The sequence below is a fragment of the Arthrobacter sp. Dra40 genome (assembly GCF_059091905.1).
The window spans coordinates 57,672-100,569 of the sequence record NZ_JBNHHB010000012.1 but is presented as its reverse complement, the minus strand read 5'-3'; the positions used below and the strand labels follow the sequence as shown (position 1 = coordinate 100,569).

Here is a 42,898-nt window from a genome sequence, read left to right as displayed (position 1 = left end):
CGCACTTCGCACCGAACGCGCTGCAGGATGCCGTGGCCGTCTACCGCCGCGAATTCCAGCCCTCGGCGCAGCTCGCCGAACCGTACGTGATCGCCGGCGTGAATGCCATCGCGGCGGACACCAACGAGGAAGCGCAGGAGCAGTTCAGGATTGTCCGGCGCAGCCGGGTCTCGCTGCTGTTCGGGCGCGACCGGACGTTCACGGACGAGGAAGCCGACCTGATCCTGGACTCGCCGCAGGGCCAGCACGTGGAGCAGATGGTCAAGTACTCGGCCGTCGGTACGCCCGATGCCGTCACGGAGTACCTGGAAGGATTTGCCAAGCACGCGGTTGCCGACGAGCTGATCGTCGCGTTCCAAGCGCCGACCGTTGCTCAGCGGCTGCGCGCGCTGGAGCTGACCGCGCAGGCCGCCAGCCTGGCTGCTTGAGCCGTAATCATCGCCATAAACCGTGACGCCGTTGATGGCTGCCGGTACAGTGGTGCAAAATCCGGACCAGCAGTTTCGCAGGGATAGCCCCCTCGAGAAGGAGCAATCATGAGTACAGCCGTCGTCGCACGCCAGGGTGTTCTGGCCGACGCACTCGTCCCCAGCACAGCCTTGGCCAACACCGCGCTGGTGGTCGGTGGTGCCGGCCTTACCGCTGTGATGGCGCAGCTGGCCGTGCCGCTGTGGCCGGTCCCGATCACCGGCCAGACGCTGGCCGTGCTGCTGGTCGGCAGCACCCTCGGCCCGGTCCGCGGAATGCTGGCGATGGCGCTGTACTGGGTTGCCGGTGTCGCCGGCATGCCGGTGTTCTCCGAGGCCTCCTCCGGCCTGGCCGCTGCTGTCGGCCCGACCGGCGGTTACCTGGTGGGCTTCGTTGCGGCCGCGGGCCTGACCGGCTGGTTGGCCAAGCGCAACTGGGACAAGAAGTTCCTGGGCGCCACGGTCTCCTTCCTGGCCGGCACCGTGATCACCTTCGTCTTCGGCATGGCCTGGCTGTCCATCTCGCTGGGCGCCGATCTGCAGCAGACGCTCGAGTGGGGCCTGTACCCGTTTATCATCGGCGGCATCGTGAAGTCCCTGATCGCGGCCGCCGCCATGCCCGCCGCGTGGAAGCTGGCCGCCCGGCTGCCCAAGGATTCTTCCCGCGCCTAGCGGGTGGGCGGCAGGCTTCGCGCCCGCCGCACCCTGATAACTGCACAGCACGACGCCGGTGCCCGGGCGGGGATTTGCCTCCACCCGGGCACCGGCGTCTTTGTTGGTCTCTGTTGGGTGGCTTGGGGCTGCGGGCGGCGCGCTTGGTTTGGGGGAGCGCCGGGACGGGGTTAGGGGCGCGCCGACGTGGGGCCGCGCGTTCTCGCGGATTCTCATCGAGTGGGGAAAAGATGCACCGAACACGCCATAACAGGACCATTTCGCTGCATCTCCCCGCCACTGGATTGCTGACAATCCCGGAGACAGGCTCCGGGTCAACTGCGGCGCCTTGTTCTGCGAGCAGATCGGCTACGTTGGGAACGTGACGGCGCGCCAGGGGATCCAGGAGTTTGTGGAGCGGCTGGGTGAGTTCGAGACGGGGCCGGCGAGCCGCAACTTCTTCTCCACCGAGGTGCCCGAGAATGCAGCCCGCAGGCACAACGTCACCCGCTACTTTGAACAGATGCTGGAACGCCGGCCCCCTGTCCTGCTGGTCGGGGAAGCTCCGGGCTACCGCGGCATGACCGTTACCGGCGTCCCATTCACGAACAAGGCGCTGATCTCCGGCAACGACCCTTTCGCTATGTTCGGGCCGGCGAACGGATACGCGATGCCTCCGGAGGTGCTGACCGTGCCGGCAGAGCCCACCGCCACGGTGATGTGGAACGTGCTGGCCGAACTGGACTTCCTGCCACTGCTGTGGAGCGCCTATCCATTCCATCCCCACCAGCCCGGGCGGCCGCAGTCCAACCGCACGCCATCGGCGCCGGAGATCGCGGCCGGCACGATCTTCTGGCAGGATCTGGCCCGGCTGTTCGGTATCGACTCCGTCGTCGCGGTGGGGAACATCGGGCACCGGAGCGTAACCGCCAGCGGGCTACAAGTGCCCAAGATCCGCCACCCGGCCCACGGCGGCAAGGAACTTTTCCGGCGAGGCCTGCAGGACCTGCTGGATGCCGGCGTCATCCGGAGGAGCCAATGACGATTCCTAGCTGCGGCCCCGTAGGGGCGGAATGACCAGCCCGCAGCTTTCGGCGTGGCCACCGTCCAACCCCGCGTTCCGCCGCGCGGAAGTGTCAACGGTATTGGGAAGCGGCGATGACCTCTGGGATCGGGCCATCAGGGAGGTGCTGTGCTGGAAGGTGAAAACCGCGAGCGGGTTCTCAGTGGACTCAACGGGACCGGTACGCCAAGGCGACCGAGTGATCATCACGGCCAGCCTGCTCGGAGTGAGAATCCTGGAGCCGGTTGAAGTCGTGGCCGTTGTCGAAACCGCCCGCCGGGTTGGCTTCGCCTACCGCACCCGGCCGGGTCATCCCGTCAATGGTGAGGAAGCGTTCATTGTGCACCGGGACGGCGAGGAAGTGCATTTCACCGTGCGCTCGCTGACCCGGGCAGCGCCGCAACAGCCGTGGCGGACTCTCTACCCACTGCTTCTGATCGCACAGCGCGTCGCCCGCAGGCGGTATCTGCGTGCGCTGCGATAGAAATAGCGGGCGCCCGGGTTGCGCCAAAAAACGACTGTACCGATCTGGCCCTCCCAGGCACTGCGGAAGGGCCAGATCGGCACAGTCGATGGATGGTGGACTGCGGGTCGGGCTAGACGGCTTCGAGCACGCTGACGTAGTTGGCGATCGCCAAGCCGCCCATGTTGTGCACGGCCGCGCGGCGCGCACCAGCCAACTGCATGTCCCCGGCGGTGCCGGAGAGCTGCATGGCGGTGACCACGTGCTGCGAGACACCGGTGGCGCCGACCGGGTGCCCCTTGGCCTTCAGGCCGCCGGACAGGTTCACCGGCAGCTTGCCGTCCCGGTACACCATGCCCTCCTCGATGGCCCGGCGGCCCTCGCCGGCAGCAGTCAGTCCGATGACCTCGTACATGATCAGTTCGGCGATGGTGAAGCAGTCATGCACCTCGGCCAGGTCCAGATCCGCCAAGCCCACCCCGGCCATGCCCAGCGCCCGCTGCCAGGCAGCGCGGCTGCCGGCGAAGGCCGTGGGGTCGCGCTTCTCGGCCGGCATGAAGTCGTTGGCATGGCCGAATCCCGCCAGCCGCACCGGGGCCGCTGCGGCACCGGACCGCGGCGCTTCGATACTGAGCACTACCGCGGCGGCGCCGTCCGACACCGGCGAGCAGTCGGTCCGGCGCAGCGGCTCGGCGACCACCGGGTTCTTGTCCGAGACGGTCTGGCAGAACTCTTCGCCCAAGTCCTTGCGCAGCTGGGCGTACGGATTGGCCACGCCGTTGCGGTGGTTCTTCGCCGCGATCGAGCCGAGCACGTCGCCCACCTCGCCGTAGCGCTTCTGGTAGTGCTTGGCGGTTTCGGCAAACAGTCCGGCGAAGCCGGTGGAGCTCGGCTTGCCAGCCGCCTCATAATCGGCGCCGAGCAGGGCGGCACCCACCACATCGGCACCGGCGTGGGTCATCTTCTCCGCGCCGATCACCAGCACGTTGCGTGCGGTGCCGGCCAGCAGCGACTTGGCGCCCTGCTGCACCGCGGCCGAGCCGGACGCGCACGCGTTCTCCACTCGGGTGGCCGGCACGTTGGCCAGCTCATCCGAGACCTGCAGCGCCAGCGAGGACGCGAAGCCCAGCGGCACCATGCCGGAGTTGAACTGGCCCAGGTAAACCTCGTCGATCTGTCCCGGCTCCAGCCCGGCATTGGCGATGGCATCCCGGGCCACGCCAACAATCAGCGACTCCAGCGTCTCATCCGCCAGCTTGCCGAACGGGGAGTGCCCCCAGCCGGTGAGCAGGATGTCCTTGCCGAATTGTTCCTGCAGGCTCATCGGTGTGCTCCTTCCAGGGGGCCTTCCAGTGCGGCTTCCCGCGCCCCGTCCGGCGCGGTCTCGGTTCCGGCCCGCCCGGTCCCGGGGGCCTGGTCCAGTCCGGGCGCGACGGCGAAGTCCGGCTCGGTCTTCTCCCGCACCTCTGCCACGGTGACCCCGGGCGCAAGGCGGACCAGCCGCAGGGAGGGGGCACCGCCGTCGTTCTCAATATCAAAGACCGCCAGGTCCGTGATGATCCGGTCCACCACGCGCACGCCGGTCAGCGGCAGCGAGCACTCGTTAACGATCTTGGGCGTGCCGTCCTTGGCCACGTGCTCGGTCAGCACCAGCACCCGCGGCGTGCCGGCCACCAGGTCCATCGCGCCGCCCATGCCCTTGACCATCTTGCCCGGGATGGTCCAGTTGGCCAGGTCGCCGGCGGCGGAGACCTGCATGGCGCCCAGCACGGCGATCTTCACGTGGCCGCCGCGGATCATGCCGAAGCTGGTGGCCGAGTCGAAGATGGAGCCGCCGGGCAGCACCGTGACGGTCTGCTTGCCGGCGTTGATCAGGTCCGCGTCCTCGTCGCCGTCGTACGGGAACGGGCCCATGCCCAGCAGCCCATTCTCGCTCTGCAGCACCACCCTCACGCCGTCGGGCAGGTTGTTGGCCACCAGCGTGGGAATGCCGATGCCGAGGTTGACGTAGTCGCCGTCGTTCAGTTCGCTGGCGGCAATGGCCGCCATTTCATCTCGTGTCCAGGCCATGGTTCTCTCCTTCAGGGGTTTGTCTTTAGGCGCCGACGACGGCGGGGCGGGGGCGGACGGTGCGCTGCTCGATGTCCTTGACGCGGTCGGACGCTTGCACCAGTCGCTGCACGTACACGCTCGGGGTGACAACGTGGTTCGGGTCCAGCTCGCCCGGTTCCACGATCACCTCGGCCTCGGCAATGGTGACGCGGCCCGCGGTGGCCACCACCGGGTTGAAGTTGCGCGCGGTGTGGCGGTAGATCAGGTTGCCGTCCGTATCCGCCGTGTGCGCATGGACGAGCGACAGGTCGGCCACGATGCCCCGCTCCTGCACGTAGAGCTCGCCGTCGAACTCCTGGTGCGGCTTGCCCTCGGCGATCACCGTGCCGACGCCGGTCTTGGTGTAGAAGGCCGCGATGCCGGCCCCGCCGGCGCGGAGCCGTTCGGCCAGGGTGCCCTGCGGGTTGAATTCGACCTCCAGGGTGCCGGCCAGGAACTGCTGGGCGAACAGCTTGTTTTCGCCCACGTAGGAGGCCAGCACCTTGCGGACCTGCCCGGCCTCGATCAGGACGCCGAGGCCCTTGCCGTCGATGCCCATGTTGTTGGACACCACGGTCAGGTCCTTAACGCCGGAATCACGCACCGCGTCGATCAGGTCCGCGGGGATGCCGGAGAGCCCGAACCCTCCCACCGCAATGGTCATGCCGTCATGCAGCACACCTGCCAGTGCGGCGGCGGGTCCTGCGGTCAGTTTGGACATCTGCTTTCCTCCTCGTTGAGTGCGTTCCCCTGCGGCGGGTCCACTGGTTCCTGCGGTACTGTCCATTTTGTGGACAGAGTCTACTGCGCAGCCTAAAGGTGTTTCGCAGGTCACGTCAACGGCGCCTCCGTGCACGCATTCATAGTGTGGACACCGTCGGATAGACTGTCCACATTGTGGATTACTGTCGGTGGAAGGCTTCGAAACGAGCCCCGCCGGTCGAGAAGGGAACACGATGCCGGACAAACAAGTGCAGGGCGCCCAAGTGGTCAGCCGCGCGGCCAGGCTGCTGCGGATTGTTGGCCGCGCGCCGGAGACCGGTGCCGCCCTCGGCGACATTGTCCAGGCGTCCGGCCTGACCCGGCCTACGGTCTACCGACTGCTGAACTCGCTGGCCGCCGAAGGGCTGCTGGATCACCACGCCGAAACCGGAAGCTGGCATCTGGGACCGGAGCTCTACGTGCTCGGCTCGGTGGCCGCCAGCCGGTTCGCCATCGAAGACCTGGCCCGGCCAAGCCTGCAGCGGCTGGCTGACGAGACCGGCGAGAGCGCGTTCCTCTCCATCCGCCGCGGCGACGAAACCGTCTGCCTGGTCCGGGTGGAGGGAAGCTTCCCGGTGCGCTCCTTCGTGCTGCATGAAGGCGTCCGCTTCCCGCTGGGCGTCGCCTCCGCGGGGCTGGCCATCATGGCGTTCCTGGAGGCTGAGGAGATTGACCGGTTGCTTGACGACGGCGGTGCCCGGCTGCAGCGGTTCGGCCCGGCCCATGCGCCGGAACAGATCCGCAAAAACTTGGCGGAGACCCGGGAACGCGGCTACGCGGTCAACCCCGGACTGATCCTGGAGGGCAGTTGGGGGATGGGGGCCGCCGTCTTTGACCGGCAAGGCCGGCCGGCCTGGGCGCTGTCGCTGACCGGCATCGAACAGCGCTTCCGCCCCGACCGGCAGGAGTTCCTGGGCAAGCTGCTGCTCGAGGAAGCGCACAAGCTCACGCAGAAGCTGCGCGAGCAACCGCACGCCGGCCGGTAGCTCGGAGGCAGCCGGTTGGCCACCGGGTAGGCTCGGACGCAGCCGCCGACTCGGGCTGGCACCGGGAACACGCGAGGAGGACTCATGGCCGCACACCGGCCTCTGCGCACCGCCGTGATTGGCTTTGGCCTCTCCGGTCGGGTTTTCCATGCGCCGTTCCTGGCAGCCTCGAGCGACTATTCACTGGACGCCATTGTGACGTCCCATCCGGAGCGGGCGGCGCAGGCGGCGGCCGCACACCCCGGGGCGAGGATCGTGGGAAAAGCGGAAGAGCTGCTCGCGGCGCCGGAGCTGCTGGATCTGGTGGTGGTGGGCACCCCGCCGGCCAGCCACTATGCGCTCGCCGCAGCAGCGCTGGACCGCGGCCTGCATGTGGTCGTGGACAAGCCCTTTGTCCCGGTTTCCGCCCACGGCGAGGCTTTGATCGACAAGGCGCGGCAGGCCGGCGTCGTGCTTTCCGTGTACCAGAACCGCCGCTGGGATGCGGATTTCCTGACCCTGAAGAAGCTCATTGACGGCGGCGAACTGGGCCGGGTGTACACGTTCGAATCACGTTTTGAGCGGTGGAAGCCTCAGGGGCTGCGCGCGTGGAAGGCCACGGCGGACACCGCCGAGGGCGGCGGCATCCTGTTCGACCTGGGCGTGCACCTGATCGACCAGGCGCTCACGCTCTTCGGCCCGGCCGCCAGGGTCTACGGCGAGACAGCCCAACACGCCGCAGCCGCCGGAGGCGCGACCGGATCCGCGACAGGGCCTGCGGCCCGATCCGGAGCGGACGAGGATGCGTTTGTCTCGCTACTGCACGAATCCGGAGTGCGCTCGCGGCTGTCCATGAACCTGATTTCCGCCCTGCCGGCGCCGCGGTTCCATGTCCTGGGCTCGGCCGCGGCCTTCACCTCCTGGGGGACGGACGGCCAGGAAGCCGCACTGAATGCGGGTGTCGTGCCCGGGGCGGACGGCTACGGCGTGGAACCCGAAGAGCGGTGGGGCACCCTCGGCACTCCGGGGGAGACCCGCAAGGTTCCGTCCGAGCGCGGCGCGTACCCGGAGTTCTACCGGCAGCTGGCCGCGGCCATTAACGACGGCGCGCCGGTTCCGGTGGAGCCGGCGGATGCCCTCGACGCCATCCGCATCATCGAGGAGATCCACCGGCAAAACCGGGCCTGAGCACTGGACAGGCGGCGCCGGGCAGGGCGATCGAAGTTAGTCGTCGTGCCGGCCCGTGTACCGCGCGGGCGCGGCGTGCGGAATGTGCCAGCCGAAATGCAGCGAGACCACACGCAGGCCGAACACCACGGCGGCCACGCCCACGGCGGCCGCCGTGCCGTAGATCCCGGCGAACCACAAAACCACCACGAGTGCAGAGCCGATCATGGCGGGTACGGCGTACAGGTCGTCAGGGTTGAACAATTGCGGTACCCGGTTGGCAACGACGTCGCGCAGCATGCCGCCACCCACGGCTGTGGTCAGGCCCAGCAGCGCCGAAGCAACGGGGTTCATGCCCAGGCTCAGAGCCTTGACCGTTCCGGTGATGCAGAACAGGGCCAGGCCCCCGGCGTCGAAGATCAACAGCGGACGCTGGAGCCGCTCCACGCTGCGGAACAGGAAGAACACCAGCAGCGCCGCCAGCACCGGCGGGACAAAGTACAGCGGATTGTTAAAGGCGCTGGGCACGGTGCCCAGGATCAGGTCGCGGATGATTCCGCCGCCCAGCCCTGCCAACGTGCCCAGGAACAGGGACCCGATAATGTCGAACTTCCGGCGGGCCGCCAGGATGCAACCGGACATGGCAAAGAAGAAGGTGCCGAAGAGGTCCAGTACCAAGCCAATGGTCATGCCAGCCATCCAATCATCGTTTGCGCCCGTTCAGGCCGTGGTTTCGGCGGCGCCCGATCACCGATGGCGCAGGCCGCAAGGTGGTCCGCACGCCGTCAGCCGGCCCGCCCGTAGCGGTGCTCGGGCCGCCCGGTGCTGCCGTAGCGCAGATGGATCTCCACCGCGCCGTCGTCCGCCAGGGCGGACAGGTAGCGTTGCGCGGTGGCCCGCGAGACTCCGACCGACTGGGCCACTTCCGCAGCCGAACGCTGCAGCCCTGACGCCAGCGCCTCCAGCACGGCGGCCTCGGTGGCCGACCGGGTGCGGGCAGCCACCGCGGCCTCGGCCGGATGCAGCGCATGCAGCGCCCGGTCAACCGTGTCCTGATCCACCGCAGGCTGCTCGGCCAACAGCCGCCGGTAACGGGCGTAGGCGCGCAGCTTCCGCGCCAACTCTTCGGCAGTGAACGGTTTGATCAGGTATCCGAGCGCGCCGCGGCGCAGGGCCTTGCGGACCGACGGGGCATCCGCAGCTGCGGTCAGCATGATGGTGTCCACGTCGACCTTGCGCAGCAGGTCCAGGCCCAGCGCATCCGGCAGGTAAACGTCCAGCAGCATGAGGTCCGGGGCATGCCCGTGCACGGTGCGCAAGGCCTGCTCCGCGGTTCCGACCGGCGCCAGCGCGCTGAAGCCCGGAACGGAATCCACATAACCGGCGTGCAGGCGCCCCACGTGAAAGTCATCGTCCACAATCAGTACCTGAAGGTCAGTCATGGTTTGCTCCTGGTGTTGCGGGTTCAACAGTGCCCGGCAGTCGGGCGCAGAATACGGCTCCCGGGCCGCCCGGGCGTCCGGGGTCGGCCACCCAGACGTCCCCGCCCCGGCGGCGGGCGAGTTGGCGGATCAGCGACAAACCGAAGCCCTGGCCGTGGATGTCCGGCAGCTCGGCCGAATCGGCCGCGTCCTCGGACGCCTGCTCCGCCGCGTCCGCCGAACCGTTCCGGGAGCCGCCGCCCGCCGTCGAGAAGCCTTCGGCGAAGATCCGCTCAAGCCCGGGGCCGCCGTCGTCTGCTTCCGTGCCGTCGGCGAGCCCGGGCAATCCGTCTCCGGAGTCGGCGACCACCAGGTGCAGGGTTCCGCCGCCGTCGGTCAGTTCGTCCATGACCTCCACCTCCACCCACCGGTCCGGATCGCTGCCGTGAACCGCAGCCCGGACCGCGTTGTCCACCAGGTTCCCGATCACGGTGGTCACGTCCTGCGGATCGGTCACCCGGCCGCGGACCAGCGTCTCCGGGCCCACACGGAGCGTCACGCCGCGCTCGGCCGCTTCCATGCTCTTGGCGCCGATGAAGGCCTGCAGGTACGCATCCTGCAGCAGTTCGGCCTGTTCGGCGGGGTAGTTCAGCGGGCCGGTCTGCATGATCGAGGTGAGGTAGTCCTGCGCCTGGTCGGGATTCCCGGTGGCCAGCAGGCCGGAAATCGTGTGCAGCCGGTTGGCGAACTCGTGCCGTTGCGCTCGCAGCGCGGTGCTCAGCGCTCCCACCGCATCCAGCTGGCGGGTCAGGGACTGGACTGCCGTGCGGTCGCGCAACATGATCACCCAGCCCAGCTCGGGGGCACGCGGAACAACCGTGCCGGTGCCCGCCCCCGGGCGGTAGCCGCGCCGGCCCGGAGTCCGGCTGGCCTGCACCTCCCGGGCGGAGAGGATCAACACACGGGAACCGACCACCAGTTCCACCGTCGGGGACTGCGGGTCGGCGGCATCCAGCAGCTGGCCCAGCGCGTCCGGCAGAGCGGAATCCTCCAGGCCGGGCAGCTGCAGCCCCGCCAGCGGTTGGCCCACCAGCTCGGCATCGATGGCGAAGCCCAGCAGCCGCTTGGCTTCGCGGTTGAACACGGTGATCCTGCGGTCGGCGGAAACGCCGATCACGCCCTCGTCCACACCGCGGAGCACCGCTTCCTGGTCCTGGGTGAGGGCGGCAATCTCCTCGGGTTCGAGTCCAAGCGTCAGCCGCTTGAGCCGCCGGCCCAGCAGCAGCGACGCAGCCAAGCCCAATGCCAGCGCTCCCGCAGTGGTAGCGGCGATGGGCAGGATGCTGCTGGCCAGGGACTGCAGGACGTCCTCGCTGGAGAATCCCACGCTGACCTCGCCCACCACGGCTGCGGAACCCGGGGCGTACACGGGCACCTTGGCGCGCGCCGAATGGCCCAAGGTGCCCTGTTCCTGCACGGTAACCTCCCGTCCGGCCAGCGCTTCGGAGGGGTCGGTGCTGACCATGCGGCCCAGCTCCGCCGGATTGGGGTGTGCCAGCCGCAGACCGGAATCATCGGTGATCACCACGAACAGCGCGCCGGTCCGCAGCCGGATGTCTTCGGCCAACTCCTGCAGCGGCCCGCCTGCCAGGGCCTTGCCGGAAAGCTGTTCGGGCCCGGCGTCAGCCAGCGCGGCGGTCCCGGCCCGCACGGCATCTGAGGCCGCGACGGTGCGGGCCACGGCGAGGGCCTGGCCCTCGGCATCTTCACCCAGCCGCTGGTAGGTGAGCCAGCCCAGCACGACGGCGGACAGCAGCAGCACCAGCGCCACTACGGCGACCTGGAGGAGCAGCATGCGGCCGGAGAAGCCCATCCGCGGACGGCCGCCCCCGTTCTCCATGGTGCCTCCCGGGTGCGGCTTCCGCCGGCTGTGAGCTAAATGAGCAAAACGTGCGCAATAAGCAGTATGCACCTGAAGGGGACTAAACCGCCATCCGTGACCCGGACCACCCTAATGTCTGTAGGGCCGGTCACACCGGCTGCGTTAGAACAAAGGAGTTGCTGTGCTGGTATTTCTCGGCTTCGCAATGATCGCGGTCTTTATGGCGCTGATCATGACCAAGAAACTGACACCCGTTTTGGCCCTGATTATTGTGCCCACCATCTTCGGCCTCTTCGCCGGGGCAGGCCTTGGTCTGGGCGACATGGTCCTCGAGTCGATGAAGTCGTTGACGTCCACAGCAGCGCTGCTGATGTTCGCCATCATCTTCTTCGGCCTGATGATCGACGTCGGACTGTTCGACCCGCTGGTGCGCTTCATCCTGCGCACCCTGGGTAATGACCCGGCCAAGGTGGTGCTCGGCACCGCGGTGCTGGCCGCCGTCGTCTCGCTGGACGGCGATGGTTCCACCACCTTCATTCTGACCACCGCTGCGATGCTGCCGATCTACCTGCGGCTGGGCATGAGCCCGGTGGTGCTGACCTGTGTGGCCGGCCTGGCCAACGGCACCATGAACATTGTTCCCTGGGGCGGTCCGACAGCGCGCGCTGCCGCGGCGCTCGATGTCTCGCCGACCGATGTCTTCGTTCCGATGATTCCCTCGCTGTTGGCCGGCATCATCATTGTGATGGTGTTCGCCTGGATGCTCGGCCTGAGCGAGCGCAAGCGCCTTGCTGGCGGCAACCCGAAGGCCACGGCCAAGGGCAAGCCCGACCTGTGGGCCGAGGCTGCGGAGAACAACGACGGCGGTGCCGGCACCTCCCGCGGAAAGTCCGGCTTCGGCGGTGGCCGCGGTGCCGGTTCCGGCAAGCCGGTTCCCGGCACGTCCCCTGCGAGTACTGCCCCGGCTGGCACGGCTCCGGCCGGCGGTCCGGTGGCAGTCCTGGAGGCACCTGCCGAGGAGGACACCGTTGGCGGATCGCTGACCGATTCGGCGCTGGACCCCAACCGCTCCACCCTGCGCCCGCACCTGTTCTGGTTCAACCTGGCCCTCACCGTCGCCGTCATGGTGGTCCTGGTGCTGGACATCGTCCCGCTGGCCTACGTCTTCATGGTGGGCGCCGCCATCGCCCTGGTGGTCAACTTCCCGAACGTCAAGGAGCAGGCCAACCAGCTGGTTGCGCACGGCAAGAGCATTGTCGCCGTCGTCTCCATGGTGATGGCAGCAGGCGTGCTGACCGGTGTGCTCAACGGCACCGGCATGGTGGACGCCATGGCGGCCTGGCTGGTGGATATCATTCCGGACTCCATGGGCCCGTTCATGGCCGTCATCACCGGACTGCTCAGCATCCCGATGACCTTCTTCATGAGCAACGACGCGTTCTACTTCGGCGTGCTGCCGGTGCTGAGCGAGACCGCCGCCCACTTCGGCATTGCCCCCGCCGAAATGGCCAGGGCCTCGATCACCGGCCAGCCGGTACACATGCAGAGCCCGCTGGTCCCGGCCATCCTGCTGCTGGTCTCACTGGCCAGCGTGGAACTGGGCGACCATCACAAGAAGGTGCTCTGGCGCGCCGCGGTGGTTTCCCTGGTCATGCTGGCCGTCGGCATCCTGCTCGGCGCCATCCCCTGGGGCTAAGCCACCAGCACAACAACGACGGCGGCGCCCAGGTTCTGGTCTTGACCAGCCCGGGTGCCGCAGGCGTTTAATGACTCGTCCTCCGGAGTGCCATCCGTGCGGAATGCACGCGCAACCTGGATGGTGTACGGGCAGGTCCAATTTTTTGTGAACGCACTATCCGATAGGAAAAAGAATGCTTCTCGAACCGTTGAACAAATGCGGATAAGCTTTCCCTTATTCCGTGTTCGTTGCCAGTGAACCGGATATTGGCCTTTTAGCATTTAGCTGGATAGAATCCGAGTAGATGGCAAATTTCTGCATTCCGGCCCTGATGCCAGAAATAGATTCCAAAATTCCCTCCAGCTAGTCTGCAGGAAGACCCACACCGGACGTCGTGACGAAGCTCTGTGAGACCGTTTTGTCGAGGCGAAAACTCAAGACCACCACGACGACGGAAGCTCTCGCCGGTGCAGCCCGTGAGGAGAAGCGGATGCCCTTATCCCCTGAAGAACAAAAGCAACTGGATGCCATCGAGCACTACCTCAGCCTGGAGGACCCTGATCTTGCGCAGAAACTAAGGTCGGGATCTCACGTGGCTTCGGTCAAGGTGCGAAAGATTTGGGTGCCGCTGATGCTGCTGATCGGGATCATGGCACTGCCCCTTGGCGTCGCTGCCATGCTAGCGACTGTCGCCCTCACAGGATTCATTCTCGCGCGGCCGGAGTTTACGGAATTCTCAGCGATTCACGTTTCGAAAATCCTCAAGGCAGCATGCGGAAAGAAAGCCAGGAAAAGCCGGAGAGACGCTAGCAGGCAGCGCGGGCACGATCTACCTAAATGACAAGCCGCGCATTGATTAGAGGAGGTAAATGTGACACAGGACAAGATTGTCTTCACGGTGACGGCGTCACCTCAGGAAGGTGACGAAGAGGTCTTCCGCAACAGCATCGGACTAATTTTGGAAAATGGCGTCGGGAGTGCCAGTTTCATTACTATTGAAATCGGCCGCACGCAGGCGGTTTTGCAAGGGGAGATCATCGCCGATCTCCGGTTGGTCACCGAACGTGGGCTGGCGGAGTATCTGGAGGACACCCTGGCATCGAAGGAGAGCATCCACTTGGCCCTCGACGTAGAGGTGGGGGAGCGCCTCCGCGCTGCGTGAGCACCGCACCCTTCCCGCGCGGAAGAGTGCGGCCCCTCGGTGAGCGGGAGCCGTTCCGTTCCTTCCACTTCTGCGCTAGGCTCCTCGATATCTTGGTATACCAAGATATTGATTGTGAGAGGAAACGTTCATGTCCCTAGGCCTTGCCCCAGCTGCTCCAGCAGAGGGAGAGCAGCAAATTCACGCCCCGCTGAGTTCGACAGTGCGGGAGGCGTTGTTCCGCGTCAGTACTGCGACCATCACCACGCAACTGATGTCCCGCGGCTACCGCAACACTTACCTCGAGGGCCTGGCGTTCTCGAATCCGTCCCGCCAGCGGATGGTGGGCGAAGCCTTCACCATGCGGTGCATTCCTGCGCGGGAAGACATCGATATTCCGGAAATCTTCCAAGACTACGATCATCCGCAGCGTACCGGCGTCGAAGCTGTGCAGCCAGGCCAGGTTCTGGTCGTCGACTCACGTGGGCGCAAGCGGGCGGCGTCGCTGGGGCACATCCTGGCGACGCGGCTGAAGGTCAGAGGAGCCGCGGGGATTGTCACCGACGGCTCTTTCCGGGACATGGCAGGGTTCGAGGATCTGGACCTGCCGACCTTCTCCGCCGGCGCATCACCGACGACCAATCTGGCGCAGCACCATGTGGTTGACGTCCAGGTGCCCATTGGCTGTGCCGAGGTGCCGATCTATCCGGGCGACATCATGGTCGGAGACAGGGACGGCGTCGTTTGCATACCGCGACATCTCGCGGAAGAAGTTGCCCGGGACGCCCTGGAACAAGAACGGCTTGAAGAGTTCATCCTGGAACAGATTGAAGGCGGGAAGCCGTTGCGCGGAACTTATCCGCCCAACGAGCAGGTGCGCCAGGCTTACCAGGACAAGCTGTCGCGCTCCGCGGAATGAGCATCCGAGCGGCGCTCATGCTGCCTGACGAGGTCGATGGAGGCCGTGATGTGGTCACGCATCATGGCGGCGGCCGCTTTGGCATCCCCTCGGTGTGCAGCCTCGTAGATCGCCTCGTGTTCGGCCGCCTCGGCAGCACCGCGCGGCCACCGTTCCCAGAGCACACCGACGACGGCGAGGGCGGTGAGGTCTTGGAGGCTGTCCAAGGCCTTGACCACGAAGTCGTTCTCGCAGCTCGAGTACATTCCGCGGTGGAACCGGCGGTTTGCCAGAGCCTGGCCCGCAGTATTCCCGTCCTTGGCGTGCTGCCGGGCATCGTCCAAGGCCTGGCGTGCAACGGCAAAACCCGGATCGATCCGGGCTGCATCCTCGATGGCCCACGGCTCAAGCAGGACCCGCTGCTCGTAGATATGGCGGACATCGGTAAAGCTCAGCCGACGGACTTCGATGCGCCGGTTGAACGTGGCCACCAAGCCGGACCGTTCCAGGACGATCAACGCTTCCCGGACCGGGGTCTTGGAAACGCCCAACTGGTCGGCAATCCTTCGCTCCACGAGGGTTTCACCGGGACGCAGCTTGCCGGAGAATATGGCGCTCTTCAGGGACTCGACGATCAGTCCGGAGCGGGTCGGTGCCGGCCCCAGAGCGGGCAACGGGGACAAGGAAACAGCGTCCGGCAACGAGGTCATGCAGGTCAGCTTAGTTCACCTTTCCCGAGTCGATGCGCCGGGTACCGGTCATGATCTCCCGGACCCGGCCCGGCCGCCCGGCTCAAATATCTTTCCCATCTTCCTAAGGAATCAACGATGTTTTCTTCTGATGAACAGAACACGAGGCGTGGTCCGTTCCGCGCCCCTATCGTCATCGCTGCTGCGGCAGCACTCACGTTAAGCGGATGTTCCGTGGCCAATTCGGAGGCCGAAACTGCAGCCAGCGGGCAGGCGCTGAGGCTCGTCCTGCCGATGGAACCGACGACGCTCGAGCCGTGCGACTCGTCGCTGGCCTCCACCGGCGTCGTCGTCCGATCCAACATTACGGAACCTCTCATCGAGCGGGATCCGACCAGCGGCGAACTCCATCCCCTGCTCGCGACCAGCTGGGAAGCGACCGGAGACACCGAATGGACCTTCACGCTGCGCGAGGGCGTCAGCTTCCAGGACGGGACGCCCTTCAATGCTGAAGCGGCTGCCTTCGCGATCGACCGCGCCGTCAATGGCGATCTCAGCTGCGACGTCGAAGGACAGATTTTTGGCGACGCGGATCTGGTCGTCGAGGCAGCGGACAGCCTCACCCTCAAGGTCAGCACTCCTGAACCGGACCCTGTTCTGCCGCTTCGCCTTTCCTTCATCGAGATCGGCGCCCCGACCGACGCTGAAGCCAAAGTGCGCGAACCGATCGGCACGGGTCCTTACGCCATCGACAGCTGGGATGCGGGACTCAAGATCACGCTCCAGCGGAACGAGGACTACTGGGGCGACGCACCCGCTTACCAACGTGCCGAGTACCAATGGCGCTCGGAGGGAACCGTCCGGGCCGCGATGGTCACCGGAAACGAAGCCGACATTGCGATGGGCCTGAGCGCTGACGACGGCGCGGGAGAACTGGGCATCGACTATCCAAACAACGAGACGGTCGCGCTGCGGTTCAGCGGCGATATCGCGCCCCTGGATGACATCCGGGTCCGGCAGGCAATCAACTTTGCCATCGACAAGACCGGCATCACCCAGTCTCTCTACGCGGGCAGGAGCGAACCGGCCTCGCAGATCATTCCGCCGGGCGTCGTGGGCTACAACGACGATCTTGAACCGTGGGAATTCAACCTGCAGAAGGCCAAGGAACTGGTCGCGGAAGCAAAAGCCGACGGTGTGCCGGTGGACCAGAAAATCACCATCGTTGCCCGGAGCGGACAGTTCCCCAAGATCGACCAGTTGACTGAAGTGCTGCAGGAACAGTTGAAGCAGATTGGCCTGAATGCCGAAGCCAAGGTGGTTGAAACCTCTACGGGGCTGCAGTACCAAGTGCGTCCGTTCATTCGGAACGAGGGTGCCATCGCGATGGTCGTCCAGCACGGCAACCAGGCCGGCGACGCGTCCTTCAGCGTCGACTCCTACATGACAACCGACGGCCAGATGAGCATGTTCGGCACGGAAGCGTTCGATGATGTGCTGTCCAAGGCCTCGGCACAGACCGGTGAGGACCGGCAGCAGGCTTTTGCCGACGCCTTCGCGTACGAGCGGAACGAGGTGGTGCAGTTTGCCTACATCGGGCGGATGACCGGTGTCCTGGCGAAGGCCGAGGGCGTGGACTACGAGCCGAACTCGGCTACCGGGGACGAATTGAGACTGGCCGCGGTCAGCCCGGCAAACTGATAAATGCGGTGAGTCCAATGCGGCCCGCGGTGTCATCGACGCCGCGGGCCGCATCGCTCTTGGACCACACCGGCTAGCCGAGCAGCAGGGCTACGAGCAGGACTGCCGGGAGCGAGAGCATTGAGCTGAGGAAGATGATGTCCCGCACCAGGGTGGACTGCATCCTGAACTGGCTGGCGAACAGGAAGACGTTCTGCGCGGTGGGCAAGGCGGCCATTACCACGACGCCCAGCAGCGGGACACCGTCCAGTTGGAAGAGGAAATGCCCGAGGACCCACGCGAGGGCCGGCATCAGCATGAGCTTCACTACGGTGCCCAGTGCCACATCGGCGCGCAGGCTCCGCTGGGTCAGTGGCTTCTGCCCGTACAGGCTCATGCCAAACAGCATCAGCAGCAGGGGAATGGAGGCGTTGCCGACCATTTCTATCGGCGCCCAGAGCACCTCCGGAAGGTGTAGCCCCGTCAGTGACATCAGGGCGCCGACGGCGGTGGCAACGGTGACGGGGTTGAGGATTGACCTCACCACGGTGCGCCACAGCGGGACAGCCGCGGGAGCGGCGTCGTCGGGATGACGGGGCTTAACCGCCGCAGCCTTCCGCTGGCACCACGCGAAGATGGACAAGTAGATCGGTGCGATGACCAGCAGTTGGGCCAGCAGCACCGAGACCACCGGGTCTGCGCTGCCCACCGCGTAGAGGGCGATGGGCACACCGATGTTCCCGGCGTTCACGTAGGTGGAGGCCATGGCGCCGCCGGCCGTTTGTGCGGCCGAACGCCGCAGCACGAAGCGGCTGAACAGCACGTAGGCCGTGCCGGCAACGGCGGCAGTGATCAGGGCGATCGGGGTGTACACGCCGACCACCGACGCCAGGTCCGTGTCCGCGAGCAACACCAGCATCAGCGCCGGATTGGTGATGTAGAAGATCACCGGCGTGAGCCCGCGCTGCATGTCCGGAGCCTTCTGCGGCAAGATGGCTGCGGCCGCGAAGCCCACCGCCACGATCACCAGTACTACGCCGAAGCCGAGCAGCACTCCTTCCACAGAACCTCCTGAAGTCACGGCAATGTCCGGGCGGCCAGAAACGGCCGACCGGACAGAGCCTCACACGGTAAAACAGAAAAATCCGCCCGCCCCGCGGTGCGCGGAGCGGGCGGAAGGTCCTAGCGGACCAGGCAGGGGCGCTTGGGATCGAATTCCCAACCCGGCACCAGGTACTGCATGGAGGCGGCGTCGTCGCGCGCGCCGAGGCCATGCTCCAGGTACAGTGCGTTCGCCTCGGCCAGCCGCTCGCGGTCCAGTTCCACACCCAGGCCCGGAGCCTGCGGCATCTTGATCTCGCCGTCGCGGATCAGCAACGGTTCCTTGGTCAGGCCCTGGCCGTCCTGCCAGATCCAGTGCGTGTCCAGCGCGGTGATCTCGCCCGGAGCGGCAGCGCCGACCTGGGTGAACATGGCCAGCGAGATGTCGAAGTGGTTGTTCGAGTGCGAACCCCAGGTCAGGCCGAACTCGTTGCACAACTGCGCCACGCGGACGGAGCCGGCCATGGTCCAGAAGTGCGGATCGGCCAGCGGAATGTCGACGGCGTTGGTGCGCACGGCGTGGGCCATTTCGCGCCAGTCGGTGGCGATCATGTTGGTGGCCGTCTGCAGCCCGGTGGCCCGGCGGAACTCCGCCATGACTTCACGGCCGGAGAACTTGCCTTCGGCGCCGCACGGGTCTTCGGCGTACGCCACCACGCCCTGCATCCGCTTGCCCAGCCGGATGGCGTCCTGCAGCAGCCAGCCGCCGTTCGGATCCAGCGTGATGCGGGCGTCCGGGAAGCGGTGCTTGAGCGCGGTCACCGCGTCGACTTCCAGGTCGCCGGCCTGGACGCCGCCCTTGAGTTTGAAGTCCTGGAAGCCGTAGCGGGCCTGCGCGGCCTCGGCCAGGCGGACCACGGCCTCCGGCGTCATGGCCTCTTCCCGGCGCACGCGCTCCCAGTCGTCCGCCCCGTGGGGCTCGCGCAGGTACGGCAGATCGGTGGCGTCGGGGTTGCCCACGTAGAACAGGTAGCCAAGCATCGGCACCGCGTCGCGCTGCTGGCCGTCGCCGAGCAGTTCGGCCACCGGAACACCGAGGAACTGCCCGTGCAGATCCAGCAGCGCCGATTCGATGGCGGTGACGGCATGCACCGTGGTGCGCAGGTCGAAGGTCTGCAGCCCCCGGCCGCCGGAGTCGCGGTCGGCGAAGGCGGCGGCAATTTCCCGCAGCAGGCTGCGGAAACGGGCCACCGGCCGGCCGGTGATCAGGGCGCCGGCGTCCTCGATGGTGGTGCGGATCTTCTCGCCGCCGGGGACTTCGCCCAGGCCGGTGCGGCCGTCGGAATCGGTCACGATGACCACGTTCCGGGTGAAGAACGGACCGTGCGCCCCGGAGAGGTTCAGCAGCATCGAGTCGTGCCCTGCGACCGGGACCACCTCGACGGCGGCAATGGTGGGTTGGTTGCTCATGCTTTACTCTCCTGCGCCTTCCATGGTGCCGTCGATGCGGCGGTTCAGCTGCCACGGGTTGGACTGCTGCAGGGGTGCCGGGAGCAGGGCGTCCGGGATGTTCTGGTACGCCACCGGGCGGAGGAACCGCTCGATCGCCAGCGTGCCCACCGATGTGGTGCGGGTATCAGAGGTGGCCGGGAAGGGGCCGCCGTGGACCATGGCGTGTCCCACTTCGACGCCGGTCGGCCAGCCGTTGGCCAGGATGCGGCCCACCTTGTGCTCCAGCACCGGCAGCAGCGGAGCCACCGCTGCCTGGTCCGCCTCGGTCATGTGCAGGGTGGCGGTCAGCTGGCCTTCCAGCCGCTTGGTCGCCGCCAGCAGGTCGTCGGTGGACGTGTAGCGGACCATCAGCGACGCGGCGCCGAAGATTTCCTCGTGCAGCACGTTGTTGGACAGAAAGGTGGGGACGTCGGTGCCGAACACGGCCGGGGCCGGGGCATTCTGGGTGGCTCCGTCCTGGCCGCGGGCCACCAGATCCACGCCATCCTGCTTGCCCAGCGAATCGACGCCGGCGGTCCAGGAGTCGGCGATGCCGCGGGTCAGCATGGTCTGGCCGGCGGCCGGGGCCATGGCGCGGTTAACGGCAGCTGCGAAAGCGTCCCCGGTCTCGCCGGCCGGGATGAAGACCAGGCCCGGCGCGGTGCAGAGCTGGCCGCTGGAACCGGTGACCGAACCGACGTAGGCCGCGGCCAGCGCGTCCAGGTCGCCCTTGAGCGCGCCGTCGAAGAAGAACACCGGGTTGATCGAGCTCATCTCCGCGTAGACCGGGATGGGTTCGGGACGGGCTGCGGCAGTTGCCACCAGGGCGGTGCCGCCGGAGCGGGAACCGGTGAAGCCGACGGCCTTGATGGCCGGGTCGGCGACCAGTGCCTGTCCAATGCTGGCGCCGGGGCCGTAGATCAGGGAGAACACGCCCGGATGCAGGCCGGAGTCGCGCACTGCCTGGGCAATGGCATGGCCGACGATTTCGCTGGTGCCGGGGTGGGCGTTGTGGGCCTTGAAGACCACCGGGCAGCCGGCGGCCAACGCCGAGGCGGTGTCGCCGCCGGCGGTGGAGAACGCCAACGGGAAGTTGCTCGCGCCGAAGACGGCGACCGGGCCCAGCGGAACCTTGCGCTGGCGGATGTCGACGCGCGGCATCGGCTGGCGGTCCGGCTGGGCCGGATCAATGCGGACGCCGCGGTGATCGCCCTGGCGCACTACCGCGGCAAACAGGCGGAGCTGGCCGGTGGTGCGGCCGCGTTCGCCGTTCAGCCGGGCAGCGGGGAGCCCGGTTTCGGCCATCGCACGCTCGACCAGCTCGGCGCCCACGGCTTCGATGTTCTCGGCAATCTTTTCCAAGAAGGCGGCGTGCGTTTCCGGATCCAGCGAGCTGAAGGAGGCGAACGCTTCCTCCGCTGCAGCAGTGGCGGTGGCGAGCTGGGCTGCGTCAATGAGACTGTAGGCCGGTTCGAGGACTTCGTTGGTGGCAGGGTCGAAGCCGTTGACGATACCGCCGGTGCCGGTGACGGATTCACCGGCAATGATCGAATGGCCTGTCAGAGTTGTCTGCGTGGTGGGCATCGGATGCTCCTTCTTTACTGCTTCTTACTGCGGATGGTCGGCTGTGGCTGAGGGCCGGAAAGCGGCCGCCCGTATCGGGCGGCCGCTTCGGGCCAAGAGAGCCGCCCGGGGTCCCCGTGCTGAGCGAAGCGAAGCCGGGGCAGGCGGCGAACGCTAGGCGCTCTGCAGGGCAGTGTCCGCCGGGCGGATGCCGGCGGCGTCGATCAGGGCCGACAGGTCGGCAATGTCCTGCTCGGTCAGATCCTGCAGCGGCGGACGGACCAGGCCGCCGTCGCGACCGACAGCCTTCAATCCACCCTTGACGATGGAGACACCATAGCCTTTGACCCGGTCGCGGATGTCCAGGTAAGGGAGTACGAAGCGGTTGAGCTTCTCCGTCACGGCATCGCGGTCCTGGTTGCGGACGTCGCGGTAGAAGTCCAGGGCGAACTCCGGCACGAAGTTGTACATGGCGGAGGAGTAGGTGCTCATGCCCAGCTGCAGCAGCGGCAGGGCAAAAGTTTCCGCCGTCGGAAGGCCGCCCAGGTAGAACAGTCGGTCGCCGTTCTTGGCGTAGACCTTGGTGAGGTGTTCGATGTCGCCCAGGGCGTCCTTGAAACCGATAAAATTCGCGTGCCGGTCGGCCAGCGCGGCCACGGTGTCCGCGGCGTAGATGGCGTTAGCGCGGTTGTAGACGATGACGCCAAGGTTGGTGGCGGAGCAGACGGCGGACACGTGGGCCAACAGACCGGCCTGGTCGCATTCGGTCAGGTACGGCGGCAGCAGCAACAGTCCTTCGGCGCCAGCGGCCTCGGCGTCCTGGGCGTTCTGGATCGCCTGGGCGGTGGAACCACCGGCGGAGGCCAGCACGGGAACCCGGCTGCCGGCTTCCTCAACCGCCATGCGGACCACGCGGGCGGACTCTGCCGGAGTCAGGCTGAAGCCTTCTCCCGTTCCGCCGGCGGCAAACAGACCGGCGACATCGAAGCTGGACTGCCAGTCCAAGTGCGTCCGGTAGGCAGCTTCATCGATGTTCAACTCCGCGTCGAAGGCCGTCACCGGGAAGGACAGCAGCCCGTCCTTGAGCTTGTCTGCGAGTTCATGGGGCGTGTACTGGGCCACGTGCATCTTCCTTTGCAATGGTGCCGGTAGCGGCGGGGTTGAATGCGTTGGTTCCACCCTAGGAAGCCCGGATGATGCCTGTCCAAGCCCACTTTTGTATGGATTGATGCACTAAGGGTATTGCCCTCGCGGGCGGGCGGGCGGGCGGGCGTGCGGCGCCCCGGCGGCTACGCGGCCTTGGCCCAGACACTGTCGAGCATTCTGCGCAGCGCGGGGTTGTGCGCGTCCCGGTTCCAGATGGCATGCAGCTCCACCGAGTCCGGCGCCAGGCCGGGCAGATGCAAGTAGCTGACACCGTCGACTCCCAGCAGCTGGGCTGACTCAGGAACGAAGGCGACGCCGCGGCCGGCAGCCACCAGCGCCACCATGGTCAAGATCTGGCTCACGGTGTGCACCACGTTCCCGTGTTCGACCGGAATCTGGCGCACCACCAGATCGTAAAAATAGCGGGCCTTGATCGGTGAATGCATGATCAGCGGCACGTCCTTCAGGTCGGGCAGGGCCAGCGGCCGCGCCAGCTGGTCCAGCGGGTGCCCGCGGGGAACCGCCAGCATCAGGTTTTCCGAGAACAGCAGGTGCGATTCGAAGAGATCGGTATCGAACGGCGGTCGGGCGAGACCGAGATCAAGATCGCCGTCCACGAGGGCCTGAACCTGCTCCCCGGTCACCATTTCCTGTAGGTCCACGTCCACGTCAGGTAGTTCCTCGGCTATCTCGGCAAGCAAGGGACCCAGCAGGCTGAACGCGGAGGCAGCAGTGAATCCGATGCGGATCTCCCCGGCCCGTCCGGCAGCGATGCGCCGTGCACTGCGCGGGGCTCGGTCCGCCGAGACCACCAGTTTCCGTGCCTCGGCCAAGAAAGCATGTCCGGCAGCCGTCAGCGACACCTTGCGGTTGTCCCGCTGCAGGAGTTCAACCCCGATGCTGCGCTCCAGCTTCTGGATCTGCCGGCTGAGCGGCGGTTGAGTCATGCTCAGCCGCTCGGCAGCTCGGCCGAAGTGCAGTTCTTCGGCGACGGCGATGAAACTGCGGGCCTGGTCCAGGGTGAACATGATGCCTTTCAAGTATCATTCAATGCACTAATGGGCTTGGACATGCATCATAGTCTCTTTCTAAGCTCGATGTCCGAGCCACAGTGACCTGCTTCATATGAACCGGGTCACGGCCGAGACCCGTTCGAACATCGCTGTTCATCGAGCAAGGAGCCCGAAGTGAAAGCACTCTCCATCCGCCGGACCGTTCTAGGTCTGACCGCTGCCTCTGCTGCGCTGGCGTTGACCGCCTGCGGCGGCAACGTCGGCGGCGGCACCGCCTCCGAAGGGGGATTCCCTGACGGCCCCATCACCCTGACCGTTGGCCAGGCTCCCGGCGGCTCCACGGACCTGATCGCGCGCACCGCGGCCGAAGGCATGGCGGACGAGCTCGGCGTCGCGGTTCCGGTGGTCAACAAGCCCGGTGCCAACGGAGCCCTCGCGACCCAGGAAATCGCAGCCATGGAGCCCGACGGGCAGAACCTGGTCCTGCTGAACGCCTCGCTGATCACCATCACGCCGCTGGCAGTCTCCGAAGGCGAAGCCGTCACACTGGACGAGCTGGACGTCATCAAGGGCCTGTCCCAGGACGACTACGTGCTGGTGGCCAGCGCCGACTCCGGCTTTGAAAACCTGGACGACATCAAGAACAGCTCCAAGAAGCTCACCTTCGGCACCACGGGTGTGGGCACCGGCTCGCAGTTGTCCCAGGCCATCCTGTTCGCCCAGGCCGATATCACGGGCACCGCGGTCCCCTTCGATTCGGGTTCGCCCGCGCTGACCGCGGTCATGGGCAACCAGGTCCAGTTGGCCACCATCCAGCTCGGTGAAGCCAAGCCGCAGATCGACGCCGGCACTGTGAAGCCGATCGTCGTCTTCTCCGACGAGCGCAACACCTTCCTGCCGGACGTCCCCACCGCCATCGAAGAAGGCTACGAGGTTCCGGTGTCCCAGTACCGCGCCTTGGCTGCCCCGAAGGGTCTGCCGGAGGACGTGAAGGCGAAACTTGTCGCATCCGTCGAGGCAGCCCAGGCCACCGACAGCTACAAGTCCTTCAACGAGAAGAACATGCTGACCCCGAAGGAGATCTCCGGCGAGGAAGTGGTCCAGCAGTGGAACGACTTGGCCGCGAAGTACAAGGAACTCACCGAGAAGTACGACATCTCGCTGGCCGGCGAGTAGCACCACCCACGTAAGGCCGACCGGCCTTCACAGCGAATCGAGTAAACATGACGCCCCATCGCGAGACGCCAGCAGAAGGCATCGAGGCCGTCAACGTCTTCGACGACGATCTGACACCGGAGGAACTGGCAGCCCAATGGCAGGCCGAAGCCCCGCCGCCTGCAGGACCGATTGCCAACCTCGCATCATCCCTCGTGGTGCTCGCGCTGGGCGTGGCAGGGCTCGTCATGTCGATCGGTCTGGGGCTGGGAACTCCCTCCCAGCCCCGGCCCGGAATGTGGCCGTTCGCGGTCAGCCTGATCATCGCTGTCCTCGCGCTCGCCCAGCTGATTATTGGGCGACGTGGGGGCCGCGACGGCGAGAAATTCTCCAAGCTGTCCTGGCTGGCGGCCATCGGGTTCGTGACCCTGCTGGCCATGGTGTGGCTCATGCCGCTGATCGGCTTCGAGGTCCCCGCACTGCTCCTCTGCTTGATCTGGATGAAGTTCCTCGGCGGGGAAACCTGGCGCGGAGCCATCCTCTACTCCCTGCTGGTTGTCGCTGCCTTCTACGGCATCTTCATCCTGGCCTTGGGAACCTCGATTCCCCACCTGTTCTAGCGGGCGGTGCGCTCCCACGGTGTCGGCTTCGCCGCCGCGATGGGACCCCGCGCCCCACCCTTGCCCCCTGATCCAAAGGTCTTCGCATGGATTTCCTGCAACCGGTCATTGACGGCTTCGGCGTCGTCCTCATGCCCTCCAACCTGCTGTACTGCCTGCTGGGCGTCGTCATCGGCATGCTCATCGGCGTGCTGCCGGGCCTCGGTCCGGCAGCGACCATCGCCATCCTGCTGCCATTGACCTACGGGATCGAGCCCGTCACGGCCATCATCATGCTGGCCGGCATTTTCTACGGGGCGCAATATGGCGGCACCATCACCTCGGTGCTGCTGCGGCTGCCGGGCGAGGCAAGTTCCGTGGTTACGGTCTTTGACGGCTATCAGCTCGCCCGACAGGGTAAAGCCGGAACAGCCCTGGGGATTGCAGCCATTGGTTCGTTCATCGGCGGCACAGTCGCCATCATCGGGCTCACGTTTTTGGCTCCGCTGGTGGCCAGCTTCGCCCTGGACTTCGGGCCCCCGGAGTATGCAGCGCTGGCGCTGGTCGGCATCCTGCTGGTGGCCACCATCAGCAACGGCGCCAAGATCAAGGCTTTGATTGCGGCCGCGTTCGGCCTGCTGCTTGCCACCGTCGGACGCGACATCTTTACGGGTGCCGAACGCTTCACCTTCGGCAACCTGAGCCTGGCCGACGGCATTGACTTCGTCCCGGTGGCGATGGGCCTGTTCGGTGTCGGAGAGATCCTCTACAACCTGGAAGAACGCCACCGTGCGGCCCAGGCACCGGCAACCGTGGCCAACGTGTGGCCGTCCAAGAAGGACCTCAAGCAGTCGGCCGGGGCCATCGGGCGCGGGTCGGTACTGGGCTTCTTCCTGGGCATCCTGCCCGGCGGCGGCGCCACCATCTCCTCGCTCGCTGCCTACGCGGTGGAGAAGAAGCGCGCCAAGAATCCGGAGCGCTTCGGCAGGGGCGCGGTCGAAGGCGTCGCCGGTCCCGAGACGGCCAACAACGCCGCGGCCACCAGTTCCTTCATTCCCCTGCTGACCTTGGGCATACCCGCCAACGCGACCATGGCCATCATCTTCGGCGCACTGCTCATCCAGGGCGTGACCCCGGGGCCGCAGCTGATGGTCGACAACCCGGATCTGTTCTGGGGCGTGGTCAACTCGATGTACATCGGCAACATCCTGCTGCTGATCATGTCCATCCCGCTGGTCGGCCTGTTCGTCCGTATCCTGCGGGTGCGCGCAGCCATTCTGGCGCCGATCACCGCGCTGATTACCTTGCTGGGCGCGTACACCATCCGCAACTCGATGTTCGATGTGCTGCTGGTGGTCCTCTTCGGCGCCGTCGGCTACCTGATGAAGAAATTTGGCTTCGAGCCGGGACCGCTGGTGCTGGCCTTCGTGCTGGGCGCGCTGTTGGAGTCGAGCCTGCGGCGCTCGCTGTTGGTGCTCGATGGAGACGTCGCCGGATTCATGGGCCGCCCGATCTCCGCCACGCTGCTGGTGGTCTTCGTGGTGGTTGCCGTGTGGCCGATGGTCAAGTCCGTCATGGATCGGCGGAAGAATTCACAGACAGCCTCCCTCATCAAATCTAAGGAGAACGCATGAGCATCCTGGTCGGTTATGTACCCACCCCCGTGGGCGAGGCGGCCGTGGCCGCCGGGATCGCGGAAGCAAAGCTCCGCAGTGAAGAGCTGCTGATCGTCAACTCCACCCGGGAGGGGGCTTTGGTTGACAAGACCGTCGCCTCAGAGAGCGACATCCTGCGGCTGAAGTCGGCGGCCGATGCGGCCGGCGTGACCGCCGAGGTCTTGCGTCCGACGCACCGTGATGATTTGGCCGAGGAGATCCTCGAACTGGCCCGCGAACGCGAGGTCTCGATGATTGTTATCGGCCTTCGCCAGCGCAGCCAGGTGGGCAAGTTCATCATGGGGTCGCATGCCCAGCGCATCCTCTTGCAGGCCGACCGACCGGTGCTGGCCGTCAAGGCAGCTGAGTAGCCAGCTCGGGCATACCTACCCGCAAACCATGAAGCGGCAGCAGGCTAGTGTCTGCTGCCGCTTTGCTGTCCACCGCGGGGTGGGCGGGTCAGGGGCCGGATTCGCGCCCCAGCCGGTGCCGCGAGTTGACCAGATGCGTGCGCATGGCGGCGGCGGCGGCCATGGCATCGCCGGCCTCGACGGCGGCCAGCACCGCTGCATGCTCGGCGGCCACCTCGGCAAGGCGTGTGGTTTCTCCCTCGGCCACGCTGGCCTCCAGCCGGTAGCGGGGCATCGCAATCATGGCCGGGCCGAGGGCCGCTATCGCATCCTGCAGGAAGGGGTTGCCGCTGGCCTCGGCCACGGTGCGGTGGAACTCGAAGTCGTGGGCCAAAGCCGCGGCCGGGTTGGCGCCGGAGCGGGAGAAGTCCTCGATTGCGGCACGCAGGGAGGCCACCTGCTGCTCCGTCCTACGGACGGCGGCCAGGGCTGCGGCTTCGCTTTCCACCCCGGTACGGAATTCCACCAGGTCGCGCCGGTCTTGCAGCGTGCGCACCGGCCGGGTGATCCGCGACCCGTCTGGTTCAACCGGCGGGGTCAGCGCATAGCTGCCGCTGCCGCGCCGGGTATGCACCAGCCCCTCGGCCTGCAGCCGGGTGATGGCCTCGCGCACCACCGTGCGGCTCACGCCGTGCTCGGCGATCAGCGTGTTCTCGCTGGGGAGCTTGTCGCCCGGGGCGATCTCGCCGTCGACAATGCGCCGGCGCAGCTCATCGACCAGGGCGGCCGTCAAGTTCGGTTTCATGCTCGGTGCTTTCTTCGTGACAGGTTGGGAACGACGGCGGTGCGGGGCACCGCCGTCGTCATGTGAACCAAGCCCGGGCCGGATCAGGCGCGGCCGAATTCGACGCTGTCCGTGGTCCAGGCGCGGGCCTGGTCGCTGAAGGTGAAGCCGAGGCCGGGGCGGTCCGGTACGATCATCCGGCCCTCGCGGGTCTCGAGACGCTCGTTGAACAACGGATCGAGCCAGTCGAAATGCTCCACCCACGGCTCGCGCGGGTAGGCGGCGGCCAGGTGCAGGTGGATCTCCATGGCGAAGTGCGGGGCAAGATCCAGCCCGGCCTGATCGGCCAGCGTGGCCAGCCGGAGGAACTGGGTGATGCCGCCGACGCGCGGCGCATCGGGCTGGATGATGTCGCAGGCGCGGGCGGCGATCAGCCGTTCGTGCTCGGCCACCGAGGCCAGCATTTCGCCGGTCGCGATCGGCGTGTCCAGGGCTGCGGCCAGGGCTGCGTGGCCTTCGGCGTCGTAGGCGTCCAGCGGCTCCTCGATCCAGACCAGGTCGAACTGCTCCAGCCGGCGTCCCATCCGCAGCGCCGTTGCGCGATCCCATTGCTGGTTAGCGTCCACCATCAGGGGCACGTCGTCGCCAATGTGCTCGCGGACGGCGGCAACGCGGCGCAGGTCCTCCGCGGTGTCGGGCAGGCCGACCTTGATCTTGATGCCGCCGATGCCCTCCTCGATGGAGCGGCTGGCGCGGTCCCTGACCTCGTCGATGGAGGCATTCAAGAAGCCACCGGAGGTGTTATAGGTGCGGACCGAGTCTCGGTGGGCGCCCAGGAACTTGGCCAGCGGCAGCCCGGCTCGCTTGGCTTTGAGGTCGTACAGCGCAATGTCCAAAGCGGCCAAGGCCTGGGTGGCCACGCCGGCGCGGCCCACCGAGGCGCCGGCCCAGAGCAGCTTGTTGTACAGCTTGGCGATGTCGTTGGGGTCCTCGCCGATCATGGCGTCGGCGACTTCCTTGGCGTGGGCGTACTGGGCGGGTCCGCCGGCGCGCTTGGAGTAGCTAAAGCCCAGCCCCTGGTGGCCCTGCTCGGTGGCGATCTCGGCAAACAGGAAGACCACTTCGGTCATTGGCTTCTGCCGCCCGGTGAAGACCTTGGCGTCGGAAATCGGCGTGGCCAGAGGCAGCGTGGCGGTAGAAAGCTTGACGTGCCGGATGGCATCGGGTGTGTAGGGCATGACGGTCCTTACGCGGGATGTGCAGATGGACTCATCGTACAAGTTGCCAACTTGTTCTACAAGCTTGGTTGCGGAAGGCGGCCGTACGCCGTTCCTTCAGCCCAGCAGACCGGCCAGCCCGCCGACGATCTCCTCGGTGACCGCAGCGGTCTCCCGGAGGGCTGCCGCGATGTCGCGTTCGCGCGCCGTTCGCAGCTTGGACAGCGGAAGCGATACGGAGAGCGCATCGACGCCGTCCGGCCCGCAGTCGACGGCGACCGCCACGCAGGCGATGCCCACGGTGTTCTGTTCGCGTTCCACGGCGTAGCCGCGGCGGCGGACGGCGGCCAGTTCGCGGACCAGTGCGGCCCGCGAGGTGATGGTCTTGCCGGTCAGGGAAGTGAGTTCGGCCGGCAGTTGGGACCGCAGCGTAGCGGGGTCCAGCGACGCGAGTGCCGCCTGGCCCAGGGCGGTGGCATGGGCGGGCAGCCTGCGGCCCACGCGCGCGGCCGTGCGCTCCTGGCCGGGCGCCTCCCAGGTGGCCAGATAGACGATGTGGCCGCCGTCCAGCCGGCCGAAGTTCACGGTTCCGCCCACCTTTTTGCCGAGCAGACCGAGTTGGGGCCGAATGACTTTGAGCAGGGGATCCGCATCCAAATAGGTGGTCCCGGCCAGCAGCGCGCGGATGCCGATGCTGTAGGTGGTCCGGGACGGATCGGTACGGACCCATCCGGCGTCGATCAGGGTCCGGAGCAGCGCGTAGACGCTGCTCCGCGGGGCATCCAGGGCAGAGCAGAGCTCCCGGATGGTGACGGGTGCATTGCTGCGGGCCGCGAGCACTTCGAGGATGTCGATGGTGCGGGCCGCGGATTTCACTTCGCGCACTCCGGATGGATGGTCGGCTGGATCCGCCATGGCGCCCCTTTCCCACTGTCTGAGCCAATCCTAGGGGGCGGCGGCAGCCGGTGGCGGCAGCGCCCGGAGCTCGAACGGCGTTCCGGGCGCTGCCGGGCTTAACCCACCGGGGTGACCAGCGAAGCATCGCGCAGGTAGCTGCGCAGGTTCTCCAAAGTCAGCGCCGCCATGTCGGCGCGGGTCTCGCGGGTTCCGCTGCCGACGTGGGGGAGCAGCACAACGTTCTCCAGTTCCATAAGTTCGGTGGGGACATGGGGCTCGGACGCGAAGACATCCAGCCCGGCACCGGCCAGCCGGCCCTCCGTCAAGGCGGAGACCAGGGCTGCTTCGTCCACCACGGTGCCGCGGGCGATGTTGACCAGGTAGCCCTCCGGGCCGAGGTTGGCCAGCACATCGGCGTCCACCAGGTTGGCCGTCTCGGGGCCTCCGGCCGCGGCGATGACCAAGACATCCACGGCTTCGGCCAGTTCGGCCGGCGAGGCCTGGTAGGTGTAGCCGGAGCCTTCGGCTGGACGGCGGTTGTGGTAGTGGATGTCGCAGCCGAAGGCCTCCAGCCGCTTGGCGATGGCCTTGCCGATCCGGCCGAGGCCCAGGATGCCGACCTTTTTGCCGGAAGCGCGGGTGGTCAGGGGGTAGGACGGGGCCGACTCCCACCCGCCGCGGCGGACGAATCGGTCGGCTGCGCTGGTCTGGCGCAGTACATCCAGGTAGAGGGCCAGGGCAGTGTCGGCCACGCAGTCGGTGAGTACGTCAGGCGTGTTGCTGATCGGAATGCTGCGTTCGTTCGCCTGCGCGACGTCGGTCGCATCGTAGCCCACGCCGAAGTTCACGATCGCCTCGAGGTTGGGGAGTTGGCGCATCAGTTCAGTGTCCACGCCGAACCGACCGGAGCAGACCGCTACACGGATGCCGGCGGCGTGCCGCTGCAGAAATTCTGTGCGCTCGGGGCCATCCGGGAGCCGCACGGCTCCGAACTCGTCGGCCAGCGCAGCGGCCACGGTGGGATTCACCGGTCCGACCTGGAGGATCTGCTCGCCGCTGATGGCGGTGTGGTTCTCGGCCTGCGCCGCTGCGTGGGTACTCATGTCAAGAACAGTAAGAAACTCGGTGATTCGCGTCCAACACGCAGATTGCATTGATCAATACCCCTGGGGCATGGATCGCGTTTTTCCGCGCAGCGGCGCGGAATTCGGCGATCCCGGGCGGCCTTCCGCCGCAGTTCCGGGCGCGACGCAAAAGTCGGGCTCTTGACGTGCGGTGATCGCGCTCACAAAGCTGTTGCTTACCAATCCAACCGTCGGCTTCATATGTAGACAAGCCCGCGGCCTATCACTCTCGCTCCTTCGGAGGAAGCAATGACGTTTGAACCCACTACCGGGTCGTCGGGGACGGCTGGTATGACGAAGCGGCGCCGCTTGAGTCTGGCCGTCGCCACCGTTGCAGTCGGCGGCACCATGGTGCTCAGCGGCTGCTCGGTGGCCAACTCGGAGAACGCAGCCGGCGGAGCCACCGGCGCGGCTTCGGAAACCCTCCGCGTGGTGCTCCAGCAGGAACCGCCCACGCTGGAACCCTGTGAATCGAACCTGACGAGCACCGGTGTCGTCGACCGGTCCACCATCACCGAACCTCTCGTTGAACGCAACCCGTCCACCGGTGAACTCGAGCCCAAGCTCGCCACCGAGTGGAGCTCGGGAGATGACACCGTGTGGACGTTCAAGCTCCGCGAGGGCGTGACCTTCCACGACGGCAGCGACTTCACCGCTGAGGACGCCGCCCACACCATCGAGCGCGCGGTCAACTCCAAGCTGGGCTGCAATGTTGAGGGCTACGTCTTCGGCGACGACGACCTCGGCGTCGAGGTGGTCGATGAGACCACGCTGAAGGTGACCGCTGCTGCAGCAGACCCGATCCTGCCGCTGCGTCTGTCCTTCCTGGAAGTTGTCCCGAGCGAGACGTCGGACACCGAAAAGGTCCGCGAACCGATCGGCACCGGCCCCTACCAGCTGGACGAGTGGAAGGCCGGCCAGAAGATCACCGTCTCCGCCTATGACGGTTACTGGGGCGAGAAGCCGGCCTACGCATCCGCCGAGTACCAGTGGCGTTCCGAAGGCAGCGTCCGCGCCGCCATGGTTACCTCCGGCGAGGCCGACATCGCGATGGGACTGAGCCCCGAGGACAACATCGGCGATCTGGGTGTGCCGTACCCGAACAACGAGACCGTCGCGCTGCGCATGCACAACGACAAGGCGCCGTTCACCGACATCCGCGTCCGCCAGGCCGTCAACTTCGCCATCGATAAGGAAGGCATCGTTTCCAGCCTCTACGGCGGCCGCGACAAGGTGGCAGCACAGCTGGTGCCGGAAGGAGTCGTTGGCCACAACGCGGCCCTCAAGGGCTGGCCGTACGATCCGGAGAAGGCCAAGTCCCTCGTATCCGAGGCCAAGGCCGACGGCGTTGACACCAGTGCCCAGATCAGCCTGATTGTCCGTACCGCCCAGTTCCCGAAGATCGAGGAACTGGCCCAGGTCATCCAGGAACAGCTCACGCAATCCGGCCTGAACGTCAAGCTGAAGATGATGGAGACCAGCCAGCACCTGCAGTACCAGGTCCGCCCCTTCGTCGAGGACGAGGGAGCCATCCTGCACATGGTCCAGCATGGCAACCAGGCCGGTGACGCTGCCTTCAGCGTGGAGCAGTACATGATGACAGAGGGCGCGCAGAGCGCCTTCGGCACCCCCGAGCTGAACAAGCTGATCGAAGAGGCCAACGCCGCCACCGGCGCTGACCGCCAGGCAGCGTTCGAAAAGGTTTTCACGGCCCAGAACGAGGACGTCGTGCAGTTCGCCCACGTCTCGCACCAGACCGGCATGATCGGCAAGGCCGCGACGGTGAACTACGAGCCGAACTCGTCCAGTGGTGACGAGCTGCGCTTGGCCGAGATCACCCCCGCCCAGTAGTCCCCGCGGCTACCGGAGTTTGAGAAGGAGAGGGAAGCTGTGCTGACCTATCTACGGAAACGGATCATTTCCAGTGCCTTGCCGCTGGTGGTCGTGGTCATCGGAGTCTTCGCCTTGGCGAGGCTGACCGGCAATCCGGCCAGTCTGTACCTGCCGCTGAATGCCACCGAGCAGATGCGCGCGGATTTTGCCACCCGGAACGGACTGGACCAGCCGTTGCTGGTGCAGATGGCGGACTACTTCGGCGGAGTCCTGCAACTGGACTTCGGCACTTCCCTCAGGACGGGAGAGTCCGCGGCAGCCATGGCGCTGCGGGCTTTCCCGGCCACCCTTCAACTGGCGGCAACCACCATGGTGATAGCCGTCATCCTGGCCGTGCTGGTGGGCAGTTGGGCGGCCTTGAAGCCCAACGGCCTCGCCGACCGGATTGCCAGCTTCGTTTCGATGGCGGCGGCTTCCATTCCCGATTTCTGGCTGGCCATTGTCGGCATCTGGGTCTTCGCGATCACGCTGGGCTGGGTCCCGACCTCAGGCGTCGGCGGCGCCGAAGCCTGGGTGCTGCCGATTGCCACCTTGTTGATGCGCCCGTTCGGTGCTCTGGTCCAGGTGGTGCGCGGCGCCATGGTCTCGGCCTTGTCTGAGCCGTATATCAAGCTGGCCCGCAGCAAAGGCGCCTCGCAGACACGCGTGGTCACCCGGCATGCGCTCCGCAACGCGGCGGCACCGGCGCTGACGGTGGCCGGTGACCTGACCGTCGGCCTGATCAACGGTGCCGTGGTGGTGGAGACCATCTTCGGCTGGCCCGGCATCGGCAAGCTGATGATCGATTCGATTCTGCAGCGGGACTTCGCCGTCCTGCAGGCCGCCGTCCTGCTGACCGCCATCGCGATCTTCGTACTGAACATCCTGATCGACCTGGCCTACGCCCTGCTGGATCCCCGGGTCCGCCCGGCCGGCGCCGGTTCCCGCCGGCGGACGAAGGCTCCGGCCCGGCCCGCTGCTCCCGCGGAAGCCGAAACTGCTGAAACCACCCCTGCCGCTCCGGTCCAGGTCTAGGAGGACACCATGAGCGAAACCTCGCGCACAGAAGCCGCGCCCGGCGACGGAGACCTGCGGCAGCAGGCCAAAGGCAAGACGGCCGCCAAATCCAACAATCCCAGCATGCTGCGCATGCTGCTCCGCGACAAGTTCGCCAGCACGGGAGCGGTGATCCTGCTGATTGTGTTCGCTACCGCGGTGTTCGGCCCCGTGCTGATGGGCGAACTGGCCACGAAACAGAACCTGATGTTCGCTAACAAGCCGCCGTTCGACCCGGCCAATGGCTGGGAGTATTTCCTGGGCTCCGATTCACTGGGCCGCTCCGTGCTGGCCCGCCTGGTGGTGGCAACCAGGACCACCTTGCTGGTAGCCATTCCGGCGGTGACGGCCGCGCTGCTGATCGGTTCACTCTGGGGTGTGTGGGCCGGCTATCACCGCGGCTGGCGGGAAAACGTTTCCATGCGGGTGGCCGATGTCATCATGAGCTTCCCATCGCTGCTGCTGGCCGTCGTCGTGCTGTATGTCTTCAGCCCCTCGGTCGCCAACATCGTGCTGATCCTGGCGCTGACCCGCATCCCGATCTACCTCAGAACCGCGCGGGCCGAGTCCGCCGAGCTGCAAAGCCGCACCTTCGTCGACGCCGCACGCACCTTCGGTTCCACGCCGAACGCCATCATCCGGCGGCACGTGATTCCGGTGGTCGCGCCGACCCTGCTGACGCTGGCCACGCTGGAGTTCTGCTACGTGATGCTGGCCGAGTCCTCGCTGTCCTTCCTGGGCATCGGCATCCAGCCGCCGGACATCAGTTGGGGCCTGTTGGTGGCCCAGGGGCGGCAGTACCTGCAGACCGCCTGGTGGCTGTCCATCTTCCCGGGCGTTGCCATTGTGATTACCGCAATCGCCGCGAACATGCTGGCCGCCTGGCTGCGCATCGCCACCGATCCGAGCCAGCGCTGGCGCCTGACGCTGCCGGGCCGCAAGAAGTTCATTACCCGTATTTCTGCCAAGGAGTCCAAGTGACCGTGACGGCAACCACTGACAAAAGTCGTTCCGGCGGCGAACATCCCGTGGTCTTGCGGGTCGACGGACTCAACGTCGACATCCGCACTCCGCTGGGCACGGTGCGCGCCGTCAGCCAGGCCGGTTTCGAGGCGCGGGCAGGCCAGACCCTGGCCCTGCTGGGCGAATCCGGCTGCGGCAAGTCGATGACGGCCAAGGCCATTGCCGGGCTGCTGGATCCGGTGGCCCACGTGGCCGGCGGCTCGATGGAGCTCGAAGGCAAAGAACTGGCCGGCATGGGCGCCAAGCAGCGGCGCAAGATCGCCGGTGCCGAACTCGGCATCGTGTTCCAAGACGCCTTGACCGCGCTGAACCCGGTCTATCCGGTGGGTGTGCAGATCGGCGAGGCGTTCCGGATCCACCGAGGCCTCTCTGCCGCGGATGCCCGCAAGGAAGCCATCGCGCTGATGGACCGGGTGGGCATCCCCCATCCGGAGTCCCGGGTGGATGCCTTCCCGCATCAGTTCTCCGGCGGCATGCGGCAGCGCATCCTGATCGCCATGGCGGTGGCCCTGGGCCCGCGCCTGCTGATCGCGGACGAACCGACCACCGCTCTGGACGTGACCGTCCAGGCCCAGATCATGGACCTGCTGCGCCGGCTGCGCGAAGAGGAAGACATGGCCGTCGTGCTGATCACGCACGACCTCGCAGTCGTTGCAGAAGAAGCCGACACGGTCTGCGTGATGTATGCCGGCACGGTGGCCGAGTCCGGGCCCGTGGCCGAGGTGTTCGCCAACCCCCGCCACCCCTACACCAAGGGCCTGCTGGAGTCCGTCCCGGCACAGGCCGAACGCGGGGCGACGTTGGCATCGATCCCAGGCAGCCCGCCCGAACTGAAAAACATCCCCTCCGGCTGCGTTTACCAAGACCGCTGCCCGCTGGCGCAGGAACTCTGCCGCGCCGAGCGGCCGGCCCTGCGCGAGACCGTACCCGGTCGCTACGCAGCCTGCCACTTTTCCGACCTTCTCGATCCCGAGACGTCCCTTCAGGAGACCCAGCCATGACGGCACAGCTCGACCGTGTGCAGGAAGCCGGGGTCGCGGCCCTCGAGGTCCGCGACCTCACCAAGACCTTTCACGTGGCTCGCAGCGGCTCCGGCAGCAACCAGCTGCGCGCCCTGGACGGCATTAACCTCTCTGTAGGCCGCGGGGAAACCTTGGGCCTGGTGGGCGAGTCTGGCTGCGGAAAATCCACCCTGGCCCGCACCCTAATGCTGTTGGAAAAGCCAGACTCCGGCAGCGTGACCTTCGAAGGCAAGGATCCCTTCAGCCTGCGCGGTAAGGAACTGATGGCCTGGCGCCGCCGCGTACAGATGGTCTTTCAGGACCCGTTCGCATCGCTGAACGCCCGGATGACCGCCGGCGAAATCATCGCCGAACCCTGGGCCACCCACCGCGGACTCTTCCGCACCGGACGCGAACGCGAAGCCCGGCTGCACGAACTGCTGGAACTAGTGGGACTGCGCGCCTCGGACGCAAAGAAATCGCCGCAGGAATTCTCCGGTGGGCAGCGCCAGCGCATCGGCATTGCCCGGGCCTTGGCGCTGAACCCGGAACTGATCATCCTGGACGAGCCGGTCTCCGCCCTGGACCTCTCCGTGCAGGCCCAAGTGCTCAACCTGCTCAACGAACTGCAGGAGAAACTGGGCGTGAGCTACATTTTCATCTCGCACGATTTGTCAGTGGTCCGCCACGTCACCGACCGGGTAGCCGTAATGTATCTGGGCCGGATCATCGAAACCGGCACCACCGAAGACGTCTTCGAACGCCCGCTGCACCCCTACACTGCAGCGCTCATGTCGGCATCGCCGAAACTCGACCCGGCCGAGCGCCCCGCCGAACGGATCGTGCTGCGGGGCGAACTGCCCTCGCCGCTGGACCCGCCGTCGGGCTGCCGTTTCCGCACCCGCTGCTGGAAAGCGCAGGACATCTGTGCGCGGCAGGCACCGCCCGCCCAGACGACAGATCACGCCGGCGGCCGGGTGCAGCTTGGCGTCCCGCAGTTGCGCGGGGCGGCAGCACCGGTCCACGCTGCCGAATGCCACTTCCCGCTGACCGGTGCCGCCGAAGCCGGCCTCCAGCCGGCCACGGTTGGGGAGTGAACCCCGCCGACTATCTGATTCTGGCGGTGGCGGTCTGTGCCGCCACCGCCCTGCAAGGATCCATCGGGTTCGGTGCCGGACTGGTGGCTGCCCCGGTAATCGCCCTGGTGGCGCCGGAACTGCTGCCGGCGCTGGTGGTGATGCTGGCCTGCCTGGTCACCCTGCTGGTGACCGTCCGCGAACGTGCCCATCTGGACCTCAAGGGCGCCGGCTGGGCGCTGGCTGGACGGATCCCGGGCAGTGTCCTGGGCGCGTGGCTGGCTGTGGCGATGTCGACGGCGGCGCTCTCCTGGCTGGTGGCCGCCTGTGTCCTGGCCGGGGTCGGCTCGGCGTTCCTGGGCTGGCGGCCGGTACCGAACCGGACAAATCTGGTGGCTGCCGGTTCTCTCTCCGGAGTGATGGGTACGGCGACGGCGATCGGCGGCGCTCCGATGGCCATCGTCTGGCAAGGCCAGCCGCCCGCACGGCTGCGCGGCACCATGAGCGCGTTTTTCCTGGTCGGTTCCGTGGTTTCGGTGAGCCTGCTGGCGGCAGCCGGAGCCGTCACCAGCGGGACAGTGGCGGCATTCCTCTGGCTGGCCCCGGTGGTGCTGGTCGGATTCGTGTTGTCGCGCTGGCTCAACCGATTTTTGGATGCGCGGCGACTGCGCTTGGTTGCCCTGATCGCCTCAGCCGGCGGGGCAGTCCTACTGATCATCCGGCTGGTCTCCGGCGGCTAAGCAGCGGGCCGGCGGCCAGTGCAGGCACCCGGCCCGCTGTCAGCGCATCTGGTCAGCGCACCTGGTTCCGCACGGGCTGTCCCGCAGCGACCCGGTTGACGTTCCCCGCGATGTCGTCGGCCCGCAGTTCGAACGTAGAGCGTGCATGGCCGGAGTAATGCGGCGTCAGCACCACATTCGGCAGTTCGCTGAAGGGAAAGTCAGCCGGCGGCGTGCGGCCGGCTTCCGGCGCACCCCACCAGACGTCGATCGCCGCGCCGCCGATCTGCTTGTCCACCAGCGCCCGATAAAGGGCTGCCTGATCCACCACCGGACCGCGCGCCACGTTGACCAGCACGGCATCCTGCCGCATGGCGGCGAATTCGGCGGGACCGATCAGGCCCTCGGTGGCGTCGTTGAGAGGAACGGTGACCACCACGACGTCGGACTCTGCCAGCAATCGGGGAAGGTCGCCGGCGCCGCCCACCCAGCGCGGCAGGGCACCCTTTGACAGAGGGGCATCCGGCCGGTTCCGCACAGCCACCACATCCATGCCGAGTGCGGCTGCCAGCCGCGCGGTTTCGCGGCCGATGCCGCCAAAGCCCACAACCCCCAAAGTCATGCTGTCCAGCGTGCGGTGCAGCGGGACGGCGTCGTCGGTAGCAATGGTCCGCCACACGCCAGCGCGCAGTTCGCCGCTGACGGCGGGAAGCCGGCGGGTCAGGGCCAGGATGGACATCAGCACATGTTCGGCGATGGGCCTCTCATGATGAAAGGTGTTGGCAACTGCCACGGCGGGCCGCAGCGCGGCCACCGCCACCCGGTCCAGACCGGCGCCGGTCACCTGCACGAGGCGGGCCTTACAGGCGGCGGCCTCCTTCGCGTCCATCCGCGCGCACACCACGACGTCGGCGCCCGCCAGGGCACGGGACCTCACCTCGGGCGGCGCGTTGGCCAGGAAGCGCCACCGGTGCCGGGGTGCGCCGGCCTGGAGGCGTTCGGCGAAGCGGGAAATGATCGGATCCGTGACCACCACGTCCAGCACAGCCGAATCCGCGGGCACCGGGACGCCTGGCGTGGCGGTGCCCGCGGTTACCACCGCGGACTCTTGAGCTCGTAGCCGGGCTGGATCCGCCGCATGTAGCCGGTGTCGTCGCGTTCGGTGATGCCGCTGGCCAGGTACTGCCGGTGCAACCGTTCCAGGGCCTCCGGATCCAGTTCCACACCAAGTCCGGGCGCAGTGGGGACGGTGACTGTGCCGTTGCGGAACGCCAGGGGGCCGGGGAGCACTACGTCCTCGTCCGCGCGCTTCCAAGGCCAGTGGGTATCGCACGCGTAGTCCAGATTGGGGGTGGCGGAGGCCAGATGGACCATGGCGGCTAGGCTGATGCCGAGATGGGAGTTGGAGTGCATGGACAGGCCCAGACCGAATGTTTCGGCGATGCCAGCCAGAGTCTGCGACCGGCGCAGCCCGCCCCAGAAGTGGTGGTCGGAGAGAACCACGTCCACGGCCCCGGCAGCCACCGCCGGCGGCAGGTCGTTGAAGCTGACCACGCACATGTTGGTGGCCAGCGGCAGCGGCACCTGGCGGCGGACGTCGGCCATGCCCTCGATCCCGGGCGTGGGATCCTCCAGATACTCGAGGATTCCCCCAAGCCGGCGGCCAATGCGGATGGAGGTTTCAACAGTCCACGCGGCATTGGGATCGATCCGCAGCGGGAGGTCGGGGAACTCCGCCCGCAGGGCTTCGATGGCGGCAGCCTCGGCGTCGGGCTCAAAGACGCCGCCCTTGAGCTTGAGCGCGGTGAAGCCGTAGGCGTCGACCATGCGCCGCGCCTGAGCCACGATCCCCTCGGGATCCAGCGCCGCGCCCCACTCATCGTCGGCCAGCCCGGGGTGGCCCGCCCACTTGTAGAACAGGTAACCGCTGAACGGTACAGCGTCGCGGACCGCGCCGCCCAGCAGGGCGCTGACCGGCAAGCCGAGCAGCTTGCCCTGGATATCGAGGGCCGCCACATCGAACGGCGAGAGCACGCGGTCCGCCGTCGAAGAGCCGGTGACCATACCGCTCATCCCATGGCCGCCCTGAGTGCTGTCGGCGGACAACGCCCGGGCAACGCGGGTGCGCAGGTCGTTGATGTTAAACGGGTCGGCACCGGTGACGGCCTTGGCGGCCATTCGGAGACGTGCCAGATGGGCGGCATCCCCATAGGTCTCGCCCAGCCCGGTGACGCCCGCATCCGTGTGGAGCTGCACGATGGCCCGGAGCGCATATGGTTCGTGTACGCCCACGGTATTCAGCAGCGGCGGATCGGCGAAGGCTACCGGCGTGATGGTGACTCCTGTGACGGAGGCCTGGCCGAGCGGTGAGGTGCTGCTGTCGCGGCGGCCCTGGGTTTCGAAGACGGTGGACATCGCAGTCCTTTCTGGCGGGTGGGAGAGTGACTCCCTTCACGCTAAAGGCCGCGATCCATGCCTGTCCAAGCTAAGATATGCACGCAACCATGCAAGGAGTGAATTGATGTTTTCGCTGATCCAGCTGGAGTCCTTCGTGGCCGTGGCGGAGGAGTTGCACTTCGGTGCGGCCGCGGCGCGTCTCAACATGACGCAGCCGCCGTTGAGCCGTCAGATCCAGCTGCTGGAACGTGACCTCGATGCCCAATTGTTCGAGCGCAGCAGCCGGAAGGTCGAGCTGACGGCAGCGGGCAAGGTGCTGCTGCCCAGCGCGCGCCGGATCTTGGACCTGTGCACGAAGACGTCGCTGGATGTGAGCCGTGTGGCCACCGGCGATGCCGGTTCGATTGTTATCGGCTACACGGCGATAGCCGGACAGGCGGCTTTGCCGGGCATCCTCCGCAAGGCCGGTGAACAGATCGCAGGTGTGTCCTTGGTCCTGCGTGAAGCGGTCTCGGTCGACCAGCTGGAAGCGCTCTCCCGAGGGGCAATCGACATCGGATTGCTACGGCCTATCGTCGCGCGCCCGGGAGTGGTCACGCGGCCGTTCATGGAGGACCGGCTGGTGGTGGCCTTGCCGGAGGGGCACGAGCTGGCGACCGGAAACGGGGTATTCCTCAAGCAGCTGGATGGGCTGCCACTGATGATGTATTCAACTGCCGAAGCCCGTTATTTCCACGATCTGGTCATGCGGCTCTACGAAAGTGCCGGGGTGCAGGCGAACGTCACGCAGTTCGCCAGCCAGGCACCGGCGTTGTTGGCTTTCGTGGCCGCCGGGCTGGGGGTGACCTTGGTGCCGGGCTCATCCATGGACTTTGCACCGCCCGGCGTCAGCTTCGAAGAATTGCGGGGGCCTTCCGGGCTCGCCGACCTTAATCGGGCTGACCTGCACGTTGCCTGGAGCGAGACCACCGCGAACCCCGCTGTGATTCGCCTGCTGGAGCTGATCCTGGACGACCCTCAGGGTGCCGTGGGCCCGGCGGCCTGATGTGCGGGAGCAATGTCGGGCCGGGGCAAACTGGCGGCCGCCCAGCGCGACGCGGTCAGGAACCAGACCAGCGGGCCGAGAAGTGGAAGTGCCAGCGCTACCAGGGACCAGCCCAATTTAGCTGTTCGCTGGCGGTTGCTCCGCCATATGCTGACCAGCGCTCCGGCTGCCAGGAGAAGGGCAAACGGGCCGGCACAGACAAGCGCTGATATCCACGTGACTGAGTCGAACAGCAAAGGCCCCCCTCCCTGAAACGCCCTAAATCCGGCTGCGCCGGCTCATGGACTGCCTGCTACGAGTCTAGAATCGCCACCTTGCGGCGGGCTATCCTCCCAGAGGATGAAATTTCGGTGCTGGTGCCCTCCACCCGGAGTAGCACGTGCCCCGACCGTCAGTTCTGTGGCGGAAACTTGGCCAGCACCTTGTGCATCGTGTTCAGGTTCCGGGTAGTGGTCAGCGGCTTGTACTTCGCCTTGGCTAGGTGCTTGGAAAGCTTCGACTCCAACGTGCTGCCTTTGGGCACTTCCCAGTACAAGACGTCGCCGCCAGCAACAGCACGCTCTTCGGGCGACAGTCCGGGGCAGTCCTCGAGCATCTGTTTCACAACGTCCTGACCCGTGGTGATCACCGCGTACGCATGCTTGGGGACTCCGTCATCGGCCGGCGTAAAAGGGTAACCGTCGATGATGGCCGCTACTTGTTCCCGGCTCTTGACGATCACCCAGGCGTCGTAGCCGAAGGCAGCGCGCAAGGTTGCTTGGACGCTTTCCTTGACGGCTGCCGGATCATTCGTCTCGGCACGGAGTACCACGTTGCCCGACGCCAGGACCGTTTGCACCTCCGTGAATCCGGAATCGGCGAGGACCTGACTCAAATCCTTCATGGCAATCCGGATTCCACCGATATTGATACCCCGCAGGAAGACCGCAAAGGTGTGGGAAGGCAAGGTCGTGACAGACATATTTTTATTGTGCCCTGAGTGCCGACCACGGGACGGTTTTTCGTTGTATGCAGTAGATGTAATCGGTTGACCGGATGGCCGGTGAAACCTTGGAGTCCCTCCGATGCTAAGAACTGCATATGTAGCAACGGGAGGTTGCAATACCGGGGGAGTAGGGGGCGTAGGTCGTAACCATTAACCATGTGCGGAGTGAACCATTAACCAAATTTAGGGCGACCAGATCGACGGCTCCAGGCGGAAATCTTCCCTTGTCTTAGCGCTGAAGCGCTCCTACGCTGAACGGTGTTGGAACGGTATCGCATGAATACCGGATTCACGTTTGGGGCACGCGGACGACAGTTGAGGGTGTCATTCGCAGGGGCTACCTATGGTTGCGGGCGTGCCGCGGGGGAAGCAGAGCGGGGCTCTATAACAGCACGAAGAACGGTGGGGACGTTCCTCGCTGGACGTCCAATGGGGGATTCATGGCCTATGTACTAAGTGTCGATGTCGGCACAAGTTTTACGGCAGCAGCGACTGTCCGATATGGGGAAGGGGATCGTGCCGTTCAGCAACCGCAGGCTGTTGGATTGGGTTCGCGTGCGGCGACTGTGCCGTCAGTCATCTATCTGGGCGATGATGGTACCGTCCTGGTCGGTGAGGCCGCCGAGCGGCGGGGAACCAGTTTCCCTGAGCGGGTGGTTCGCGAATTCAAG

43 protein-coding genes (1 of these 43 running past the window's edge) are annotated in these 42,898 nt (G+C 66.5%); 23 read left to right on the top strand and 20 right to left on the bottom strand.

From position 1 onward, the window contains the following. From AC5RWT_RS08695 to AC5RWT_RS08680, 4 genes are all read left to right on the top strand, one after another. Nucleotides 1-428: LLM class oxidoreductase (locus AC5RWT_RS08695; RefSeq protein ID WP_494079939.1), on the top strand; the 428-nt coding region annotated here is incomplete at its 5' end. Between the two features lie 108 nt (nucleotides 429-536). Then, nucleotides 537-1,139, top strand: a complete 603-nt coding sequence (locus tag AC5RWT_RS08690; protein WP_494042984.1) for a biotin transporter BioY — start codon at nucleotides 537-539, stop codon at nucleotides 1,137-1,139. Between the two features lie 361 nt (nucleotides 1,140-1,500). Then, nucleotides 1,501-2,160 (top strand): uracil-DNA glycosylase, encoded by a 660-nt coding sequence (locus AC5RWT_RS08685; RefSeq protein ID WP_494079938.1) that lies wholly within the window; start codon nucleotides 1,501-1,503, stop codon nucleotides 2,158-2,160. A 31-nt stretch (nucleotides 2,161-2,191) separates the two neighbouring features. Beyond that, entirely contained in the window at nucleotides 2,192-2,665 is a 474-nt protein-coding gene (locus AC5RWT_RS08680; RefSeq protein WP_494079937.1) for a DUF1990 family protein, read from the top strand. Between the two features lie 112 nt (nucleotides 2,666-2,777). Here the strand turns inward: AC5RWT_RS08680 and AC5RWT_RS08675 are convergent, their stop codons facing one another. From AC5RWT_RS08675 to AC5RWT_RS08665, 3 genes are read right to left on the bottom strand one after another with little or no spacing between them, the layout of a single operon-like run. Beyond that, a complete protein-coding gene (locus tag AC5RWT_RS08675) occupies nucleotides 2,778-3,968 on the bottom strand; it encodes an acetyl-CoA acetyltransferase (protein ID WP_494079936.1) in 1,191 nt (396 codons plus the stop codon). Beyond that, nucleotides 3,965-4,714 (bottom strand): CoA transferase subunit B, encoded by a 750-nt coding sequence (locus tag AC5RWT_RS08670; RefSeq protein ID WP_494079935.1) that lies wholly within the window; start codon nucleotides 4,712-4,714, stop codon nucleotides 3,965-3,967. Before AC5RWT_RS08670 ends, AC5RWT_RS08675 begins: the two co-directional genes overlap by 4 nt. A 25-nt stretch (nucleotides 4,715-4,739) precedes the next feature. Then, the gene (locus AC5RWT_RS08665) at nucleotides 4,740-5,456 is read right to left on the bottom strand and encodes a CoA transferase subunit A (RefSeq protein WP_494079934.1); all 717 of its coding nucleotides are present in this window, start codon (nucleotides 5,454-5,456) and stop codon (nucleotides 4,740-4,742) included. Nucleotides 5,457-5,691: 235 nt separating this feature from the next. Here AC5RWT_RS08665 and AC5RWT_RS08660 point away from each other — a divergent pair, with 235 nt between their 5' ends. Further along, nucleotides 5,692-6,483, top strand: a complete 792-nt coding sequence (locus AC5RWT_RS08660) for an IclR family transcriptional regulator (protein ID WP_494079933.1) — start codon at nucleotides 5,692-5,694, stop codon at nucleotides 6,481-6,483. Nucleotides 6,484-6,567: 84 nt separating this feature from the next. After that, nucleotides 6,568-7,650, top strand: a complete 1,083-nt coding sequence (locus AC5RWT_RS08655; protein WP_494079932.1) for a Gfo/Idh/MocA family protein — start codon at nucleotides 6,568-6,570, stop codon at nucleotides 7,648-7,650. Nucleotides 7,651-7,686: 36 nt separating this feature from the next. Here the strand turns inward: AC5RWT_RS08655 and AC5RWT_RS08650 are convergent, their stop codons facing one another. The 3 genes from AC5RWT_RS08650 to AC5RWT_RS08640 form a co-directional block, all read right to left on the bottom strand. Next, nucleotides 7,687-8,328: a trimeric intracellular cation channel family protein gene (locus AC5RWT_RS08650; protein ID WP_494042977.1), complete on the bottom strand. Its 642-nt coding sequence runs from the start codon at nucleotides 8,326-8,328 to the stop codon at nucleotides 7,687-7,689. A gap of 86 nt (nucleotides 8,329-8,414) precedes the next feature. Further along, nucleotides 8,415-9,071: a response regulator gene (locus AC5RWT_RS08645; protein WP_494042976.1), complete on the bottom strand. Its 657-nt coding sequence runs from the start codon at nucleotides 9,069-9,071 to the stop codon at nucleotides 8,415-8,417. After that, a complete protein-coding gene (locus tag AC5RWT_RS08640) occupies nucleotides 9,064-10,950 on the bottom strand; it encodes a sensor histidine kinase (RefSeq protein WP_494079931.1) in 1,887 nt (628 codons plus the stop codon). The genes AC5RWT_RS08645 and AC5RWT_RS08640 overlap by 8 nt, the downstream gene beginning before the upstream one ends. A 163-nt stretch (nucleotides 10,951-11,113) precedes the next feature. Here AC5RWT_RS08640 and AC5RWT_RS08635 point away from each other — a divergent pair, with 163 nt between their 5' ends. The 4 genes from AC5RWT_RS08635 to AC5RWT_RS08620 all read left to right on the top strand — a co-directional run bounded on the left by AC5RWT_RS08635 (nucleotide 11,114) and on the right by AC5RWT_RS08620 (nucleotide 14,670). Beyond that, complete coding sequence (locus AC5RWT_RS08635; protein ID WP_494079930.1) at nucleotides 11,114-12,628, top strand: CitMHS family transporter; 1,515 nt, start codon at nucleotides 11,114-11,116, stop codon at nucleotides 12,626-12,628. Between the two features lie 376 nt (nucleotides 12,629-13,004). Then, nucleotides 13,005-13,451 (top strand): DUF3040 domain-containing protein, encoded by a 447-nt coding sequence (locus AC5RWT_RS08630; RefSeq protein WP_494079929.1) that lies wholly within the window; start codon nucleotides 13,005-13,007, stop codon nucleotides 13,449-13,451. A gap of 30 nt (nucleotides 13,452-13,481) precedes the next feature. After that, nucleotides 13,482-13,772, top strand: a complete 291-nt coding sequence (locus AC5RWT_RS08625; RefSeq protein ID WP_494079928.1) for a hypothetical protein — start codon at nucleotides 13,482-13,484, stop codon at nucleotides 13,770-13,772. A 130-nt stretch (nucleotides 13,773-13,902) separates the two neighbouring features. Beyond that, nucleotides 13,903-14,670 (top strand): ribonuclease activity regulator RraA, encoded by a 768-nt coding sequence (locus AC5RWT_RS08620; RefSeq protein WP_494079927.1) that lies wholly within the window; start codon nucleotides 13,903-13,905, stop codon nucleotides 14,668-14,670. Here the strand turns inward: AC5RWT_RS08620 and AC5RWT_RS08615 are convergent. Next, on the bottom strand, nucleotides 14,637-15,359 hold the full coding sequence (locus AC5RWT_RS08615) for a GntR family transcriptional regulator (protein ID WP_494079926.1): 723 nt from the start codon (nucleotides 15,357-15,359) through the stop codon (nucleotides 14,637-14,639). The two genes, AC5RWT_RS08620 and AC5RWT_RS08615, sit on opposite strands and share 34 nt — an antisense overlap. A gap of 213 nt (nucleotides 15,360-15,572) precedes the next feature. On the opposite strand from AC5RWT_RS08615, the gene AC5RWT_RS08610 reads away from it, so the two are divergent. Then, nucleotides 15,573-17,039, top strand: coding sequence for an ABC transporter substrate-binding protein (locus AC5RWT_RS08610; RefSeq protein WP_494079925.1), 1,467 nt, complete (start codon nucleotides 15,573-15,575; stop codon nucleotides 17,037-17,039). Between the two features lie 73 nt (nucleotides 17,040-17,112). Here the strand turns inward: AC5RWT_RS08610 and AC5RWT_RS08605 are convergent, their stop codons facing one another. The 5 genes from AC5RWT_RS08605 to AC5RWT_RS08585 form a co-directional block, all read right to left on the bottom strand. Next, a complete protein-coding gene (locus AC5RWT_RS08605; protein WP_494079924.1) occupies nucleotides 17,113-18,081 on the bottom strand; it encodes an AEC family transporter in 969 nt (322 codons plus the stop codon). 119 nt (nucleotides 18,082-18,200) lie between these two features. Beyond that, on the bottom strand, nucleotides 18,201-19,529 hold the full coding sequence (locus AC5RWT_RS08600; RefSeq protein ID WP_494079923.1) for an enolase C-terminal domain-like protein: 1,329 nt from the start codon (nucleotides 19,527-19,529) through the stop codon (nucleotides 18,201-18,203). Nucleotides 19,530-19,532: 3 nt separating this feature from the next. Further along, a complete protein-coding gene (locus AC5RWT_RS08595) occupies nucleotides 19,533-21,134 on the bottom strand; it encodes an aldehyde dehydrogenase (NADP(+)) (RefSeq protein WP_494079922.1) in 1,602 nt (533 codons plus the stop codon). Nucleotides 21,135-21,287: 153 nt separating this feature from the next. Beyond that, complete coding sequence (gene kdgD / locus AC5RWT_RS08590; protein ID WP_494079921.1) at nucleotides 21,288-22,235, bottom strand: 5-dehydro-4-deoxyglucarate dehydratase; 948 nt, start codon at nucleotides 22,233-22,235, stop codon at nucleotides 21,288-21,290. A gap of 167 nt (nucleotides 22,236-22,402) precedes the next feature. After that, the gene (locus AC5RWT_RS08585; RefSeq protein WP_494079920.1) at nucleotides 22,403-23,287 is read right to left on the bottom strand and encodes a LysR family transcriptional regulator; all 885 of its coding nucleotides are present in this window, start codon (nucleotides 23,285-23,287) and stop codon (nucleotides 22,403-22,405) included. A gap of 159 nt (nucleotides 23,288-23,446) precedes the next feature. On the opposite strand from AC5RWT_RS08585, the gene AC5RWT_RS08580 reads away from it, so the two are divergent. The 4 genes from AC5RWT_RS08580 to AC5RWT_RS08565 all read left to right on the top strand — a co-directional run bounded on the left by AC5RWT_RS08580 (nucleotide 23,447) and on the right by AC5RWT_RS08565 (nucleotide 27,052). After that, nucleotides 23,447-24,448 (top strand): tripartite tricarboxylate transporter substrate binding protein, encoded by a 1,002-nt coding sequence (locus tag AC5RWT_RS08580; protein WP_494079919.1) that lies wholly within the window; start codon nucleotides 23,447-23,449, stop codon nucleotides 24,446-24,448. A gap of 47 nt (nucleotides 24,449-24,495) precedes the next feature. Beyond that, nucleotides 24,496-25,047, top strand: a complete 552-nt coding sequence (locus tag AC5RWT_RS08575; protein WP_494079918.1) for a tripartite tricarboxylate transporter TctB family protein — start codon at nucleotides 24,496-24,498, stop codon at nucleotides 25,045-25,047. Between the two features lie 86 nt (nucleotides 25,048-25,133). Then, nucleotides 25,134-26,660 (top strand): tripartite tricarboxylate transporter permease, encoded by a 1,527-nt coding sequence (locus tag AC5RWT_RS08570; RefSeq protein WP_494079917.1) that lies wholly within the window; start codon nucleotides 25,134-25,136, stop codon nucleotides 26,658-26,660. Continuing rightward, on the top strand, nucleotides 26,657-27,052 hold the full coding sequence (locus tag AC5RWT_RS08565; protein WP_494079916.1) for a universal stress protein: 396 nt from the start codon (nucleotides 26,657-26,659) through the stop codon (nucleotides 27,050-27,052). The genes AC5RWT_RS08570 and AC5RWT_RS08565 overlap by 4 nt, the downstream gene beginning before the upstream one ends. A gap of 88 nt (nucleotides 27,053-27,140) precedes the next feature. Here AC5RWT_RS08565 and AC5RWT_RS08560 read toward each other — a convergent pair whose 3' ends face one another. From AC5RWT_RS08560 to AC5RWT_RS08545, 4 genes are all read right to left on the bottom strand, one after another. Next, the gene (locus tag AC5RWT_RS08560; protein ID WP_494079915.1) at nucleotides 27,141-27,836 is read right to left on the bottom strand and encodes a FadR/GntR family transcriptional regulator; all 696 of its coding nucleotides are present in this window, start codon (nucleotides 27,834-27,836) and stop codon (nucleotides 27,141-27,143) included. 83 nt (nucleotides 27,837-27,919) lie between these two features. Beyond that, the gene (locus tag AC5RWT_RS08555) at nucleotides 27,920-29,053 is read right to left on the bottom strand and encodes an L-talarate/galactarate dehydratase (protein ID WP_494079914.1); all 1,134 of its coding nucleotides are present in this window, start codon (nucleotides 29,051-29,053) and stop codon (nucleotides 27,920-27,922) included. A 96-nt stretch (nucleotides 29,054-29,149) separates the two neighbouring features. Continuing rightward, entirely contained in the window at nucleotides 29,150-29,947 is a 798-nt protein-coding gene (locus tag AC5RWT_RS08550; protein ID WP_494079913.1) for an IclR family transcriptional regulator, read from the bottom strand. 98 nt (nucleotides 29,948-30,045) lie between these two features. Further along, nucleotides 30,046-31,032: a 2-hydroxyacid dehydrogenase gene (locus AC5RWT_RS08545; RefSeq protein WP_494079912.1), complete on the bottom strand. Its 987-nt coding sequence runs from the start codon at nucleotides 31,030-31,032 to the stop codon at nucleotides 30,046-30,048. Nucleotides 31,033-31,302: 270 nt separating this feature from the next. Here AC5RWT_RS08545 and AC5RWT_RS08540 point away from each other — a divergent pair, with 270 nt between their 5' ends. Genes AC5RWT_RS08540 through AC5RWT_RS08515 form a run of 6 tightly spaced genes read left to right on the top strand, consistent with a single transcriptional unit; the run spans nucleotide 31,303 to nucleotide 37,821 of the window. Continuing rightward, nucleotides 31,303-32,904 carry an ABC transporter substrate-binding protein gene (locus tag AC5RWT_RS08540; RefSeq protein ID WP_494079911.1) on the top strand — a complete coding sequence of 534 codons (1,602 nt, stop codon included), beginning with the start codon at nucleotides 31,303-31,305 and terminating at the stop codon, nucleotides 32,902-32,904. Between the two features lie 39 nt (nucleotides 32,905-32,943). After that, nucleotides 32,944-33,960 carry an ABC transporter permease gene (locus AC5RWT_RS08535; RefSeq protein ID WP_494079910.1) on the top strand — a complete coding sequence of 339 codons (1,017 nt, stop codon included), beginning with the start codon at nucleotides 32,944-32,946 and terminating at the stop codon, nucleotides 33,958-33,960. A 9-nt stretch (nucleotides 33,961-33,969) separates the two neighbouring features. Continuing rightward, nucleotides 33,970-34,962: an ABC transporter permease gene (locus AC5RWT_RS08530; protein WP_494079909.1), complete on the top strand. Its 993-nt coding sequence runs from the start codon at nucleotides 33,970-33,972 to the stop codon at nucleotides 34,960-34,962. Nucleotides 34,963-34,964: 2 nt separating this feature from the next. Continuing rightward, the gene (locus tag AC5RWT_RS08525) at nucleotides 34,965-36,005 is read left to right on the top strand and encodes an ABC transporter ATP-binding protein (RefSeq protein WP_494079908.1); all 1,041 of its coding nucleotides are present in this window, start codon (nucleotides 34,965-34,967) and stop codon (nucleotides 36,003-36,005) included. Beyond that, nucleotides 36,002-37,102, top strand: coding sequence for an ABC transporter ATP-binding protein (locus AC5RWT_RS08520; RefSeq protein WP_494079907.1), 1,101 nt, complete (start codon nucleotides 36,002-36,004; stop codon nucleotides 37,100-37,102). The genes AC5RWT_RS08525 and AC5RWT_RS08520 overlap by 4 nt, the downstream gene beginning before the upstream one ends. Then, nucleotides 37,099-37,821 (top strand): sulfite exporter TauE/SafE family protein, encoded by a 723-nt coding sequence (locus AC5RWT_RS08515; RefSeq protein WP_494079906.1) that lies wholly within the window; start codon nucleotides 37,099-37,101, stop codon nucleotides 37,819-37,821. The genes AC5RWT_RS08520 and AC5RWT_RS08515 overlap by 4 nt, the downstream gene beginning before the upstream one ends. A 52-nt stretch (nucleotides 37,822-37,873) precedes the next feature. Here AC5RWT_RS08515 and AC5RWT_RS08510 read toward each other — a convergent pair whose 3' ends face one another. Further along, a complete protein-coding gene (locus AC5RWT_RS08510) occupies nucleotides 37,874-38,863 on the bottom strand; it encodes a 2-hydroxyacid dehydrogenase (RefSeq protein ID WP_494079905.1) in 990 nt (329 codons plus the stop codon). Between the two features lie 29 nt (nucleotides 38,864-38,892). Beyond that, nucleotides 38,893-40,215 carry a glucarate dehydratase family protein gene (locus AC5RWT_RS08505; RefSeq protein ID WP_494079904.1) on the bottom strand — a complete coding sequence of 441 codons (1,323 nt, stop codon included), beginning with the start codon at nucleotides 40,213-40,215 and terminating at the stop codon, nucleotides 38,893-38,895. Between the two features lie 106 nt (nucleotides 40,216-40,321). Between AC5RWT_RS08505 and AC5RWT_RS08500 the strand changes: the two genes are divergently transcribed. Then, complete coding sequence (locus AC5RWT_RS08500; protein ID WP_494079903.1) at nucleotides 40,322-41,242, top strand: LysR substrate-binding domain-containing protein; 921 nt, start codon at nucleotides 40,322-40,324, stop codon at nucleotides 41,240-41,242. On the opposite strand, the gene AC5RWT_RS08495 is transcribed toward AC5RWT_RS08500, so the two are convergent. Both AC5RWT_RS08495 and AC5RWT_RS08490 read right to left on the bottom strand, forming a co-directional pair. Then, nucleotides 41,215-41,478, bottom strand: coding sequence for a PLDc N-terminal domain-containing protein (locus AC5RWT_RS08495; RefSeq protein ID WP_494079902.1), 264 nt, complete (start codon nucleotides 41,476-41,478; stop codon nucleotides 41,215-41,217). The two genes, AC5RWT_RS08500 and AC5RWT_RS08495, sit on opposite strands and share 28 nt — an antisense overlap. 155 nt (nucleotides 41,479-41,633) lie before the next feature. After that, nucleotides 41,634-42,203, bottom strand: a complete 570-nt coding sequence (locus AC5RWT_RS08490) for a DUF1697 domain-containing protein (RefSeq protein ID WP_494079901.1) — start codon at nucleotides 42,201-42,203, stop codon at nucleotides 41,634-41,636. Nucleotides 42,204-42,772: 569 nt separating this feature from the next. On the opposite strand from AC5RWT_RS08490, the gene AC5RWT_RS08485 reads away from it, so the two are divergent. Next, nucleotides 42,773-42,898: the start of an Hsp70 family protein gene (locus AC5RWT_RS08485; RefSeq protein ID WP_494079900.1), read on the top strand. 1,758 nt of this gene lie beyond the right edge of the window; 126 of the gene's 1,884 nt are visible here — the first part of the coding sequence; its start codon is at nucleotides 42,773-42,775; its stop codon lies off the right edge, out of view.

Bases quoted from the DNA above. Each gene is read 5' to 3' on its own strand.
- AC5RWT_RS08690 (WP_494042984.1), top strand. From the start codon at position 537: ATGAGTACAGCCGTCGTCGCACGCCAGGGTGTTCTGGCCGACGCACTC.
- AC5RWT_RS08680 (WP_494079937.1), top strand. From the start codon at position 2,192: ATGACCAGCCCGCAGCTTTCGGCGTGGCCACCGTCCAACCCCGCGTTC.
- AC5RWT_RS08675 (WP_494079936.1), bottom strand. From the start codon at position 3,968: ATGAGCCTGCAGGAACAATTCGGCAAGGACATCCTGCTCACCGGCTGG.
- AC5RWT_RS08670 (WP_494079935.1), bottom strand. From the start codon at position 4,714: ATGGCCTGGACACGAGATGAAATGGCGGCCATTGCCGCCAGCGAACTG.
- AC5RWT_RS08665 (WP_494079934.1), bottom strand. From the start codon at position 5,456: ATGTCCAAACTGACCGCAGGACCCGCCGCCGCACTGGCAGGTGTGCTG.
- AC5RWT_RS08660 (WP_494079933.1), top strand. From the start codon at position 5,692: ATGCCGGACAAACAAGTGCAGGGCGCCCAAGTGGTCAGCCGCGCGGCC.
- AC5RWT_RS08655 (WP_494079932.1), top strand. From the start codon at position 6,568: ATGGCCGCACACCGGCCTCTGCGCACCGCCGTGATTGGCTTTGGCCTC.
- AC5RWT_RS08650 (WP_494042977.1), bottom strand. From the start codon at position 8,328: ATGGCTGGCATGACCATTGGCTTGGTACTGGACCTCTTCGGCACCTTC.
- AC5RWT_RS08645 (WP_494042976.1), bottom strand. From the start codon at position 9,071: ATGACTGACCTTCAGGTACTGATTGTGGACGATGACTTTCACGTGGGG.
- AC5RWT_RS08640 (WP_494079931.1), bottom strand. From the start codon at position 10,950: ATGGAGAACGGGGGCGGCCGTCCGCGGATGGGCTTCTCCGGCCGCATG.
- AC5RWT_RS08620 (WP_494079927.1), top strand. From the start codon at position 13,903: ATGTCCCTAGGCCTTGCCCCAGCTGCTCCAGCAGAGGGAGAGCAGCAA.
- AC5RWT_RS08615 (WP_494079926.1), bottom strand. From the start codon at position 15,359: ATGACCTCGTTGCCGGACGCTGTTTCCTTGTCCCCGTTGCCCGCTCTG.
- AC5RWT_RS08600 (WP_494079923.1), bottom strand. From the start codon at position 19,529: ATGAGCAACCAACCCACCATTGCCGCCGTCGAGGTGGTCCCGGTCGCA.
- AC5RWT_RS08595 (WP_494079922.1), bottom strand. From the start codon at position 21,134: ATGCCCACCACGCAGACAACTCTGACAGGCCATTCGATCATTGCCGGT.
- AC5RWT_RS08585 (WP_494079920.1), bottom strand. From the start codon at position 23,287: ATGTTCACCCTGGACCAGGCCCGCAGTTTCATCGCCGTCGCCGAAGAA.
- AC5RWT_RS08575 (WP_494079918.1), top strand. From the start codon at position 24,496: ATGACGCCCCATCGCGAGACGCCAGCAGAAGGCATCGAGGCCGTCAAC.
- AC5RWT_RS08570 (WP_494079917.1), top strand. From the start codon at position 25,134: ATGGATTTCCTGCAACCGGTCATTGACGGCTTCGGCGTCGTCCTCATG.
- AC5RWT_RS08565 (WP_494079916.1), top strand. From the start codon at position 26,657: ATGAGCATCCTGGTCGGTTATGTACCCACCCCCGTGGGCGAGGCGGCC.
- AC5RWT_RS08560 (WP_494079915.1), bottom strand. From the start codon at position 27,836: ATGAAACCGAACTTGACGGCCGCCCTGGTCGATGAGCTGCGCCGGCGC.
- AC5RWT_RS08555 (WP_494079914.1), bottom strand. From the start codon at position 29,053: ATGCCCTACACACCCGATGCCATCCGGCACGTCAAGCTTTCTACCGCC.
- AC5RWT_RS08550 (WP_494079913.1), bottom strand. From the start codon at position 29,947: ATGGCGGATCCAGCCGACCATCCATCCGGAGTGCGCGAAGTGAAATCC.
- AC5RWT_RS08545 (WP_494079912.1), bottom strand. From the start codon at position 31,032: ATGAGTACCCACGCAGCGGCGCAGGCCGAGAACCACACCGCCATCAGC.
- AC5RWT_RS08540 (WP_494079911.1), top strand. From the start codon at position 31,303: ATGACGTTTGAACCCACTACCGGGTCGTCGGGGACGGCTGGTATGACG.
- AC5RWT_RS08530 (WP_494079909.1), top strand. From the start codon at position 33,970: ATGAGCGAAACCTCGCGCACAGAAGCCGCGCCCGGCGACGGAGACCTG.
- AC5RWT_RS08520 (WP_494079907.1), top strand. From the start codon at position 36,002: ATGACGGCACAGCTCGACCGTGTGCAGGAAGCCGGGGTCGCGGCCCTC.
- AC5RWT_RS08505 (WP_494079904.1), bottom strand. From the start codon at position 40,215: ATGTCCACCGTCTTCGAAACCCAGGGCCGCCGCGACAGCAGCACCTCA.
- AC5RWT_RS08500 (WP_494079903.1), top strand. From the start codon at position 40,322: ATGTTTTCGCTGATCCAGCTGGAGTCCTTCGTGGCCGTGGCGGAGGAG.
- AC5RWT_RS08490 (WP_494079901.1), bottom strand. From the start codon at position 42,203: ATGTCTGTCACGACCTTGCCTTCCCACACCTTTGCGGTCTTCCTGCGG.